Origin of the sequence: Treponema sp. OMZ 805, assembly GCF_050937395.1 — a bacterium.
GTDB lineage: Bacteria > Spirochaetota > Spirochaetia > Treponematales > Treponemataceae > Treponema.
In genome coordinates this window covers 1-57,671 of the sequence record NZ_JACCLP010000016.1, presented here as the reverse complement: position 1 = coordinate 57,671, position 57,671 = coordinate 1, and the positions used below count along the sequence as shown (strand labels likewise).

Sequence of the window (57,671 nt, the reverse complement as noted above, 5' to 3'; positions counted from 1 at the left end):
CCGCATCCTCTTTCCGTGCAAGCGCGGCGAGGAACTGCATATCGGTGAGGCGCAAGCCCAGCGTGGTTAAATCGGATTCGCTGAGCGCTTTCATTTCGTCCCGTGTAAAAATACGCTCGATCCTTCCGCCGCGCATATAGATAAAGCGGTCTGCTACATCCATCAGGTAATAGAGCCGATGCTCTGCAATAACGACAGTCTTTCCCGCTGCTTTGATTTTTACCAGCATCCGGTGCAGCCGCTGAATTGCCCGTTTATCCAAATTAGAGGACGGCTCATCCAGCACGAACACACGGGGATCGGCGGTATAGCAGGAGGCGCAGGCAATTTGCTGCTTTTCTCCTCCCGACAGTTCAAAAATATCCCTGTCCATCAAATTATCGAGCTGCAAGTCGCGTTTTGTTTTTTCGAGGCGCTGTTGAATCTGCTCCCTTGGGATGCCGAGATTTTCGCAGCCGAATACAAGCTCGCCGGTGGTGTCAAGGTTAAAGAATTGGCTCTTTGGATTTTGAAAAACGCTTCCGGTGAGCGCTGCAATATCGGATAAGTTTTCCGTGTTTACACACACATCGCCGATCATCACGGAACCGCTCATCTCGCCTTCATAAAAATGAGGAGCAAGCCCGTTTATCAGCCGTGTAACGGTAGTCTTGCCGCAGCCCGACTCGCCGCATAATACGACAAATTCGCCGTCTTTTATGGTAAGGTCTATTTCGGATACGCCGTCTCCGGTACCGTGTTCTCCGCTGTAGGAAAAAGAGACGTTTTTAAAATTGATCACACTATTACTCTCCGATAGTATTAGAGATTTTGTATACTATAACTATAATACGGATAGACAAAGATGTATATGTGTAATGAGGAAGATTTAATTTCAGTAAACATAGTCTTAATTGTAGGCGATCGACGGCAAACAAATATCTTTGCAGAACGGCTACGAGCGCACGAATCTGCGGGATTTTAAAGTCTATTTTTTTTTGAAAAAATATGATAAACTATTTGCAGTCTGAATAATGCAGGAGATAGGGAATGTCCGTTACAGCATCTAAACTTGCACAAATGATGAAAACACTCACAGAAGAAGATTATAGCGCCGTGATAAAATATGTTGAATTTCTTATCAGCTCTCGTAAACAAACTACAAAAGCGACTATTCAGCAAATACAGGAAATGTTTACTGATAATAAAGGATGGAATTCTGAAGAAGAAATGCTATCGGATATGGCGGCTTTCCGTCGTTCGCGGTTAGTATAAATGCGAATCTTTTTAGACACGAATGTCCTTATTTCCGCAGGTTAAGCGATGCTCTTTTTCATAATGCGGATATTATTCTAACCGGCGATAAGGATTTTCTTGAATCTGATGTAGAAAAACCTTTAATATTTTCTCCTACAATGCTATATGATTATTTAACAAATGAGGGATAATGACCACTTTACGGTCTCCAACTCAAATCTTTTTCATTTTATACTGCATCATCAGAGGCAGCGTTTTCCCTTCTCAACTGAATTCTCGGATTACCATACAGGGCAACCGCATTATAAATATTTTTAGTGGTTGCTTCCTTCTGTGCGAAATTTTATTCGTGCGTACGAGGGTTTAATACCCCGACGCTTGCGTCGTAACAAAGGGTATTAAAGCCGACTGCAACCACCTTATGAGAACATACAATGCGAAACATTGAGCATTGTACCCCGACGCTTGCGTCGGGGTTGTTGATTTAAAATTTCACACATTTTTCCGAGAAAAGGGTAAACGCATCAGGCAGAATAGAGAAAAATCGCAAAAAAATTGAGACTGTGAGACCATTTGAACCATCTTCAACTGTTGTACATCCGTGTACCTCTCAACCGATGTACGTCCATGTACATCGGTTGAGGACAAGTTTTGTTCCAAAACTTGTTTCTGACCTATCCCACGCCCATCCTTGGGCGCATTGAAGGCGAGTTTTGGCTCAATACCGCCATGGACGGCGGGCGGATAGATCAGAAACGACGTTTCACAAAAATTTTATTTTTGTGAAACTCGCAAGGTAATTTGCAACAGGGACGTTGCAAATTACCGTAACATCGCTGTACTGACAGGAAGTCAGTGGTTCCAAACAGTATCGAGTTTTTCATCAGAAAAACTCGAAGCTAAAAAATGTACAGGGATGTACATTTTTTAGCGATGCCATCCTTGGCAGTTCTGGTCGAATAGTCTCAATTTTTTTCGCGGGGATGTTAAAAAAATAGCCTGATGCGTTTACCCCGAATTACCCTATCGTTTTCCATTGACACATCCTCTTCTTTGTCATACAATGCTAACAAAGTTATCAAGAACAAGAAAGATGCTCTAAAAGCTTAAAGTTAGTTTTTGAGGGCGACTACTACGGATATGGCAAGCGGAACATACGAAGCAACCCACACAAGAATTTTAGAAAGCGGCAAAAAGATGTTTTTGCGGAATGGTTATGAACGTACAAACCTGCGGGATTTGTGTGGTGAGGCGGGCGTAACGACCGGTGCGTTTTACCGTCATTTTAAGGACAAAGAAGCGCTCTTTTCGGCTTTGGTGGAGCCTGCCGTCAAGAGTATTCACGATACATACGAGACCGCTGCGGATGAGTGCTTTCATTGCCTGAGTATGGGAAACACGGAAGACATTTGGGCAATTTCGGCAGAGACGATAGAAGCATTTGTCCGCATCATTTACTCGCATTTTGATGAGTTCAAACTCCTTTTGTGCTGCGCGGATGGCACACCGTATATCAATTTTACCGACCGGCTTGTCGAACGGGAACTACAAGACACACACCGTATGTACGAATTTTTGGATAAAAAGCATATCAAATACAACCGGATTGATGGAAAAAAGCTGCACATGCTGATCCATTCTTACTTTTCTTGTATTTTTGAAACGGTTTTGCATGATTACACGCAGGATGAAGCGCTTGAAGTTGTGCATACCCTTGCCGAATTTTTTTCGGCAGGCTGGCGGAAGGTTTTGCGAGTTTGAGCAGTGTACATGGATGTACACATCCAGAACGTCCATGGATGACATCGTTCAGAAATGTCCATCCGTGGACATTTCTGAACTTCGAGTTTGCCTAAGCAAACTCGATTCTGCTGGGAACCTCTGCCCTCCTTGGCAGAGTAGCGATGTGTACAGGTATGTATATTCAGAAGCGGCACGGATGCCGCTGGTTCCATGCAGTAGCGATGTTTCGGCAAGGCCGAAACTCGTCGTTGAAAAGCGTACACGGAGGTACGCTTTTCAACAGCGGAAGGGATTGGAGGGGCGCACAAAGCGCGTTCCGAAGTGAGCGGTGAGTGAACGGAGGAATGGAGCCGAGAGGCGGAACCCCGCAAAGCCCGGTTTTTGCGCTGTTTTAACGGCGCAAAAAGTCGCCCAAAAGAGAAAAAAGAATACAAAGATCGTCTTGAGCCGATTTATTTTTTTGAAGCGATAATAACAAAGTGTGCTATCAATGTTATCACAAGAGATGCTCTAAAAAATACAGATTTTAGAGGTTTCCAATATTTTAATGGAGGTTTGCGTATGCAAAGCAGCAAGTTGTCGGCGAAGGATCTGATAAATGTCGGAATCTATACGGCGATGTATCTGGTTATTTTTTTTGTTGTCGGGATGATAAATGCAATTCCGGTTCTGTATCCGTTTTTGTATGTGATTGTGTCGATTGCGACGGGGATCCCGTTTATGCTGTTTTTGACAAAGGCGGATAAGTTCGGGATGGTCTTTATTATGAGCGTTATTTTAGGGATATTTTGGTATCTGATGGGATACACGTATCTTCCTATTATAAGCTATTGCGTGATGGGGGTGATTGCCGACCTTGTGCTGAAAGCGGGCAAATACAAGAGTTTTAAGGCGAGTGTGCTTGGCTACTGGCTTTTCTCTTGCGCGATGATAAGCTGTCAGGCACCGATGTGGCTTTTTGCCGCAACGTATATGGAACAGGTGCGGCGCTCAATGGGTGATCAATACGTTGAGGGGCTGCAAAAGTTTATGCCGCCGTGGATGGGATTTGCGGCAATCGGTATTCTGTTTGTTTCTTCACTGCTCGGAGCGCTGCTTGGCAGACGGATGTTGAAAAAGCATTTTGAAAGAGCCGGTATTGTATAGGTGTGTAGCGACGCCGGTACTGCATGGTGTGAGATAAAGGTTCGCTGAGAATCATTGAGATAATGGCCATATACCGGATAAGGAACAGATATTAGATAAGGATTACATAATGGAAGATTTTGAGCCGTATAGACCGCCGCGGGTGAACAGGGTACACATCGATCCCCGCACCAAGGTACTGTTTATGTTTTTTCTTGCAACGCTGATATTCTTTGTGGAAGAGCAGAGTATGCTGAATATGGTGATTGTGCTTATTCCCATTAGCCTGCTTTTTCTGAACCGCCAATACCGGCCGGCGCTGATTTACGGTGGGCTTTTTGCCGTTGCAGCAGCGGTCAAGCTGTCGAACACGGCGGGGTCGCTTCCGTACCTTGCGGCGATGCTGTGGGGGCTTTTAAGCGAGCTGATTTTCCGGTTTTTTCCGGTGTTTATGTTCGGCTACTATATTATCGAATCGACAAAACCGAATGAGTTTATCGCAGCGATGAGCCGGTGGCATGTGCCTGATGCGCTGATCATTCCCATATCCGTTGTCTTCCGGTTTATCCCTACGTTGGGAGAAGAAAACCGTTCAATCAGCAGCGCGATGCGGATGCGGGAAATCGGGTTCGGTACGCCTCGGTTTTGGCGGAACCCTGCGATGATGTTGGAGTACCGGCTGATTCCGCTGATGATGTCGATTGCGAAAATCGGTGAGGAGTTATCGGCGGCGGCTTTGACGCGGGGCTTAGGGGGATTGAAAAAGCGGACATGCCTTGTTGAGCTGCACTTTGGCATATACGATGCGGGCATTGCCGTTATCGCGGCTGCGCTGCTTGTCTGTACGGTGTTACGCATTGGGGGATGATTGGGGAACACCATGGATTAGAGGATGATAAGATGATTGAGTTAAAAAATGTAACTTTTACCTATCATAACGCGGAGCGGAGCGCGGGAGTGTACGGCATCGACTTACAAGTCCCGGCGGGACAGGTGGTGTTATTGTGCGGACTGTCGGGCTGCGGTAAGACGACGATTACCCGCCTGATTAACGGGCTTGTTCCGGCGTATTATGCGGGGATGCTGGAAGGACAGGTGCTTATCGACGGGAAGGATTCGGCGTCCGTAACGCTGTATGAGCTTTCGCAAAAAGTCGGGTCGGTGTTTCAAAATCCGCGCTCTCAGTTTTTCAGTTTGGATTCCACGAGTGAAATCGCTTTCGGCTGCGAAAATACCGGCGTTCCGCGGGAAGAAATGTACCGCCGCATCGGACAGGTAAGCAGAGACCTTGATATGGCTGACCTTTTGGATAGAAACCTGTTTGCTCTTTCCGGCGGAGAAAAGCAAAAAATAGCGTGTGCTTCTGCGGCGGCGATGCAGCCTGCCATATTCGTCTTGGATGAGCCTTCTTCCAACCTTGATCTCCGCTCTATTGCCAATTTGAAGGCGGTAATACGGAAATGGAAGGAGCAGGGAAAGACGGTCGTTATTGCCGAGCACCGCCTGTACTATCTGATGGAGATAGCCGACCGCGTGATCTATATGGAAAACGGGCGGATTATCAAGGATTTTCCGATAGCGGAATTTCTGAAGGTAGATACGGCAGCGCTGCACCGGAAAGGTTTGCGTTCGCAAAAAGCGATGGAATACACTCCCGGATGTATCCGTGCATGTCAAACCGGAGGAATCCTTGAAGGAACCTTTGAATGTGCCCCCGCCGGAAAGTCTCCGGCATTTGACTGTGCCTCTGTCGAAAGCTCTCTGGCATCCGAATGTGCTTCCGCCGAAAAGCCGCCGGTATTTGAGCGGTATGTTACGTTTTCCGGTCTTGCGTTCTCCTATGGGAAAAAGCGCGTTCTCGATATACCGGAGCTGAAGGTTCCTTCCGGTGCGGTTACGGGTGTGCTTGGGTTTAACGGTGCAGGAAAATCGACCTTGGCGCGGGTTATCTGCGGGCTTGAAAAACGGGCGAAGGGGGTGTTGAACGATAACGGAAAATCCTACACGGCAAAGGCGCGGCTGAAAAAGTCCTATATGGTGATGCAGGATGTCAACCATCAACTTTTTACGGAAAGCGTTATCGAAGAAGTTTTGTTGAGTATGGATGTAAATAACGTAAGCGGCGAAGCGGCACGGCAAAAAGCGATGGGCATCTCTAAAAACTCGGTTAGATTTTTAGAGATGTCCGACGAGTTTTTCGATAAGTCTTTTAACTGTTATGACTTAGCGAAAAACATCGCAAATAAATCTAAGGAAAACCTCTTAAAAACTGAAGTTTTTAGAGGTTCCCCGATAGATATTTTGGAAGCGATGAATCTTTCGGAATTTAAGGAAGTGCATCCGATGGCGTTATCGGGCGGACAAAAGCAGCGTCTTGCCGTCGCAAGCGCGATTGCTGCCGATAAGGAGTTCCTTATTTTTGACGAGCCGACCAGCGGCCTTGACTACGCACACATGCGGGAAGTTGCGGGAAGCATCACACGCCTCGCCCGCGCAGGCAAAACCGTGTTCATCATCAGCCATGATCCTGAGTTAATTACTTCCTGTTGTAATTATCTCATTTTTATGGATGGCGGAAAGTTGGTGTGGAGCGGCGGCTGGTCGGAGACAATCACGGAAAAGGTGAAGGCGTTTTTTGAGGGGAGGTAGCGGGGAGAGTAAGCAGCAAGCTTAACTTAAAACGCTGCTCATTAAACGGTATTTGCTGTTTATAGCCTTTAAGTCGATTCCGGTACATTCTATCGAAAGCAGGAACACGGAAATCAACGTAATCATAAATCAGTACTTCTTCTTTTCCTGCAAAATTTCTGTGCAATCGGCCGCAGTATTGCGCAAGCGTCCCCTTCCAGCTGAACGGCATTGCAAGCATAAGCGTATCGAGCCGAGGATTGTCAATTGATCTTTTCCTGTGCGGTACTGTTCCGAGTAACAAGTACATGCGATGGATGATAGACATCTGCTGTTACCGATTCCGACATCGTCTGGGCCATTATTTGTAGGTTGTATTCAACCGCAGCAGCATCTTTATTTTTTGTGCTTTCTTCGGCGACTTTTTCTTCAAGGACAAGCCGAATATCTTCATGAGTCGTTGCAAAAGAATGTAGTAACTCTATAAGCTCATCATGAGAGAGGGTTTCTAAATATGACAAAACAGCGGATGATCTATCGGACATTAATAAATGCTCTATTAAAGCCGGTTGAGTTCCAATAATCGAAACCGGAAAATTTCATCTGAACAATTAAGGCGATCCAAACTCCATACGACAGTATAAAACGTGCGCTGTTCCACAAAGTCATACCACATTTTCCATCAGCTCCTCCCTCCTACAGCAGCATAGAACGCAATGCCTACAAACAGCAGTATAATGATGTAGTCCGGAAAACGCATCTTTACCGCTTCGTATGATGTCCGTTTCCGTTCCGCATCAAGACCGCGTGCAAGGGAAGCGGAGGCGAGCTCATCCATAACGGAGATACAGCTGAAAAGGAGCGGTATCAATATGTACTCGATTGTTTTAAAAGGCGCCCGTATCACCGCACCCGGTTCAAGGGATATGCCTCTAAATGCCATAGCCTTCCGCACGCCGTCCCATTCTTCCTGCACTGTCGGGATAAACCTGAGCATTACGGATAGGGGGATAATAACAAAGAGCGGAAGGTGCAGAGCCGACAATGCCGCGATGAGTTGACTGATGCGCGTTGTTTTAATTAAAAATGAAAGAGAGAGGAGCAAGGGAAAACCGTACCGGCACATCATAATAAGTGCGACAAGAATTCCGGTTAGCGCGGGAGCGCCTGTGCCGGAGGTGATGATGCGGTAGCGCAGATATTCCATACAGGCCATGAGAGCGCCGCATTTGAGTGCAAACCATTTTTCCCCGCACAAGGCTAATAGCGCGCACATCGCTGCGCAGTACATCCACAACGCACATTCATTATAGGAAAAGGTACTGACAGCGATACCTGCACAAAATAAAAGCAGCTTTGTCCGCGGGTCAAGCTTTAAAAGCCCGCTCCCGCTTCCATACAGCCCGAACGCCATTTATACGGCTCCGGCTTTTTCAAAATGCTTTTTAACCAAATTTTTTGCGATAAGTGCGCCGCCGATTCCCCCTACAATAGCACAGCCCAGTATGGCGAACCATATTTTTCCGTGAAATGCCATGTTTGCAAACGACTGTGCATAAGCGGCGCCGCTGTATTTTTCCGAAAGCATCATAAATTTATCGTAATCGGTGAGCAGCATTAGCGTCGGAGCCGCCATATTGAGGTTGAAAAAAACAAATGACAGCAGATACATCTTGCGGGATTGATACTTACCTAAGAACAGAATCAGCTCTGCGATAAGCGCCGCCGCCAGCGAAAAGATGACTGCATACAAACTTTGCGTACAAGCGATCAGCGTAAAAAATGCACCGAATATCAACGCAGCGCCGAACTTATGCACTTTAAGCACGCACAGCATATACACCGTACCGCAAATCAACCCAACCGTCAGCGGCGCCATAAAATACAGCACGGGAGAAATGGCGGAAGAACCCATGACGATAATCAGCATCAGTACAATGTAGAGTGCACCGAATGCCCCTGCATAAATAAAATCCTTTGTCCGCATCTTTTTATCGGATTGTGTCGTTGAATCCATCGTAGTTAAACTCCTTACGTTTGGAACTTAGACCTATTCTGAAACTTTCGTTTTCGAATAGGTCGACGAGTTCACGCATCGCGCAAATAGCACGATGCGAGAACATCACATTTCAAGGTAACCTGTTCAGAAAGGTGAGTTTCCGAACAGGTTTATTGATATGACGGTAATATATAACAGTGTTATGTGTCAATAAGCTGCATGTACACCGTCTATTGAAACATCTTTCTACTTTATGGCATACTAACCATGTGAAGGATGATACAACCATGCAGATAAGAAGCGATGAAATTACCATACCGCGGCAAAGTACCGTAAGGTTGTTGGCAGGCGTTTTGCAGCCGGAAAGAGAACCGTATCTCGTGTTTTCACCGGAGACAATGTCATTCCTTGCAGCGGTATCGGCTGAAATCGGCGCATCGGAACTGCATTCCATACCGGAGATTGCCGCATTCGGCTTCTGGTGCCGCAGGCCGCATCTTGAAGCCTTAGCCAAGCGCCATGCCTCACCATTTCCGCGTCTCGGCCGAGGCTTGGCGTTCCATATTGCGCCTTCAAATGTGCCGACGATGTTTGCCTATTCATATACAATCGGGCTGCTCGCAGGGAACGCAAATATCATTCGGCTGTCGGAGCGGGGCGGCGAGATCAGTATGATGCTCTGCGCCTGTATCGGCCGAGTGCTGGATCGCCCTGAGTTTGAAGCTATAAAACAGCGGACATCGTTTATCAGCTATGGTCGGGATGATACCGTAACGGCTGCGTATACGTCCGCGTGCGATGCGCGGATAGTATGGGGCGGGGACGAAACAATACGCCGCATACGTGCGCTTCCACTGCCGCCCCATGCGGTCGAACTGGTATTCCCCGATCGCTGGTCGTTTGCGCTGTTCAGTCAAGCCGCGTTTTCCCAAGCGGATGAAGAAACGCTTACTGTATGGGCGCACCGGTTTTACAACGATACCTATCTAATGGATCAAAATGCCTGTTCCGCCCCGCATCTTGTCGTGTGGGAAAACGACGGAGGAGACTCCGCAGTCCGTATTCGCTGGTGGGAAAAGGTTGCGGCGGAAGCTCAAGCAGCGTACCAATTCGGCGCCTATCAAGCGGCGCGGAAATACGAGCAGCTGTGCCTTTCCGCGATGACGCTACCGGAGAAAGTTTCCGTCAAACAGTATGCAGGTAACCTTTTATATGTCGCCAGTCTTACAACGCTGCCTGCCCAAGCAGCGGAGACGCTACGCGGAACATTCGGCTTTTTCTTTGAAACTGAAATCCGCAATAAAGAAGAATTGCTACCGCTGCTTTCGTTCAAGGTGCAGACGCTCTGCGCGGAAGGTTACCGGCGGGAAGAACTGGCGCAATTTTTTGCGCAGCGCCGCGCGGCAGGTATCGACCGAATCGTTGCGTTGGGGCAGGCGATGGAAATGGATACGATTTGGGACGGTAAAGATTTAATCGCGGAATTATCGCGGATCATCGTTTAAGCCGAAGCTTTCTTCTTTTACATCCTCTTGGAACATATCGACCATCGCGGTTAAGTATTCCTGTGCAAATACCATACTGCGCTCGTCGGCGAGTTCTTCGTTCGCGCTGCGCAGCTTTTGCAACAGGCTGAAAACGATATACGTCATCATTACCAATCCCGCCTTGGGATAGGCGTTAATATATTTTTTGAACTGACTGCGGGAAAGGATCAGCACGACGGTATCTTCGGCAGCGCTGACGGTAGCGGTGCTGAGTTCATCCTCCAATAGAGCTGATTCGCCGACCGAGGCATGATCTTTCAGTGTCGCGACATGCACCTCTTTGTTCCATTTTCCTTGTTTTACCACGTCAAGAGAACCGCTCATCAAGATATAAAAATTGGCATTTATCGTACCTTCGGCAATTAGCACCTCACCTTCGTCAAATGCGCAAAGCTGAGAAAACTGAGCAAGCGCCTCAAGTTCTTCTTCGGCAATGCAGGATAAAAAGGACACGGCCGATAATTCATTCCGCAACAGCGGCAGGGGAATTTCTACAATATTCATCTTCTCACTCCATAGGGTAATCGCATCAGACACTTTTGGGGATATCTCCGCATTAACACAGTATACGTGATCAACACAGTATACGTGCGCATATTAATAAAATCAAGATAAAAATAGATTTTTTAAATTAAAAGGTAAGTTGTAAATTAAAATACCCTGATACAATTGCTGTGATTGTCTCGGCAGGGAAAAACAACTATAATGCGTTTCTATTGTTGTGAATTATGTGTAAAGAAACTACCCGTGTTTATTTTGAAGATGATTATTGTGCGGTTGTGTATAAAGCAAGCGGCGAGAACTCCCAAACCTTTTTTACTCGGCTTTTTCCGCATAAACCGTTTATCGCTCCGGTCAACCGGCTTGATACCCCCGTATCAGGGCTTCTGCTGTTGGCCTTTTCCGCGCCGGTACAAACACTGTTTTCCCGCACTTTTGAAGCCGGTTCAGTGCAAAAAGAATATTGGGCAATATGCGAACGCTCTCCGGGACATTCTGCAGAAATATCGGAGCCTCAGCGGCTGGAGCATTGGCTCGGCTTTCATACCAAAACACAAAAAGCCTTTGTCGGTACAACTCCGACCGATACGGTCCCTTCCGATATGGAGCATACCGGTATGGCTTTTGCGGAGACGGATTCCACCGGTAGCGCAAAAGCTAAAAAGACCAAAAAGCCGGCGCTTAAAAAAGCCGTTTTATATTGGACTTTGTGCGGAAAAGGCGACCGGTACGACTTTATCCGTATCAGGCCGGAAACAGGACGCACGCACCAAATTAGGGTACAGATGGCGGCCGCCGGGCATCCCATCAAGGGAGATTTAAAATACGGAGCGCGGCGCAGTGAACCGCACAGCGGTATACGGCTGCACTCCTATAAGCTGTCGTTTATCCATCCGGTTACGCACCAAACCGTTACCGTTGAAGCGCCGCCTATGCAGCTCGACACCCTCTGGAAGGCTTGCCTAGCGGCCTGTATTACAGATACGGAGCGGCGCCCGTGAAGCGAGCAAAGAGGGTAACCAAGCAGGTAAGCGGGGCAGCCGGGTTTGAAGCGTACTATAGCGTTCTTTTCGGCGACCGTTGGCCGGCGCTTCGGGAAGCGCTCCTGCAAGAGACGCAGCCGGTTGCGTTTTCGGTGTGTGGCGGAAAGCCATACTACCTCGATCAGGCGAGCATCTATGCGGCACAAGCGCTTCCGCCGGTCGATGCGGGCTGCTATTTGGATATGTGCGCCGCTCCGGGCGGTAAAACGCTGGTGCTTGTCTCCGGTATGGGGCAGAAAGCTCAGTTGCAGGCAAACGAGCTTTCACGGGCGCGCCGAGCGCGGCTGCTCACCGTAGTTGACGAACACCTGCCGCCGGACATCCGCACCCGCGTCGAAGTTACCGGCTATGACGCCGCTACTCTCCCCCGCTACAGGCAAGCGTATTACGACCGCATTTTGCTGGATGCACCCTGTTCTTCGGAGCGCCATGTAATTACCGATGCGAAATACCTTGCCTGCTGGACACCTGCACGGATTAAAATGCTTGCGCAACGGCAATGGGCGCTCCTTTCGGCAGCCTTTCTTTTGCTGAAACCCGGCGGCTTTTTAGTGTACGCCACATGCGCGCTTGCCGATGCGGAAAACGACGCCGTTGTACAAAAGCTGCTAAAAAAATACGGAACCCAAGCCGCCGTCCATAGCGGCACCGCATCCGAATTGGCCATAGGCGATACCAAAGCTGCTGATGGAAGCGTGTCAGCTATTCATACCGTTACAGCGTCGTTAGAACCGGCGGCGGCTCATACCGAAACCGCCGGTAAAAACAGCGCCTCACCCATACGCAGCGAGAAAACGCTATTCGGCTGCCGGTTTTTACCCGACACCTGTGGAGGAGCAGGCCCCTTGTATTTTTCGCTTATCGAAAAAGTGAATCACGAGGAGCTTTAAAAACAGAAGCTTTAAAGCTCCTCGCACAGCAAAGAAGGATACCATGATAACAGAGCAAATAAACCACAATGATCAAACAGGTCATAATGAACAAACCGACGCAGCCGATACGCTGCTACAGGGACGCCCCATCAGAACCTTTGTGCTGCGGAAGGGACGCATTACCGAAGCTCAAAAAAAAGCATATACGGAATATGCACCGCGCTGGTGCATCCCCTACAAAGCGCAGCAGCTTTCTTTTACGGAACTGTTTGCGAATGAGCATCCTGTTATCATCGAAATAGGATTCGGCATGGGGGTTGCAACAGCTGAAATCGCAGCGCAGCATCCCGAAATGAACTATATCGGAATCGAGGTTTTTCAAGCAGGGGTCGGGAAGCTGCTAAACGAAATTGAGCAGCGCGGTCTTAAAAATATCCGCATTATCGAACATGATGCTATCGAAGTACTGGAAAATATGATTCCCGATGCCTCAATCGCAGGGTTCCATATCTTTTTTCCCGACCCGTGGCAAAAGAAAAAGCACCATAAGCGGCGGCTGCTTCATCGCCCCAGAACCGACTTGCTCGCTCGAAAACTGCAAGCAACCGGCTACCTCTATATGGTAACCGATTGGTACGACTATGCGGAGGATGCCTTTGCTGAGCTTTCGGCCACCGAAGGGATCCGCTCAAAATACGAAGGATTCGCCCCTCCGCAACCATGGCGCCCCAAAACCAAATTCGAGCAAAAAGGCCTCAATAAAGCGCACCCCATCACCGAGCTGATGTTCATCCGGCTCGCCTACAATCAACAACCCTGACGCAGAGCGTTCGTCAACACTATACATCCGTGTATAGTGTTGACTACAATGGTGTAGCTTTGCCACACCATTGCTACTGCGTGGAACCACCGCCATCCATGGCGGTAAGAAACGGCGGGTATTAAACCGCACGAATAACGCCCTTGCATGTTCCAATCGGACAAGTTATACTCGGTTATTGATGGCATCTCCGACAATTCGAAAACAAGTGACTATTCGCTTTTTGCATAGAACCGTACTTTTCCTCTTTACCGTTCTACTTGCCTTGTTTGCTTTGTTCATTTTAGGAAATATTCAAAACTTTTTGGATTCCAGTCAGATTATCATTCTGCAATTTCTTATCGCGGGCGGTATTTTACTATTCTTAGTTGCCGTTTTTGCTTTATTATTTGAAATCAACTACAGTATTTATTTACGGAAGCTCTACTACCCCGGACGTTGCATTATCAGCGGGATAGCCTGTATATTCGGACTGGCGATTGCAATTGCAGCTTCCGCTATCATTTTACTCTCTAACGGTCTTAATGAGGCATAAGGACATACAATGATTTTTGGGAAAAAACTATACGCGGGACGAGCTGCCGTGTGTACTCAAAATACGCAGGAGCAAATCAAAACTGCTGTCGTTACTGCATATACACGCTTTTTGGAAGTCAACGGATTGCGTGAAAAAGACATCGTTTCTCTCCAATTTTCGATTACATCCGATATAACTGCGGCAAATCCTGCAACTTTATTGCGCTCCGCCGGTTATGCTTCTGCGACTGTGCTTTTCTGCAGTACGGAACCGAATATCGACGGCAGTCCTCACGGTATCATCCGTTTTCTCTTTTATTACTATGGAAAAAAGAAAGCCGTACCGATCTATTTGGGCGGGGCGGAAAAACTCCGGCCGGATATGTTTAATCACACAGCGTAGCGGATATTTCTGAAAATTATCGTTTTTAGAGGTTCCAACTACTTTCTTTTAAGGACATTCCAGTTTTATGAGCATCAAGAAAAACAGTACATCGATATGGGTTGTGAGCCGTGAATATGCCGGATTTGCAGAAGCCGGAGGAGTAAAAAACGTTGTAAAATCATTGGCTGAAGCAGCTGCCGATTACGGTTTCGCGGTTACGGTATTTTTACCCCGTTATGGAAACAACATCGAAGCTTTCGACACCTGTACAGGAGAAGTGAACATCCGTGTCGGCGATACCCTGCATTCAGTGCAATATTTTGAACTTTTTAGGAAAAATATCCGTTTCATCTTTATCGACTCCGGTATTTTCACGGAAAAAAAAGATATTTATACCTACTGTGCCGAAGAACTCGATTATTTTCGGGAAAAACTGCACCGACCTGATCTTAAAAAAGGAGACGGTTACATAGACAGCCATGAAATGAATGTATTATTCCAAAAAGCAGTCTATTGTTACGGATTACGCAGCCATACCGCTCCGCAAATACTGCATTGCCACGATGCCCACACCGCTTTGCTACCTGCGTTTGTCTCTGCCCGCTGTATGGGTAGACGCCTGTTTCGGCATACCCGCACACTTATCACCATTCATAACGCAGGGGACGGCTACCGTCAAACCTTTTATTCGTTTGAATATGCGGCACATTTAACCGATCTCCCTCACAGAGTATTGGAATACGGCAGAGTCGATTATACCGTCGAACCGTTTCTTGTCGGTTCCGCCTTTGCCGATTTAACGACGGTTTCTCCGTGGTATGCAAAGCAGCTGATTTCACCTGAGCATTCTCCATATTCGTATCTTTTTTCAAAAAGCCTTGCCGAAAAGCATATTCACATTACCGGCATTACCAACGGAATCGATTTTGCAGCCTATAACCCTTGTGAACCGGAGCGTTCGGGGCTTCCCTTTGCATTCGACGTGCAAAAAGAGCAGTTTGAAGGAAAATATGCATGCCGTTCATTTTTACTGGATAAACTGCAGACGCAGACCTGTACAGCGCCGCTGTATAATGGCATACAGCAATACGGCAGCATGAGCACACAGGAACAGAACCGGACACTCTACATAATGTACCACGGCCGGTTAGTTCGGCAAAAAGGGGTAGATGTGTTACTCAAAGCAATTCCCCGCATACTGGAACACTCCCCTAACCTACGATTTATTGTGATGGGACAGGGAAACCCCGAGCTTGAAACCGAAGCAATGACCCTCGCTGCCGCGCTGCCCGGGAAATTCGTGTACTGCAAGGGATATAATCGAAAGGCGGCAAGGCTCATCACTGCAGCAGCGGACTTTATCGTCTTACCGAGCTTATTTGAACCATGCGGCTTGGAAGATCTTATCGCTCAAGTTTACGGTACTATCCCGATTGCGAACGCACAAGGAGGCTTGCAAAAAATCATAAACGGAAAAACAGGTTTTTTATACACACTTCCTGACGGCGAAGAACAAAACACCGAAATACATGTCGGCACATTGACGGAGACCGTGCTAAAGCAAACAGAATATTTTTTCGCAAGCAGCAAAGCAAAACTCACCGATATTCCGTATTTTAAAGATATTATTTTATACGCATACACAGCGCTTCACACGGAATTTTCATGGAAGTATATTTTTGACAAGCAATACCTAAAACTCTATTTTCCGCACAAATAATTTTTTTCTTTGTTATTCGTAAGGAGCGGTGCGGCATGGTGATTGAAAGTATCCCATTTTATGCCGATATACAAAGAGAGAACCAATAACAAGGAAAAAAATGAACAAAAAGATTATTATCGATTTTTTAGACGAGCATTGGAATGACTTTGCCTCTTTGTTATCCGAAGCAGCAGATACGGCAGCCGGTCGCACACTTATGGAGCAATTTCCCAATGACCTCTGCGAATTTGCGAGTTTGCTTTCAAAAATAATGACTGGACAACAAATGCGGACAGTTGATAAACAAAAAGGGCTTTTAGAAAAAGCACGGCAATTCCGAAAAAATGCTTCCCTCAATGATGGCAAAAAACAAGCTTCAATTATCGTTAAAAACGGTCTTTTTACGGTACGCCCTCAACAATACAACGAAGCATTAAATAGCTCCTTTAAAACACTGGTCGATTCGGTTCTCTAGCACAAAACGGCAATTTATGGATAATAAAAGAAGATGTTCCAAAAGTTGATTACTTTCAGGACATCCCCACACAATCTAATGGATAATAGGAAATATGGAAGACAAAAATACTGAATCGGGACTTAAAAAGACAACTGTAGATATTCCAACTAAACGGCGGTTCGGCGATAGAAAAGAAGGGAGACGTATCCGCTCGATAGACCCTATGACGGTAGTGGCGCCCTTTATTATGCCGTCAAGAATAGGAGCGCAAAATTTATTCCAAGACAGCATTAATGTAGCGGCAATCGAGCATTTCGTACATAAAAAGAGAGCGGAAGGCCTTGCCGGTTTCGGTATCATGCATGTAGTAATCGCAGCATATATACGAACAATATCTCAGCGTCCGGGAATTAATCGTTTTTTGAGCGGTTTACGGCTGTATGCCCGCCATAATATAGAAGTTGTTATGGCTATCAAAAAAGAGATGTCGATAGAAGCCGAAGAAACAATGATGAAGTTTTTCTTTGACCGAAGCGCAACCGTTACCGATGTATATAACGAGATGACGCATAAAATAGACGAATATCGAAATAAACATAAAGAAAAAGAGAGCGCCTTTGATAAAGTTGCGCGGAAACTTGGATTTATGCCGAGTTTTCAATTACGAGCTGCAATCGCATTTCTGAACTGGCTCGACTTTCATAATTTATTACCCGAAAGACTAAGGCTCCTTAGCCCTTTTCACTGTTCCGTTGTCTTTTCTTCGATGGGATCGTTAGGTATCCGTCCTATATTTCATCATTTGTACAATTTCGGCAATGCCCCTGTATTTATCACTTTTAGTGCAATGCGAAGATCACAAAAAAGCGAACGGGACGGCACCGTTACCAATATACGGAATCTCGATCTCACCGTTACGACTGACGAGCGCATCTGCGACGGATTTTACTATGCATCTGCTTTCCACGAATTACATAAATATTTAGAGGATCCTGAATTGCTCGAACAACCACCCGAAAAAATTATCTACGATATCGATTGATAGGTTCATTGTTCCAAAATATTGCACGGAAACAGCTTGACACGTATCAAAAAATCGGATATAAATTATTCATTATTTTTGCCGTTGTAGCTCAGTCGGTAGAGCAAAGGACTGAAAATCCTTGTGTCGACAGTTCGATTCTGTCCGACGGCATTATTCAATCTTTTCGCTGTTTTTAACTTTCTTTCAACACATTCTTGTCATTGATTCTATATTTTATAGCTGCTTTTACTATTGATTTTGTATTCTATCCTTTAATAAACCTGTTCGGAAACTCACCTTTCTGAACAGGTTACCTTGAAATGCGATGCGTGAAATCGTCGACCTATTCGAAAACGAAAGTTTCAGAATAGGTCTAATATAAATGATACAGATGTCATAATGAATATCTTCCTCAAAAATTTAAAAAATCGTGAGAGTTTGAGTATTTTTAAGTAGTGTATATAGTGTATATATAGAAAAAACAAGAAATGAAAACCGGCGAAACCTCAGCTACCTATTCGCCTCTAACTATTTTAAAATAAAATGGGGAGACAAGGATTCGAACCTTGGAAGGCGGAGCCAACAGATTTACAGTCTGCCCCCTTTGACCGCTCGGGAATCTCCCCATATCGATGAGCCAACTTAGGGATTCGAACCCTAGACCCCGAGATTACAAATCACGTGCTCTGGCCAGCTGAGCTAAGTTGGCATAAATATGAGATGTATCATATCGGTTTCTTTATAGTCTGTCAAGTATAAAAAACTTCTAAAAACTCCAGTTTTTAGAGATCCTCTGCGCATTTACACCAGCAAAACAAAAAGAGCGTGGAAATGCAGCAAAAGGTGCTTACTTTTTCGCCATTTCCACGCTCCAACCACAATCAACATACCTCGACGCAGAGCATCGGGGTATTAAACCTTCCGCACGAATCAACTTGAGGATAATCCTCTTTACCCCCTTACAGTTTGTGCATTTTCTTAGGCTGCGTCATATTCTCCGGTTTTAGAATTTCGTCAAGCGCTTCCTTCGATAATAGGCCGCGCTCCAACACAAGGTCGTAGACGCTACGGTTGTCTTTGAGGGCGGTTTTGGCAATATCGCTTGAAGTTTCATAGCCGAGTACGGGATTAAGCGCTGTTACCAACCCGATGCTCCGGTAGGTCAGTTCCTTACACCGCTCCACATTCGCTTCGATGCCGTCGATACAGCGCTGCCGAAGCGTGGACATACCGTTGTTTAAAATCGAAATCGATTCCAAGATACTGTAAATAATAACCGGTTCAAAGACGTTCAGCTCCAACTGCCCCGCTTCGGCGGCCATCATCACCGTCGTATCGTTTCCGATAACACGGAAGCATACCTGATTCATTACTTCGGGGATAACGGGATTGACTTTGCCCGGCATAATCGATGAACCCGGCTGCATTGCCGGAAGATGTATTTCATTTAAACCGGCACGCGGACCCGATCCGAGCAGTCGCAGGTCGTTGCATATCTTTGAAATTTTTACCGCAAGGCGTTTTAGTTGCCCCGAATAGGAAACAAAACAGGTGGTATCATTCGTTGCGGCAATCAAATTCTTCGCTTTCGTAACAGGGTAGCCCGAAATTTCTGCCAGCCGTTTTGTTACCAAATCCGCATAAGCAGGGTCGCTGTTGATACCGGTTCCGATAGCGGTTGCCCCCATATTGATTTCGAGTAAGCCGGAAACAGCCTGCCGGATATGGGACACTTCCTCCTCCAAACTCGCTGCGTAAGACTCAAATTCCTGACCGAGTGTCATCGGTACCGCATCCTGCAGCTGCGTTCGCCCCATTTTGATATGCCCGCCGAATTCTTTTCCTTTTTTACGGAAAGAAGCAACCAAGTTTTCAAGCTCGGTAATCAGTCCTTCCGTATGTAAACAGATACCGAGTTTTGCTGCCGTCGGATATGCGTCGTTGGTAGACTGTGCAAGGTTGATGTGATTGTTCGGATGGCAGAATTGGTATTCGCCTTTTTTATGTCCCAGCAGCTCAAGTGCGCGGTTTGCAATCACCTCATTTGCATTCATATTGGTAGACGTTCCCGCTCCGCCTTGAATCATATCCGCAGGGAATTGCTCATGCAGTTTACCGGCGATGATTTCTTTACAGGCAGCGATAATCGCTTCCGCCGTCGGTTTTTCCAGCAAACCTAATTCATAGTTCGCCTGTGCCGCTGCCTGCTTAACCATCGCAAGGGCTTTTATAAACCCCGGATAGGCGGAAAGATGCACGCCGGTAATATTGAAGTTTTCCATACAACGGAGCGTTTGTACACCGTAATACGCCTCATCGGGAACATCCCGATACCCTAAAAGATCATGTTCTTGCCGCATTGTTTCCTCCTAATCTTTTTGGCAGTTGAATTTTCTGTAATATTTCTTATTTCCGATGCAGCTCGTGGAGTGAATCGAAAGGATAGACCCCGCTTACGGTTGTCTCAATTCGATTATCGGCGGATGATCCGAATATAACCGGCGCTTCCGGCTGCATAAACTCGGAGATAACCTGCCGACACGCACCGCACGGCCCAACCGGATAGTCTGCATCGGGGGTCGCAATTGCAATAGCAGTAAAGTTTTTTTTGCCCATTGCAACCGCGCTAAAAAGAGCAGTGCGTTCGGCGCAGTTGGTCAATCCGTAAGAACGGTTTTCAACATTCACGCCGGTAACGACACTCCCGTCATCAAGCAGTAATGCAGCGCCTACTCTAAAATGAGAATAAGGAGCATACGCATTTTTCGCTGCCTCCATAGCTTGTTCAAAGAGATGATCATACTTACTTGAATTTTTCATATTACTATTATACCATACAATCATGAAAATTGCAGCATTCGATAATCGTTTTGTTATTTTTCCTATTCTTTTTTTATTCATATATATTTTTGCAGCAGCAGTTCCTCTCGGATCCGATATCTATTTGAAACCCGTATGGGCGCGCACCATCACACCGGATAGCGCTCAGGCGGAATTGGAAGGAATCGGTAACGAAGCCGAAAATACAATTCCACAGGCGGCAGCAGAACAATTCGCCGGCAAAGCACCAAAAGTATTTTTGACGGAAAGCAGGTTCGGTTATTTTACCGCCGACAGTGAATTACTCCGCTCATCTCCCGTAACCCAACGTATTTCGGCTTCTTCTACGGCTTGGACTGAATACGGGAGCGATGCTGCAAAAACACCGATTTATCGCCCCGACGGCTCGCTGATAACCGTCATCGAAGAGCCGGGATTTGTATACATCGACGAAAACCGTTTTTACCTGTTTGAGCCGGGTGGAAGCGCCGTTAAACAATATGACACCGATGGGAAACCGCGCTGGCGTTATCTGCACACCGCACCGATTACGGCCTTTCATAGCACAAAAGGCGGAACTATCATCGGATTCTCTGACGGAAAACTCGTTGCTCTTGATTCCGCAGGTAATGTACTGGCAGACTTTTATCCGGGAGGCAGTGATTATCAGGTTATACTGGGAGCGGCAATCTCCGCCGACGGGAAGCTCGCCGCCTGCGTGTGCGGAATTGACTGCCAACGAGCCTTGCTGATACGGATAGACGGTAATAAATATAAAATCATACATCACCGAAAATTGGAAGGAAATCTCCGCAGGCAGGTCTTTGTGGATTTCGATATAAAAGGCAAGAACGCCGTGTTTGAGTGTGCCGAGGGTATCGGCTTTATCGACTGCGATCGGTTAATATCGGGCATTATGCCTCAGCGGGGAACGGTCGTTTCCAGCGGGCAAACTCCGTATAAGAATATGATGGCGATTATCAGCAGACAGGAACAACGCTCGACATTATCATTTATCGAAGCTCCTTTTTATGTCGTTGGGCATACTACCTTTCCCTCAAAAAATACGTTCCTTGTACAAGAGCGGGAAACAATATTCCTTGCCACCGACACCAAATTAGCACGTATCGATATAAAATAAAGTGAAAAATAGGATACTGATATGAAACGATTTTTCTTTTGCATCTTAGCGGCAACGATGTTTTTTGCAGAATTATCCGCATTGGAATGGCCTGCCGACACACAAAATTTCGTACGGCTTTTCGGACAACGCATCGGTGAAAATACTTTTGAACAAGGTTTGACCTTTGAAGATGCAACGACGGTACGCGCTGCCGATGACGGCATCCTTTTGATTACGCTGGATAAAAAATACGGAGCCGGCGCTTTTCCTTCTACGCTTGGGAATGCATTGGTATTTTTACACGATGACGGACTCCAAACGGTTTATGGAAACATGGACGACACCACGGTGTTCCGAAATAGAATAACCACAGAATCTGCTGCGGTTATCGGAAAGACAGGGAACAGCGGATGGGGAAATCCTAACGAGCTTATCTTTCAAGTCAGCGATAATCAAAAAAAAGTATATATCAATCCGTTGTTACTGCTTCCGTCAGTCAACGATAAAATAGCGCCGCAGATACAAGATATCATTTTGATAAATGAGCAAAACACCGCGTTTCAAGTAAGCGGGCAAAAAAATGTGCGACAGGGCAGCTATGAATTATATGCGGATATCTCCGACACGGTTACACAGGGCGGACATAGCTTGAGTCCTTTCCGTATTACGATTTTTGTAAACGGAACAAATATTCGAACCATTCCCTTTGAAACCATTACACAAAAAGACGGTGAATCGTATCTGGGTAATACCGCCTTTACCGATACGCTGCTGTACCGGCGGAACAATGAGCTCTATTTGGGTAAGATTATCTTAAGCCGCGGAAAATCCGATATATTAATTACAGCCCGGGATATTACCGGCAATGAAAAATCGGAACAGTTTACCATCCAAGTAGACTAGCGGATCAGGGAAAACGCATCAGATTGTTGTTTTAACGGCTCCGCAAAATAATGGAGACCGTCAAGCAGAGTTTCGCCGCTTTGCGGCTCAAATACTTGCCCTGTCTCCATTATTCTGCGGCATCGGATATATCCGTCTGATGCGTTTGCGTTTTCCTTGGAAAAGCTGTGCGAAATTTTAGGCAAAATTTCGCACAGTTTATTTTAGAATAAGGACAATCTCATCAGACACTATAGATAAGAATCGCAGAAGAATGGAGGTTGGATGACCATTTGAACCGCGAAGAGGTTCAACTCTGGGCAGACAGCCTCCATTCTTCTGCGGGAATATTCTCGCAACTGTCTGATGAGATTGTCCTAATGGAGGAACGATGAAAAAATACGAGCTGATACAGGCGCTGATTGAGGCGGGAGCGGTTGCCGTTATTCGGGCGGAGCATAAGGCACAGGGGCTTAAAATTGTGGAGGCAGTGCGTGCCGGAGGAATTACGGCAATCGAAATTACGATGACCGTACCGCATGCCGACGAAATTATCCGCGAGTTAAGCGGAGCATTCGGTGCGGATGTATTGCTGGGAGCCGGTACGGTGCTCGATGCGGAAACGGCGCGTGCCTGCATCCTTGTCGGCGCCCAATACATTGTCGGGCCGTCTTTTAACGAAGACTGCGCCCGCCTCTGCAACCGGTATGCGGTGCCGTATATTCCCGGCGTGATGACGCCGCAGGAAGCGGTGCGGGCGCTTGAGTTCGGAGCCGATATCCTCAAGCTGTTTCCGGCAGAGCTTTTCGGACCGAAAATCATCAGCGCCTTTAAAGGACCGCTTCCGCAGGGAATATATATGCCGACCGGCGGCATTACTGCCGAAAACGCAGCCGAGTGGATTAAGGCAGGAGCCGCGGTACTCGGTATCGGAGGAGCGTTGACGAAGGGCGCCAAAACCGGAGATTTTGAATCGGTTACCCGCACCGCCCGCCAATTAAAGGAAGCAATCGCCGCTGCGCGCGGTAAATAAGTATTATTTGTTATGGATACCAATTCGGAAACAGGAACATTGCTGAAAAGAAGGCAAGAAAATAAATGGCTTTTAGTGTTTGAAAGTCTCGTAACCGGCTTGTTGACGGGGCTGGTTATTACGGGTTTTCGGCTTTCGATCTCTTATCTTAAAAATATCCGTATTGCATTATACGATGTTATACGAGAGACAGGCACAGTCAGTGTTATTCTCGCGCTGGCAGGTTTAGCGCTGATAGGATTATTTATCGGTTTTATTATTACGAAATGGCCGATGATTAAAGGCGGCGGCGTTGCACAGATCGAAGGCGTTTTTATGAAAAAATTGCAGTTTTCCCCGCTTTCGGAACTTCCGCTTAAATTTATCGGCGGCGTTCTCGGAATCGGACTGGGACTTTCGATGGGGCGGGAAGGACCTTCCGTGCAGCTTGGCGCGTATGTCGGAGATGCCGTTGAGCGGCTGGGAAAACGATCGTTTACCGAACGGATATGCCTTATTACTGCAGGAGCCGCCGCAGGTCTTTCGGCAACCTTTAATGCCCCTTTTGCTGCGATTGTTTTTGCACTCGAAGATATCCATCATCATTTAACCCCTCTACTTTTAGCCTGCGTCATGGCAGGATCTTTTGCCGGCGATTTTGCCGGAAGTTTCTTTTTGGGTTCCGGCCCGATTTTTCGATTTTTTACACCTGTAGAATTTCCGCTTTCCCACTTCGCATGGCTGATAGGACTCGGAATGTTTGTAACACTTGTCGGACACGGCTTTAAACAATCGATCTATTTTTTTCAACGATGCTATAAAACACTGCATATTCCGCCGGTTCTGCGGCCGGTTATTCCGTTCCTGTTGTCGCTGCCGGTCGGCTTATGTCTAAGTTATTCTTCCGGCGGTGGAGAGGGGCTGATAAAGGCATTGACCGAACAGTCGTTCCCGCTTATGACATTGCTGATGTTCTTAACCGTTAAACTGCTTTTTACCGGTATTTCCGCAGGATCAGGGGCTATCGGTGGTATTTTCGTGCCGCTCCTTGCCTGCGGCGCAGCTGGCGGAGCATTATATGCGACGGCGCTTGTGCACCTCGGCTTATTGGCACAGGAGTACGTGAATGCCATGATTCTCTTTGGGATGGCTGCCTGTTTTACCACTGTTATTAAAGCGCCGCTTACTGCCTGCGTTATCGTGTTTGAAACGAGCGGGGCGCTCCATCAGCTGAGCGGTTTAGTGCTTACTTGTTTTAGCGCCTATCTGACGGCAAATCTTATCGGTTCGCAGGCGCATGACCATATTCTGTTGACACAAATCCTCGAATCGGAATATCAGTCTCCGGATCAAAAAACAAGCGCGGGCGTCGGTGTACCTCAACTGTATGAACTGCCAATCGGGTTACACTCAGTTACTGCATTAAAGAAAGTTCGTGAAATAGATTGGCCTCAAAAATGCCGTATTGTCGGCGTTATACACGGCGAGCACGAGATTATCCCCGATGGAACTACCATATTATATCCCGGGGATAAACTGATTGTCCTTGCAGAAGACAATACCGGTATCCTTTTAAAACAGCTTACCGATTTAACCAATGAACAAGCTAAATAATTTTTAGGTAATCTTACAAATTTTTCTTGCTATTTATCGTATTCGCAGCTATACTGATAAAGTGAGTAATCAACAACTCCGACGCAAAGCGTCGGGGTACAGTGCTCTCATACCGTATGAATCATTCGCATCTCTATCAGTATATATTTTTTATAGAGCAAAATTGCGCGGATGATATGTATTTATAAGAAGGAGGAGATTATGAGTATTTCAAAAGAGAATATTTATAAGCTCGAAGGTCGTGTTCCGTTAAAGAACGCGATTCCGTTGGGTATGCAGCATGTTTTGGCTATGTATGCCGGAAACCTTGCACCGATTCTCGTTATATCGGGCGTACTTAATATCCCAGCGGATATTAAAGTTTCTCTGCTGCAAAGCGCTATGTTTGTTGCCGGCGCCGTTACGTTTGTACAGTTGCGGCCTATCTGGAAAATCGGTTCGGGACTTCCCACTGTTATGGGAACCAGTTCCGGCTTTATCCCCGTTGCTATCGGCGTAGGACTGCAATATGCCGCAATGGGAGACTGGTCGAACGGATATGCCGCCATTCTCGGCGCGTCCCTCATCGGCGGTTTAATGGAGTTTATGCTTGGGTTCATCGTTAAACCGATCCGTAAGTTCTTGCCGCACGTTGTTACCGGAACCGTTGTTACCACCTTGGGAATTTCGCTGATTCCCGTCGGTATTAAATTTGTCGGCGGAGGCGTCGGTCTTGAAAAAACTCCCGGTTTCGGCTCGATAAAAAATCTGCTCATCGCACTGTTTGTCTTTTTAATGATTATCTTTATCCGTCAAACATTTACCGGTTTTTTAAGCATCTCTTCTATCCTGATTGGGCTTATTGCAGGCTATATTGTGGCTATCTTTGTCGGTATGGTTGATTTTACGCCGGTAAGAAATGCGGCGTGGATTTCCGCTCCGCTCCCGTTCTTTGCCGTCGGACACCTGAACCTCGCCTTCCATTGGGATGCGATTGTTCCGTTCATGCTTGTCTACCTTGCGACAACCGTAGAAACAATCGGGGATAACACCGGTATTGCAGTCGGCGGTCTCGGACGCGATATAACCGACAAAGAATTACAGGGAGCTGTTCATGCGGACGGTTTCGGCAGTATGTTTGCGGCAATCTTCGGTGTTATGCCGAACACCTCGTTCAGCCAGAACGTCGGGCTTATCGGTATGACAAAAGTTGTCAACCGCTTTACAATCGGAATCGGTGCAGGCTTCTTGGTATTGTGCGGATTCTTTCCCAAACTCGGAGCAATCGTTTCGACTATCCCGAACCCGGTATTGGGCGGCGGCGTATTGCTGATGTTCAGTATGATCACGATGAGCGGTTTAAACCTGATTTATCAAAGCGGGAAAATTGCAGAACGCGATGTAGTCATTATCGCGGCATCGCTCGGCGTCGCGTTCGGTTTAAGCAATGTACCGGAAGTTATGCAACATCTACCGGTATGGTTCCAGAATATCTTTAAGCAGGCAATTGTCGGCGCCTTTGTTACTGCGCTTATTCTGAATCTTCTGTTGCCGAAGTCAAAAGAGGATTAACCGATTTGAGCATATCGCCGCACAAAAGTAATGCTTTCAATACTCCTAACGGCACCGGCGCTGAGCAGTCGGCTGTTTCAGAATGCGGAAAGCGGATATTCTTTGTTACCGGCGAACAGGGCTGCGGAAAGTCTACGTTTCTTGCAGCCCTTATACAAAAATTTAATTTACAGCCGTCAGGCTTTATTACAAAAAAAGAAACGTCTCCATCGGAAGTTGCAGTATATATGCATCCGGTCATCGGCGGTACTGCCATATATCGATACACAACCGGCAACCGTGTCGGGATATGCAGCCCGCCGAAGCCTGTCGGTTTCGCGCCGGTATTTGATGCGTGCGGAGTGATGCACTTACAGCAAGCGGAAGCGACGGTACGCGCTTCGCTTGACTGCGGTCATTCCAGCGCCGATTCTTCCGGCTGCACCGAAACAGTTTCGCAGCCGCATTTGCCGGTCATCTTAATGGATGAACTCGGCGTTATGGAAGCGGATGCGGAGATTTTTTTCCGCACCGTATGTGCGTTGTTTTCCAATCCCCGGGATTATATCATCGGCGCTGTAAAGCCGCGCGGAACACGCTTTTTACCGATCTTGGAACAAATGCCGGAAGCAGCGGTGTTTCACCTAACGCCGCAAAACAGACCTGTGTTATACGCTCAGCTTGAACAAGCTGGAAGCTTTGCCGCGTTTTTACATACTATCGGCAGCGGATTTCCAAACGGTAAAAAATGATGCCGAGGAATATGTATACTCTCTCGACGGCTCCCGCAAAAAAACATACCGGCAGCGCCGCCGAACTCCCCACTGCAATCATCCTTGCAAGCGGACTTTCTACGCGAATGGGCTGCTGCAAACAACTGCGCCTGCTTTGCGGGAAGCCGTTAATCCAATACACTGTTGAAACATTACTGAAAGCCGGTATTATGCATTTGGTGATTACGGTTAATGCCGAAACACGGCAGCCGATAACGGAAATGATGGAAGCGATAACAGAAAAACAAACGCAAAAACATCCCATGCAGAACGCTGCCCTACAGGAAGCCGCCGTCGAAGAGAACCTGTCTTATCCATTCCACTGTGATATTGTTTTTAATCTTGAACCGGAGCGGGGACAGGGACATTCGGCGGCTCTGGCAGTACAAGCCGCTTGTGCCCGTTATATGGAAGCGCTTGCAGTACAGACCGCTTGCCGCGACTATGCGGAAGGTTCTGCCTCAACTACCGTCCATTCCTATAGTCCGAGCGGCCTTTTATTCTGCACTGCCGACCAACCTTTTTTACAAGCCGACAGTATCCGTAACCTCTGCACCGTATTTCAGAACCATCCCGACCATATCGTTTCCGCAGCCTTTAACGGCAAGCACTGTTCTCCGGTTATATTTCCGGCAGCATTAGCCGGTGAGCTTAGCCGCTTGGACGGAAGAATCGGCGGCAGAACCGTGATGAACGCTCACCCTGACCTGATTCTGTACTCCCCGCTCCGCTCCGAGATGGAAGCCTTCGACATCGATACGCCTGAAAACTTTAAACAGGCAGAGAAATATCTGCAGCAACCAAATGCAGAGCAACCGCACCTGAAATAGCAGGTATGACTTCGGCGTTTTTTATCGTCCGAGCCGGAACATAAGGGTTTTACCGCGAATCATAACCAGTGAAATTTTTTCCATGCCGGTAACGCTTTCTGCTGTCGAGTAGACAATATTTTCCATATCTTCAACTCTGCCAAAATATTGTACCGCATATTTTGTTTGGGCGGCGGATTGATGCACTACCCGTATTGCTTCAACTTTGCGCTGTAATTCATTTCGGAAGTTACTCATCAATTTGCTGTCTGGGGTGTTGTTAATGGTAATCTCATACCGGATACCTTGCGCATAGTCCCGCACCAATGCTTTTTTTGCTTGATCGACGGCAACGCTCATTGCCTTAAACACCGTTGATTTTATCGCATTCTGCGCTGCCGCTTCGGTACTACCGCGATCGAACGTCTTGGGACTGCTATAAGGCACAGCGCCGAGTAATTCTCCCGTAGACGGATTGTACATTTTCAAGTTGACTTCCGCTTGACCGTAGTAACCACCTGTTTCCCGACCACCCTGCACGAAACCGTCAACTTCAATATAAACATCCGCACCGAGTTTTTGTGCAATCCACTGCACAACCGACAGATCTGCTGTTTCCGGTTCTTGGGCAAACAGCGAGGAGCTGTCTGATTTCAACGCTTCTACTGCGGCATAATCGACTGCACGATATCCGTTGTCGAGTAGGTATTTATTCGCCATATTGACAGCGGATTTTGAAAATGTATTCCCGTCTTTTGCCTTTTGATTCGGCACGACCATATACAGCATGCTATCGACATACTGTGTGATAAATCCGACATTGTTCCCCTGCAATTCGCTCTTTGTTTTTGCATCACGTACCTCGGAACTCGATAGAATATTGCCGCCCTTTGCAGAATAGGTACCGATCATATCAAGAGTCTTGCGTATCGCATCTATTTTTACGGGTACAGTGATTTCACAATAGTATCCGCGGTATGTTTCGCCGCGCCGCAAAATACGCATATAGTCGGTTTCAAGGTAAGCATTCGGCTTTGCATCAGTGTAAAAAACCGAATAGAGCTTACTACGGTTTTGCATTTCTTCCGTCTCTCCGATAAGGTCGATGACGGCGAGCCGCAATACATTTGCTTTTGCCTGATTAAGCGCCTCCAAAAATGAATATCCCTCGCCGGATCCGGCATAGTAAGGATTGATTCCCGTGTACTGCGGCATAACCGGTACAACAACACATGATGTCAAAAGCGCTAACAGTAGAGCATATAATACAGTATTTTTTTTCATACGCTTCTCCCTTTTTTTATGAGCAATATCGTGGGCTGTCAAAAACTTCAGTTTTGGACAGTTTATTTAGATTTAGCTGCGTGTCTAGAACCTGCCCGTTATTCCTATAAAAGCATGAAAGTTAATATGCGAAGATAAAATATCCCACTCATAATCATTGACCTTATTGAGTCCCTGACTGGGAGATAGGCTTGCGTTCTTCAATTTTTCAGCTGCTTGTACAGGGCTCAATAAATTGTGCATATAACCGAATCCGACACTGCCGCCTATCGTCCAATTCCGCGAAATAAAGTAATCTGCCGATACCAGAACCCGCCCGCCGAGCTGCGTTGCCATAACAGCAAAAGCGCCTGGTTTTGATGAGCCGGTTTGCACAGCAACGGAGGAGCTTGAAAAACAGAACTGTACTTCCGGCGTAATCTTAAATCGGGATACATAGGCATTATAGACCCCAATACCGAAATATCCCATTCCGAAAGGTATAAGCCGCATTGGTTTTGCACTAAGCGCAGCGGATCCTCCAACCGGCTGCTGTATGGCATATTCATATCCGATTGATATACTGAGATGAAAATTTGCCTTGTATGCGGCCCGTATGCCGAAGGTAGGCTGAACACGCAGATATTCCTTTAAGTCTCTTGTCTTTACCCCGGTAATAGGAACGGTTATACCCGCATACCCTTGCAGCAGAACACCGGATTTTAAAAGCTCTTTAACACCATCCCCTTCGACAATCGGCTGGTCCGCATAAATCACTTTTGCAATCGAAAAAGTATCGTGTACTTCCGAAATAATTACCAGACCGGTTTCTCTTACCGCCTGCTTTCCGGCAACTGAGATGGATTTTTGAAGAGTGTATTCATCTCCTGCATTTATACCGATGTCCTTTCCCAGCTCGATCGTAACGGTATTGTGTTCACGATTAACGGCAAGTATTCCGCTTGTCAATGCAAATTCCGGTTCAAATTTGATAGCTGTATATACCGAACTGAGTAAAGAAGAAATTGCATCGTCAACGGCATTGGAACGCCGTTTTGCGATTTTTCTGACATACAGCGGTATAACCCGCTCCCCTACTGAACCGGAAACGTCAAGGATTGATATTGCTCCTTCTATTCTAACCATCCAGTATTTTTTTATAACTTTTTTGCCCTCAACCTCGGTTTCTTCAAAGATAAGTCTTTCATCATAGTCGGTAATTCGGGGCGCAAAGACCAAAAATGCACCGGTAAGCCGTTCCCAATCGGCACGGGTAAAGGCCTCTTCTCCTGATAGCACAGTTTCGGAAATTTCCGACTGCTGTTCTTTCGTCCTTTTAATTTGATCGATAAAGGACGCAATAGTGTTTGAGTTGAGTCGGTACTCCATACCGATTACGTTAAATCGTTTAAAAGAAGTAACAATGCCGATAATTCGTTGATCTATCCTTGCGGCAACTTCGGAAGGGACATATCCTGAATGAGAAAGCCTAAAAACGGCGATATCTTTTTTACTGCTCACCGTTTGAGCGGAAAGCAACGTTACTAAGAGTAGATATACTAGAGCGAATACGTATCTTTTAAGATATTTAAACATAGCTATATACTAGCATAACCGATAATTTCGACGCAAGAGGATGGCAGGGTAACCGCATAAAATACTTCTTTAGCAGTCTCCCGCAAAAAATTGAGACTTTCCTAATTCCTAATAAAGAAGATATTTTTTACGTATGTCGTTGAATCGTTTTCCCTCTTTTTCCATGCGGGAAAAATAATCCTGTGCGGTTTGCGAAGGATCGGTGAGCTGTGTACAACCTGTTAATAAATGTAAGCCGCAGTATTTTTTACCCGCATTGTTTATCGTAAACTCGTCAGGATAGAGGCGCTTAAGCTCGTAAAACATGGCGATAGCCGTTTTAACGGGAGCGAAACTGCGGCGGTCGGTAACGGCAATCTGTACCCCTCCGCACAGCTTTCCCGTATAGAGTGAAAGCGACGGGGTAAAGAATGCGGACAAAAAGCGCACCCCTTCCAAGCCCAGCCGGTTCAGTCGAGTGGCTAGCCGATATGCATCGATATAAGGAGCCCCTAGGTACTGAAACGGCATCGTTGTTCCTCTCCCTACCGAAAGGTTTGTTCCTTCGAATAAACAGACACCCGCATATACGAGCGCGGTGAGGGGCGACGGAATATTGGGAGACGGCGGCACCCATATCAAAGGCAGCTCGTCAAAGTAAGTTTCTCTGTTCCAGCCTTCCATCGGGATCACCGTTAAATCACAGTGAATGCCGTATTCGGTGTTGAAGAGCAGGGCAAGCTCCCCGACCGTCATACCGTGCCGCTGTACAATGGGAAAATATCCCGTAAAGGAACGGTAGGCAAGCTCCAGCATATTCCCCTCGACGGCGCCGCCGATCGGGTTCGGACGGTCGAACACGACAAATGGTTTTTTGTGCCGCGCACATTCTTCCATCGCATACGCCATGGTGGAAATATAGGTATAGAACCGAGCGCCGACATCTTGAATATCAAAGCAGAGGATATCGATATCTTTCAGCATCTCCGGCGTCGGCCTCTTGGTGTTTCCGTAAAGGCTGTATACCGGAAGTCCCGTCCGCGGGTCGGCGCTATGTCCGATAGACGCACCTTCCCGTTCGTTGCCCTGCATGCCATGTTCGGGCGAAAAAAGCGCCGTAAGCTGCACCGACCGGCTTAACAGCACGGCAGAGGGAGTCCCTTCGGAATCGATACCGGTTTGGTTGGTAATTAGCCCTACCCGCTTCCCTGCGAAAACAGCACGGTACTGCGGCAATCGCTCAATTCCCAATTTCAGCCGATTCTCTGCCGTAGCTTCTTGGCATACAATACAAAATAAAAAGAAGAATACCGCCGCCGTTTTCACTTGGCGTAAATGGCATACATACGTTTTCATAAGGGGATGCAACCCAAATATATTTCTCATTAAGTGTATTATAGAGTACCTGCAAGCTTTGTTAAACCGGTATGGAAATTTTCAATGAGATGCAGTATATTTAGCAACAAAACACCCCAATACGGGAGAAACATATATCAGGAGAAAAAGATGAATACTGATACCATAAGAATGCGAAAGTTCTTTAACCGGATTACGGTAGCGGTGTTGGCCGTTATTGTATCGTTACTATGTACTGCGTGTCCTCAAAATGGGGGGGCTCCCGGCAACAACACGGGAAGCTACACACAGGTACCCTTTGCACAGTTAGACGACTATCTTAAAACAAAAGCCTCTGCCAGCACAGTAAACTACATCGAAGTAACAGGGCTTAAAAAAGAAGACTTAGGAGGACTTATGGAAGCAAGTCCTCTCGGCAAAACTCTTAAAGCGTCACCTTCTAAAAAAGTTGCGCTTAAATTCGGTGACAAAATAGAAGGACTTACAGATATGTTTTCTTGTTTTGACGGATGCAAAACTCTTATACAAGTTTTCGGAATACCCGGTAGCGTTACTGACATGAGTTTCTGCTTTAATGACTGTACAAACCTCACACAGACACCGATAATTCCCGCAAGCGTTACTGACATGAGCTACTGCTTTAGTGACTGTACAAACCTCTCCCAAACACCGGTCATTCCCGCCAATGTTACTGACATGAGATCTTGCTTTAATGACTGTACAAAGCTCACTCAAGCGCCAGTCATTCCTGTAAATGTTACGGATATGCAGAATTGCTTTTCCGGCTGCACAAATCTTAAAACTATTATACTGAAGTGTAATTATAATCCCGAAAAAGATAAGGACAATGATCCGTATTTCGAAGATGCCTTTGCTGGCTGTACGGCTTTAACGGCAGGCGGTATTAAGGTTCCTGCAGGACAGCTGGCAACGTACCAAGCTAATGCAGCTGTTATGGGCGTTACAGCGGATAAGTTTGCTGCCGAATAAGGTAAAACTTTTCGATATTTAAGAAAAATTATTTTTACGCGGGTAAAACTATAAGCTTCTCTCAACACTGCAGGCTTTAAACAGGGCAACCGCACCAGAAATATTTTAAACGGTTGCCTTCCGTCTGTGCGAAATTTTATCCAAAATTTCGCACATTTTTCCTAGCAGACGGGTGAACACATCAGGCTGAGTATATAAAATCGCAGAATTATTGAGGTTGTGAGACCATTTGAATCGCGAAGAGGTTCAACTCTGGTTGAACAGCCTCAATAATTCTGCGGGGGTCGTAAAAAAGGCCCAATATGTTTACCCTGATTCTGTGAGCCCTATAGCAGAAACCATCCGTTTTAAGTATACTAGCACCTAATTATGGAAGATAAAACGCAGGAAATGGAGCGGATTCAAGAACTGCTCGACAATAGGCACTACGTGGCTTTAATTGCAGAACTCGCCGAGATGAATGCGGTCGATGTAGCGGAAATATTGGATAAAGAAAATGCGGCAAATGCGGTGTTTCTTTTCAGAATGCTTCCGAAAGACCTTGCTGCCGAAGTATTCGCGCTCCTTTCGAGCGAGCAGCAAAGCGCATTTATTTCATCGATTACAGATAAAGAACTCGGTCCTATTCTGGACGAACTTGCGTTTGACGATGTCGTAGACCTTGTAGAAGAGATGCCTGCGAATGCCGTCAGAAAGATTTTAGCGAACTCCGGCGAAGAAGAGCGTAAGCTCATCAATCAATTCCTCAAATATCCTCCCGATTCAGCAGGAAGCCTGATGACGATTGAATACGTCAGCCTTAAAAAGACGATGACGGTAAAACAGGCGTTGGACTACATCAGAGAGACGGGGCTTAAAAAAGAAACGATTTATACCTGTTATGTAACTGATGCGAACAGGGTGCTTGAGGGCATCGTTTCATTAAAAGAGTTGGTGCTGGCGCCTGAGCAGGAACTGATTGAAAATATTTTTGAAAGCGAATGTATCTATGTGAACACTCACGATGACCAAGAAAGTGTTATCGCAGTTTTTAAGAAATACGCTTTCCTCGCATTGCCTGTTGTCGATGCGGAAAAACGACTGATCGGTATTATCACAGTTGACGACGTGATGGATGTTATGGAGCAAGAGGCTACCGAAGACTTCCAGATTATGGCCGCTATGCAGCCGTCCGAAGATGCGTACCTAAACACCGGCGTTTTTAAACTTGCCAAGCACCGTATCGGCTGGCTGATGCTTTTGATGGTTTCGGAAACCTTTACCGGTAAGATTATCGAACACTACACCGAACTGTTGGCAACGCTTACCATACTCACTTCTTTTATTCCTATGCTGATGGATACCGGCGGAAATTCGGGAAGTCAGTCATCAACGTTGATTATCCGCGGTCTTGCTACCGGCGAAATTCAGCTGCGAGACTGGGCAAAAGTATTATGGAAAGAACTTCGTATCGCAATTCTTGTAGGCTCGCTGCTCGGGTTCACTATTTTTGTAAAATCTTTTTTCTTGGACGGTAAACCGGTTCTTGTTTCTGCCAGTGTCGGCTTAACGCTTGTTGTAACCGTTACCATTGCAAAACTTACCGGCGGTCTTTTACCGATTCTTGCAAAAAAACTCCGGATGGATCCGGCAATTATGGCAGGCCCGCTCATCACCACGATTGTAGATGCGGTCAGCCTTATCGTCTATTTTAGAATTGCAAAGTTCTTATTGTTTTAAAGACTAATAGTATATTGGGATTATATGAAATGGTTTGAACGCTTCCGATACCGTACATTCTCTCAAACCGCCTCCGTAGAGGAACTGTTGGTTGAAGTGTTTAGGAAAACCATTCATCTGTCTTCTGCTTTAACCGTTGTATTTGCCGAACATTGGTATACGCCTACGATTGTCGCTATTGTTGCTATCACGCTGCTCTACTGTATCTCAGAATTTTTTCGTATGCGCGGCTATGAGCTCGGTATCATTGCGCATATTACTCGTTACGCATCACGGGCACGCGATAAAGGGCGGTTCGTATTGGGACCGCTAACACTTGCCACCGGAGTGCTTGCCGCACTTTTGTTTTTCCCCATGCATACGGCAAAAATTGCAATATTTGCACTTGCTTTCGGGGACGGTCTTGCGAGCCTTATCGGGAAGCGTTTCGGCAAAATTCATTTAGCTTTTTTTAAAGATAAAACCGTTGCGGGGAGTTTAACCTGTTTTGCTGCTGTATTCCTTTCGTCCTTAGCCGTCAGCGGGAATTTTGGGAAAAGCCTTGTCCTCGGTATTGTAGGGGCATGTATCGAAATGCTCCCGCTTAAAGATTACGACAATCTTTTAATACCGGTAGCTATCGGTTTTCTTGCCTTGCTTATCCGTGCATAAGTTCTTTTCGGCTATTTCATTGCTCCGCGTTCGTTCGAAAGTAACAGAGAATTGCCTAAGTAAAAAGAACTTTCTCCAGCGTCAGTAATGCTCTTTTTTTATCAAGGCCGCCTGCATAGCCGGTTAAGTTACCGTTCGCTCCGATAACACGATGACAGGGTACGATAATGGAAATGCCATTATGACCGACTGCACCGCCGACCGCATGTGCAGACATACGGGATAGACCTCGTTGACGGGCAATTTGCTTGGCTATTTCACCGTAGGTAGTTGTATGCCCGTACGGAATAGTACAGAGGATATTCCACACTGCATTTTGGAAATCCGTTCCGTTAAAATGGAGCGGCACGGTAAAATCAGGTTCTTTTCCGGAAAAATAGACATCAAGCCATCGCTTTGTTTGCTGTAAAAACGGGGTTTCTTTTTCTTCATGCTGTTCTTCAAGATACTGAGCAAAAAACTTTTCGCCGTTGAACCACACGCCGGTCAAACCTGCGCTGTCTGCTGCCAGCAAAATGTTCCCCAGCGGAGAATCATACCATTGGGTATATGTCATACGTATCCTCGGTTATCACATTTCAAGGCAACCTGTTTTAAAACTCATACGCGAGAGTGAGTCTGATAAAGCTATTGCGGGAAAATTGTCCGAAGTTTCCGGTCTTTTTACCGCCGAAGATACCGACATTACAGTCGATAAGCAAGGTTGCGAGCTGCCAATGGATACCGGGCATAATGCAAAAGTCTGCGTCCTCAAGCCCGACAATGGCGCCGAGTTTCCATTCCAAGGAATTACGCAAGAGGGTTTGCGATACGGAAAATGCGAGCTTAGTATCCGTTGCTTTTTTGCCGTATTCCACATCGCTGATTTGAGCAGCACTTCTGCTATGATGAAGCCGAATGTTTTCCGTTGCCGTTAAGCTGAGTTGAAAGCCGAGGGGTGCGGAATAGACCGCACCGATATTCCACGCAAGCGACGGGTTATATATGGAAGGATTATTGCCCGATAAATCCGAGGTGATATTTGCGGCGAATTCCGCACTGAGCGATACGGGGCCGAGTCCGACACCGTAGTCGATACCGATGTGGTGATAGGGATTATAGAGACCGGTAAAGGTTGTAGGGGAAAGGGTTTCAAATGCAAGCTCCGGCAGCCGACCGTAAAAATACTGAATACCGAAGTCGTGCTTGCCTCCTACGGCAGCCGTAAGCCGCCCGCCGCCCTGCGAATATACGAGGGTATTCGTTTTAACTGTGTCAACCGCACGGGTAAAAAACGATGGGTCGGTTTGCACAATCCGGTTAAATTGCTGCGAATACCAGCGGTCGGTTTTTCCGGTAACGATGCGGTTCCCTTCAAATACCGGCAAATATACGCCTTCCAGTTTGAGATCATACGGAAGGTACACGACTGCGGATATGAGCGGGCGGGCAATTTTCATCTCCTGCGGGGCATACATCAGCGTAAGGTCGGTTTTGTCGCGAGGATTGACGATATCAAGCACGCTCAAATCTTCCGCCCGCCCCCAGTTCATCTTTTGGATGCCGCCGGTAATAACTACCGAACCAAAGAGCATTTTGAGATATGCTTCGTCAATCCACGGAGCAATCTGGGGGCTTTTGGGAAAAACGTCCTGCTCTTTGCCGAGCAAGGGAGCGAGGGTTTTACCGTTAAGCTTAACGCCGAAATAGGCTTCCGTCATCGGCGCGGTTGCGTGAACGTGCAGCTTTCCCTCAACCAGCGAACCGGGCTGCACATCCTTAAAAGTCTTAAAATCGTTAAAATAAAACGAGCCGCCGAGGGAAAGCTTTCCGCCGATATCAATCGAAAAAGCACTGCCCGATTCCACCTCGCTGTCAAAGCCGAAGTCATCGGCCGCCTCTTCCGCATTCAACGCTGCCGCACAAACCAGACAAAACAGAATACCCGCCAGTATTGAAATTTTTTTCATTTAAGTCGCTCCAGTGATTACAACTTAGACAGCGGCACCATCTCCGGCGCCGTATTTTCACCTTCCATTGCAGAAAATTCGCTGAGCAGTTTCTTACCGCCGGAAGATATCCTCGTCGGTATTTTTATGATGACCTTGAGGTAGAGGTCGCCGGTTCTGCCGCTTGCAGCGGGGACACCTTCTCCGCGCACCTTGAGCGCATCGCCGTGCTGCGTACCGGCGGGAATTTTTACCGTCAGGCGCTTATCGTTCAGCGATTTTACCGTTATTTCTCCTCCGAGCGCGGCTTGCGTCATCGAGATGGGAATTACACAGTACAGGTCGTTCCCATGCCGTTCGAATAAGTGATGCGGCTTAATAAAGATGAATACGTAGAGGTCGCCGTAATCGCCGCCGCCTGAACCTGCATTTCCCTGTTTGGGAATGGTAATGCGCTTGCCTTCTTCAACACCGGCGGGGATGGTGATGATAATTTTTTGCTTTTTCCGCTCTAAGCCGGAACCGCCGCATTTTTTGCACGGGTTTTCAATAATAGTTCCCGAGCCGCCGCATCGCCGGCAGGTACTCGCGATGGAGAAAAAGCCGGTGTTCTGCCGTACCTGTCCGGTACCCTTACAGTCGGGGCACATCTTTCTGCCGCCCCCGCCGGCGCTTCCCGAGCCCTTGCATTCCGTACAGTGCTCGTCGCGTGAATACTGTATTTCAATCTTCTTGCCGTATACGGCGTCGGTAAAGTCGATTTGCAAGTCATACCGGAGGTTTGCACCCCGTGCGGGGCCGCTGCTCCGTGAAGAACCGCGGCTCGATGAACCGAACCCGCCGAATCCTCCGAACCCGCCTCCGCCGAATAAGCTTTCGAACAAGTCGGAAAGCCCGCCTCCGCCGCCGAAGATGTCTTCAAAACCTTGGAATGCGGACGGATCAAAACCGCCGCCCATATTTTTAACACCGTCAAAACCGTATTGGTCATAGACGCTGCGTTTTTTGTCGTCAATAAGCACTTCGTAGGCTTCAGTCGCCTCTTTAAATTTTTCTTCCGCTTCTTTATTTCCGGGGTTTTTATCGGGGTGATATTGAATTGCCAATTTACGGTAGGCTTTTTTTATTTCATCGGCGGTAGCGGTCTTTGCTACGCCCAATACCTCATAATAATCTCGTTGTGCCAAAATAAGCTCCTAGGGTAAACGCAGCAAACGATTTTTTAGTATATCCCGCAGAATCCTGTAGGCTGTTCAACCTCTCCTTTTAAAAATATGTGGGCATCTACTTCGTTATTTCACAAAAATTAGTCCTCGACGTGCAGAAGCACGACTGCGGGTAATTTTTGTTCATGCCTCGTATCTGCCTCGCCTATTTCTAAAAGGCTAACGGAGAGACTATTTTTAGCCTCTCCGTCTGCGATTTGTTTTTATCCGTTTGCTGTGCTTACCCTTATTCTAAAAAAAATATGCGAAATTTTCAAGAAAAATTCAAGAAAATTTCGCATAGAAGAAAAACCGTGGGGTTATTTATCTTCGTCTTTTACGACTTCGTAGTCAACGTCATCGGCGGTTCCTTTGGTGGGTCCGCTGTCGTCAGCGCCACCTGTTGCACCGGATCCGGCAGATCCCGCCGCCCCGGCCCCGGCACCCTGCTGCTTATACATTTCTTCTGCAATCTTGTACGCAGCCTGCTGGAGCGCTTCGGTCTTGGACTTGATGTCGGCAGTATCTCCGCCTTCTACAGCCTTCTTTAAGGTTGCAACAGCATCTTCAATACGCTGCTTGTCGGCGGCGTTCACCTTATCACCCATTTCCTTTAAGGTCTTTTCGGTTTGATAGATCATCGAGTCTGCTTCGTTGCGAACCTCAACTCTTTCGCGCTCTTTCTTATCGTTTTCGGCGTTGGCTTCCGCTTCCTTCACCATGCGGTCGATTTCGCTTTCGCTCAAGCCGCTGGAACTTTCGATGCGGATGTGCTGTTCTTTACCGGTTCCAAGGTCTTTTGCGGAAACATGCACGATACCGTTCGCGTCGATGTCGAAGGTAACTTCAATCTGCGGAACGCCGCGGGGAGCCGGAGGAATACCGACCAAGTCGAAGTTGCCGAGCGTCCGGTTCTGGCTTGCCATACCGCGCTCACCCTGCAAGACATGGATGGAAACCGCCGTCTGTCCGTCAGCCGCAGTAGAGAATACCTGACTCTTGCGGGTAGGAATGGTAGTGTTACGATTGATCAACGGAGTGAACACGCCGCCCATCGTTTCGATACCGAGCGAAAGCGGGGTAACATCGAGCAACAGTACGTCTTTGACATCGCCGCCCAAAATACCGCCCTGAATAGCAGCGCCGACCGCAACCGCTTCGTCGGGGTTTACACCCTTTGAACCTTCTTTACCGAAAATTTCTTTGATAATCTGCGCAACCTTCGGCATACGGGTAGAACCGCCGACCAGCAGGATTTCATCGATCTGATTCGGTTCAAGCCCTGCATCCTTTAGAGCTTTGCGGCACGGTTCTTTCGTGCGTTCAAAAAGGTCATCGGTCATCTGCTCAAACTTTGCACGGGTCAGCGTTTTCTGCAAGTGCTTGGGACCGTTTGCGTCGGCGGTGATGAACGGAAGGTTGATTTCCGTTTCTGCACGGCTGGAAAGCTCGATCTTTGCTTTTTCTGCCGCTTCGCGGAGACGCTGTAACGCCATACGATCCTGTGAAAGGTCGATACCCTGATCTGCCTTAAACTCTTTTTCGAGCCACTCAACAATGCGGTTATCAAAGTCATCGCCACCCAAGTGGGTATCGCCGTTGGTTGATTTAACCTCGAATACGCCGTCGCCCAATTCCAAAATCGAAATATCGAAGGTACCGCCGCCAAGGTCGTAGACCGCGATAACTTTCTCTTTCTTTGAATCCTTGTTAAAGCCGAATGCAAGCGAAGCCGCCGTCGGTTCGTTGATAATCCGCTTTACATCCAATCCTGCGATTTTACCGGCATCCTTTGTTGCTTGGCGCTGTGCGTCGTTAAAGTATGCAGGAACGGTGATAACCGCTTCGGTTACCGGTTCGCCTAAATAGTCTTCTGCGGTTTTCTTCATTTTCTGCAGAATAAACGCTGAAATTTCCTGCGTCGAATATTTTTTGCCATCCACTTCGATACGGACATCATCACCCTGCGGTACGATTTTATACGGAACACGTTTTAATTCGTCGGTTAATTCGCTGTACCGATGACCGATAAAGCGTTTTACCGAATAAATGGTACCTTCGGGATTGGTAATCATCTGGTTTTTAGCAGGCTGACCGACAATCCGTTCATCTTTTTTGAATGCGACGATAGAGGGTGTGGTACGTCCTCCTTCGGCATTTGGGATAACGACAGGCTCGCCACCTTCCATAATTGCAACACAAGAGTTGGTTGTTCCTAAGTCAATTCCGATAATCTTTCCCATAATAAAAACTCCTTCTTATGTACCCCAATATGGGTACTATCTTATAGTCTTATTGACGGCTCCGAAAAGCGCAAAGAGCGTGATCGAGAGCCTCTTATTTCTTCTCGGCCGGTGTAGGCATCAATACCATGACCTTTGCCGGACGGAGAATCCGTTCCTTCAATTTATACCCTTTTTGCAGTTCCGCTCCGACAGTCGGTTCCGTAACCTCCGCCGAGGGATTTGTTGCAACGGCTTCGTGAATGTCGGGGTTAAATACCTTTCCCTGTACTTCGTAATACTGCAATCCGTACTTTGACTCAAGTAGCGAAGATAAGCCGTTCCGGATCATTACAACACCCTGCATAAAGGCAGCAGCGCTCTCTTCTCCGGCCTTTTTACCCGCTTCGATTGCACGGTCAAAGTCATCCAATATCTGCAAGAGGTCGGAAATCAAATTCGTGTTTGCGTAATCGATTGCCTCCTGTTTCTCTTTTATCATGCGCTTGCGGTAGTTATCGAAATCCGCCGCTTTGCGCAGATATTGATCCTGCAATTCCTTGCATTTTGCTTCCAAAGATGCGAGCTTTTCGGCATCGGACAGTTCCGGTTTAGCTTCCTTTGATGCTTCCGTGTCCGAAGCAGTTTGTCCAGAAGCCGTGTTGCCATGCTCTTGATTGCCGGTCTGCTGCTCAGACGCTACATTACGCCCGGTATTTTCCGTACCGCTACCGTGCGTATCCGCTGCCGCAGCTTTTTTACCGGCTTCGGAGTCCGTGTTCATACCGTTCTGCTCTGCCGGCTGCGCTTCGCACTCCTGCTCATGCTTTTTTCCGTGTTTTTTTGTCATTCCCTTCCTCAAAATATCCGACGCTTTATCTGCCTATTAGCTGAACCGCCGTCTGTGTTTCTCATTTGACAAATAGAAAATACTAACGGAATTACAAATGGTCAAGAAAAAATAAACTAAAGTGTTATCCATGTATCTGCAAAAAACTCGGTTAGCTTTTAGAGATACCACGGATATTTGACAGAGACGCGGGTTTCAAACTATACTGTCACGTATGACAATAGCCGGACGTAATAGAATCTTAATTTTCAGTATCTGTATTGCTGCGCTCATGGTAGTTGGAAGTATAAGTTGCTGTATTGCTATTGTTACACACAATTTGCTCGCAGAACTGCCGACAGCGCCTGAAAGTACCTTTCGGTTATTAAGTTTTCCATTTTTTGCCTATAATAATTATGCAGTCTTGGCCGGCATTACCGCGCTCCCTCTGATAGCGTTGGTACTGCTTATTTGCATTTTTTTCCTTTTTGAAAAAACCCATGCACTGGAAATTTCGTTTTTTAGTTTGTTTATTTTTGCACTGTCTTTTGAAGCATTACAACTGCTTTTTCCGTTGCAAGTGCAATATCCGTTATTGGTTGTTTTTATGGCTCCCGTTGCACGGATTATTTTCTTTTTCCGGTTCGGAGCCTGTTTAGCGCTTTTAACATCAAGCCTCTTTGCCCATAAAACTTTTACGCGAGAAACGGGGTCCATTATTTTCTTGTTGTGTTTTACTGCCTTCGCATTGTCTCATGTTATCCCAATCGATACCATTCATACGGTTTCGTTCTTCTCGTTTTCCCGCTCTTATCGCTATCTCCTTTATTCCTTTAACGGGATTGTTTGCGGATTGGCTGTAGCATCGTTTTTAATGGTCGGCATCTACCGCAGTATTACCGAGTATCGGAAGGCCGCGATTTGGCTGTTAGTAATGTTAATCGCATATACGCTCTTGTTGTATACCGGCTCATGGTTTTTCACCCTATTGGGTATCGGAGCGCTGTTAACAGCGGGGCTATTCTTTCTCAAAGCTATTCACCAATTTTATCTGTGGCAATAGGGAACCTCTAAAAAACTCGGTTAGGTTTTTAGAGACTCCCATATAAAAAATAAAAGATTGACAATGTAAAAAATCACCCTTATAATCCTACCTATTATGAATATAAATATAACGGATGTCTTTGATTCCTTTTGCATGCTTAACGCGGCATCCGCCTTTATTATAGCGGTAGCTTCATTAAAAAAAAGCAACTGGAATCCTGTTTTTAAGTCCATCGCTTACTTAGCCGCTATGATCGGTTTTTGGAATTTAATACGCTTTTTTTTGATACAAACGCACGAGCTTCAGTTAAGTTTTATTATGACTCGTTCCATCTATACGTGTATCGCATTTTCAGCGTTGTTTTTATTTTACTATGCCCAATCTTACTGTATACCGAATTTTCCGCTTTTATATCGTAGATTAATCGCGGTTATTCCCTGTATAACCTGTATATTAAGCATTACGGCAAATCGGCACTCCTTTTTTATTAGTATAAATCCGGAAGCAGAAATATTCGATATTGGTATTCAGCCGTTTATTTACGGCCACTGGTTCTACATACATGTTTTGTACAGCTATGCGTTAATCACCCTGTCGTGTATGTTATTTTTTATCAGACTGTTTTCGCCTCAAGTAAAAAACCGCAAGGAAGTTATCGCTATAACGGTTACAGTCTGTATTTTTACCGTAATAAATATCATCGGTACGTTTATTGGTCAAACGAAACCGATAATGCTTCTTTCGCTATTCGCTCATTTGTTCAGTATTAATGTTTTGTATTTCTTAACCTCTCGGGATATGGATCAAAAAGGACTCTATCTTGGCAGAAAGGACTTCTTTCAAGGTTTTAGTCAACCGGTGCTCATCTTTAATACAAAAAACGAATTACTTAAAGCAAATACCGCTGCTATGCAATTTTTTACTAAAGCAAACATCCCCATTCAACGGTATTCGCTGTATGACGATATGTTTTGCAGCCGTTTTTTTGTACCTATTCAGTCTCGAGAGCAAACCGAGTATGCTCTGTACATACAGCACAGGGCAACGGGAAAAGTGTTCCTTTGTCATAAAAAGATAGTTGTAAACCCTCAAAACGATAAAAGTGTCGGAACAACCATTATTATGTATGATGCCGGTATGTTAGGTGAACTTATACAAAAAATTGAACAAAATGCATTTACCGATGCACTTTGTGGATGTTTAAACCGAAGCTGCTTTGAGTTGCGGAAAGAAACAATCGTACAAAATTCTGTAAAGCCTTGTCTTTTGCTTGTCGCCGATATAGACGACCTTAAAAAGGTCAACGACACATTCGGACACAACGCTGGCGACGATTATATTCAAACATGCGCTGCAATACTCAAACAAGCGATAAATACGCCGAATACGCTGTTTCGCATAGGCGGGGACGAATTTGTTGCCTTTATACCGCATTGTACCGGAACTGATGCGACAACCATCATAAAAAAAATAGAAACATTATGCACAAAGCAAAAAAAATCTTGGGCGGTTTCCATTTCAGTGGGTTCTTCGATGATAAAAAACAATCATACTGACTTAATGCAGCACTTTACACAAGCGGATAGCGCTATGTATGCGCATAAGCAAAAACGCAAACAACAGCTTGCAGAGATTCAGCAGGCGATGTCTTCTTAGCTTATGGCATCGTTGGCCGGTACCGATCCTAAGGCATACCCTAAAATTAAATAAGAACACCTAAAAAAAAGTAAGGAAACAAAAAAATTTTCTTGCGGAAACAAACATTTCGTGCTACACTGATAATAACGCTGATTGGTACTCATTTATTCTAAAAGGAGGCTACTTTATGGAAAAACTCTTTCAGCTTCAAGCGCACAAAACGAATGTGCGTACCGAAATCATTGCAGGCTTGACCACATTCCTTGCAATGGCGTATATCCTTGCCGTTAACCCGCTCATTTTAAGTGACGCAGGCTTAAATGCCGGCAGTGTGTTTACGGCTACCGCATTATCTGCGGCAATTGCAACTTTGATGATGGCATTTCTTGCCAATCTCCCTGTTGCGCTTGCGCCCGGTATGGGGTTAAATGCTTTCTTCACGTATACCGTCGTTATCGGAATGAAGTATTCGCCCGCTACGGCATTAACGGCAGTATTCTTCGAAGGCTTGCTGTTTATTCTGCTGTCTTTTTTCAATGTACGGGAAGCGATTGTCGAATCAATCCCCTTCAATCTGAAAAAAGCGGTCGCAGCAGGTATCGGTCTTTTCATCACCTTAATCGGTATGAAAAATGCGGAAATTATCGTTGATAACCCTGCGACATTAGTCGGTCTCGGCAACGTTACTTCGGGGCCCGCCCTATTAGGAATTATCGGCTTGGTTATTACCGCAGTTTTGTATGTTTTGCGTGTTCCGGGTTCAATTCTTCTTGGAATTTTGATTACGACCGTAATCGGCATTCCGATAGGTGTTACCGTACCGTTTGGCGGCTGGGAAAATTGGTCAATCGTAAGCTTACCGGCAGCTCCGATTTTCTGGAATTTTGACTTTAGCAATATATTCAGCTTCCAGTTCTTTACAGTATTTTTCTCCTTCCTTTTTGTTGATATTTTTGATACGGTCGGTACCTTAGTCGGTGTTACCAACAGCGCAGGGCTTGTCGACAAAAACGGGAACATCCCGCGAGTAAAGCAAGCGTTATTATCCGATGCTATCGGTACGGTTTTCGGTGCCATGCTGGGAACCTCTACGGTTACCAGCTTTGTTGAAAGCACTTCGGGCGTAGCAGCCGGCGGACGAACCGGTTTAACAGCGTTGACAACCGGTGTGTTCTTCTTAATTGCTTTGATTTTCTCACCGCTTTTCTTATTAATCCCGTCAGCAGCTACCGCACCGGCGCTCATCATCGTCGGCTTCTTGATGCTAAGTGCCGCAGCCGAAATCGATTTCAAAGATCCTACGGAAGGTATTCCTGCATTCTTAACAATCGTTATGATGCCGTTTGCCTACAGCGTTGCCGAAGGTATCGTTTACGGTATCATGTCATACGTTATTTTGAAGGCAGCAACCGGTAAATTTAAGCAAATCCCGATTATTACATGGGTTTTGTTCATTATCTTCCTCTTGAGGATTATTTTCAATTAAATTATTTCTTAGCTAAAAGAATTTCGGGCATTTATACAAGGTATGAATGCCCTTTTTTATGCCTTTTTCCTGCTTGCAAAAGATATAAATAAGGATACAATAGTCGCCATGGATAGAAAATATGTATTACTGATCGACGGTGATAATATCCCGCCGAGTTTTTTGGAAGCTATCATTACCGAAGTTTCTAAAGAAGGTGAATTACTGATAAAGCGTTTATACGGCGACTGGACAACGCCGAATATGAACGGGTGGAAAAATTGGCTGGAGAAGATACCCATTCGCCCCGTACAGCAGTTCCGCAACGGTCCGAATGCAACCGATAATACCATTATTATGGATGCTATCGAGTTGGCTAATACCAATAAGAGCATTAACGCTGTTTGCATCGTTTCGACGGATTCGGATTACTACAGTCTTGCCCTTAAATTGCGAGAATACGGACTTTATGTACTTGGTATCGGAAAACAAAATGCTAAGGCTCTTTGGGTAAATGCCTGCAATGAATTTAAATATCTGGAAAATCTCGATAGCGCTGCAACCCCTGAAGAGGAAAGTCAAGACTCCCCCTTCGATTCTCTGGAGAAATTGCTGAACCATGCCTATAAAAACTCACGAATGACGGAAGACGGATGGGTTAGCCTTTCCGACTTGGGGAAATCCATCAGGCGGAGTATGCCGGAATTTGATCCCCGATCGTATAACCATAATACCTTACGCGAAATTCTTGAAGCCTTTCCCGATCAATATGAAATGACAACCGATAAACTGGTTCCGCCCAACCATTGGATTAAAGCAACGGAACGGCAAAAAAGCGATACGCTGAGCGGTACCATTAAGCGCTTTAAGGGAAACTGGGGAATCATCGAAACTACCGACCGCGGCGATTTCTACTTCGGTCTTACGAACCTTACGAAATCTTCTCGACGTAAGAAAATTATGGAAGGAATGCAGGTGCGGTTCAAGGTGTTTAAGGAACCGAATGCAGCCGGAGAAAATTTTGCCGAAAGAAACGGCAAAGCAACGGATGTGGAGCTCCGATAGACGTGTTTAATTAACATTCAATGGAAGGATAAGGGGACGTCATCACCTATTGGAACCGTTGTATCCGCTCATAAAGCGCAGAGGCAATAAGTAAGAGCGTCTCTTTGGTATTTTGTGCAGGGTCGTCTAGCACGGTTTCTAAAAGGTCATGCAACACAAGACCGAGGTATTTCCCCGCAGGAATACCGATTGCCATTAAATCTTTTCCGTTAACCGCTAAATCTTTCAGGCTGTAAGCTCCGTCCTCTTTGAGGATAGCATCAATGCGTGCCGTAAATTCTGCAAGAAAGTGCGGCTCAGCATACGTGCCGGTGAGTCCGAAAACATCCGCTTTCCTTAGCGCAAATAAATCGTCGATATTTTCTTTCCCAACGCGGACGATAAAACGGCGGACGGCGGCATCAGTCCATGAAGAATCATAATGAAACATGTGTTCCGCAACTAAATGAGCGGTTTTTTCTATTTCTGCATTGGAGTATTTTAGCCGCCGCATAATACTGCGAGTCATTTTTTCGGAAATAGCTTCGTGGCGGTAAAAGGTGCAGCTGCCGTCCGCCGCTTCCTTGCGGGCAGCGGGCTTCCCGATATCGTGGAAAAGCCCCGCGAGCCGAATATGGATGTGTTCCATTCCTGCTGGGCAGGCATTGCACACCAGAAAGCTATGGTCGAGTACATCAAAGTGATGATAGCTTCCCTGCCCGATGCCGCGGCATTCCATCAGTTCCGGAATAAAGAGATTCAGCAGCCCTGTGCTTTCCATTAGCCGCAAGCCGGTAAGCGGGGTTTGACAGCTGAGCATTTTTGTAAATTCTTCGCGGAATCGTTCAATCGAAATCTTTTGGGTGATATGCAGCGCCTGCGGGATTGCCTGTAGTGTTCCCGTATCAATGGTAAAGCCGAGCTGCGCTGCAAACCGGACGGCGCGGACGGGGCGCAATCCATCCTCCAAAAATCGGTCGAGCGGATTCCCGACTGTTCGGATTCGTCCTGTATGGATATCGGCTCTGCCGTTAAAGGGATCAACGATTTCTCCGTCAGGAAGAGAAACCGCAATGGCATTCATCGTAAAGTCGCGGCGCGCAAGGTCGGCTTCTATAGTCGCAGTATATGAAACGGCAGCGGGGTGCCGCCCGTCGGTGTAATCCGCTTCGGTACGGAAGGTTGTACATTCGATATGCTTGTTTTTATAGATGATGGTAACGGTACCGTGTTCTATGCCGGTGGGAATAGTTCGCCGAAATAAACGCGTTACTTCTTGCGGCGGCGCATCGGTTGCAATATCCCAATCGCTTGCCCTTTTCTTTAAGAAAAAATCGCGGACAGCTCCGCCGACGAGATATGCGGAAAAACCCGCTTCATGGAAATATCCGCTTATTTCTTTAAGTAGAGGCGGAACGGGAAATTTTTGCTCCATAATTTTACACTTTAATATCAGCTTCAGTTAAATAAAGAATCGTAAATCTTTTCTGCCGGTCATGTTGAATCGGTACGCTGTGATATAGGTTCCCGTTATCGCGGTTAATGCATTAATTGCTGCCGCAACGGAGCTGATAAAAAAGGCTGCCGGACGCAGAATCAGATACCCCGACTCAAAGCCGCGTCCATAAAACATGCACAATGAGGTAAGCGCAATATACGTTCCTCCGATGGGGAACCGTCCAAGCAAGCACGAGAAGAGAGAGGCATATCCCACCAGCCAAAATATATCGCTAAAAGCTATCCTAAATACATTAATCGAATAAGATTTTAAAATCACAACAAAACTGACGGTAATGACTAAAGCCGAACCCGCTCTTCCGAAAATAGAGAAAACAGGAAGGGCAACGGAGGAAATACGTCGACGCACGCCGAGACTTTCGTTGGAGTGACGCAGCAATACGCTGAGCGCAACATGGGTATCCTGTGAAAAAAAGGCTGCCATCATGGGGGCGAGGCTGGCATAGAGAACCCGATACGGATTTATATCACGGCAAAAAATCTTTAATAATGCGGGATAAATAATGAGGGCGATGATCAACAGATCGACAATAAGCAGAATTGCAAAATCGGCAAAAACCGCAGTCAACAGCATTTCGTGAAATTTAATCACCCAATAAGAGGAAACAGCCACCATACCGAATACCAGCATATCTACAAAAAAGACCAGTACCGCATAAGATATCCGCGCCAAAGAATCAATGAGCGTTATGGTTGGCTTCGCAATATTTCTGTCAACTGCACAACCGGCTCCGGCAAATCCGCCGAAAATACAAAGCGGTAGAATATAGGTTCCGTTTACCAGCGCTTCGAACGAGCTGGAAGGAAGTAATTGTAAAAGCGATTCTTTAACGCCGAGAACTTGTACATCGGATATGCCTTCTACAAAAATAGGTATACGAGCCGGTGTATGAATAAGTACGGATATTAATCCGATGCAAGACAATAATAATGCGGCGCCGCAGATAATGAGAATTGTAACAATCGCAACTTTAAGCAAACTTCTATTTTCGCGTAATTCAAAGATACTGAGTGTAAATCCGAAAAATACTGCCGGATAGAGAGCGTACCTTCCGAACTGTATTGCCGCATTTGATAAAAATTCTACAGCTTGTACAAACAGCGTATTTTCAGCACCGGCAACAAGAGCAAAGATTATCCCCAGCACAATGCCGATAAAATATTTCAACCAAATTTTCATAGCGATTGAGTGTAACCCAAAGATTGTACTGCGTCAACTCAGAGTCGAAGTTATAATCCTTACCGGTAAGTATGTACCACACGATTGCACAGATTCATGAGTACAAAGGGCAGCAAACGTTCTATAACGAAGAAGAAATAGCGGGCACTGACGCTCCTTTTATTGTATAAGCATGAATATTTTGTCGGCAGGTATACCAGTATCGAAATGCTAATAGAAATATGCTCAGCATTTTATTAAAGGCGTATATCCAATGCGATGAACGGTTCCGCAAAGCGTTTACTGCAGCTGCGCCTCTATCGTACCAACCGTACACAGCAGCTCAAGGAGCGGAATACGGAGCAAAGCGCGGGATGTCTTTTCAGTCTTTTTCTGTACGGTAACCGTCCCGACGGGACTGATATGCGCCGTCTGTACCTTATACGGCACATCGACGGTTAGCACAAATTCGGAGCTGCGGAGTTCGGCTGCAATCTTTTTTCCGTAAGCGGCGCCGATCAGCTCTTCGTATTCCGCAGGCGGTATTGCATCGCCGGTAAAGAGCGGCGCCATCAGCATATCAATAAAATCACGGCTTTCCTGCGGCAGTATCGCCAAAAACGATGCGATATTTTCGGGAGAAATACGCAATACCGTTTTTCGCTCTTTTGTATCGTAGCTGATAACATCCTTGAGCAGTTCATGATTATACGGCACAGTGCATGCAAGGCGTAATCCCATGGTTCCTTGCAGTGTAATATCTTGAACGCTAATTCCTTCTTTTGTAAACGCTTCTTTCAACTCTTGAACATTAAATACGGATTGCCCGTCAGTCTGCTCAGCCTTTTGTTTTAGTAAACGTGTGATATTTTTTTCCAACAAATCGCTCGGTATAAATTCTGCGGTAAGGCCGTAATCCGTATTATCCCGTATAACGATATGGGCAGAAGAAGAACAAGAAACCGTAATGCAAACGGTTGCGAAACAGCATACTAATATGCGATATACTATTTTCATGATAACAACTCCTCTTGTGTTTAGGGTAACCGCGCTAGAAATATTTTAAGCGGTTGCTTTCTTACTGTGCGAAATTTTATCTAAAATTTCGCACGGATATCGGGATGTATTTGGCAATTCTCAGGTGTTCTCGAAAAAAACGGAACAGTTGATTCGGCAAGAAAAATCTCTTCCGGCTTCATAATACTGCCTGCAAAGCGATACGTTTTTTTCCAGTACGGCTCTTGGATAGTCGAAATAATAACCCCTGTACGCGGCCCGTCCGATGCCGAATGAATAAATTTTCCCGCGCCGATATAAATACCGACATGGGAAATACCGCCTGCAGTGTTAAAGAAAAGCAAATCACCCGGCTGAATTTCTTCATCCGTTATCCTTTTTGCATATTCGGCAATCGCATCCGAGCGCCGCGGCATCTGCAACTTTAAAACATCAGCCCCATTGCGAAAAACAAAACCGGAACAGTCCATCCCCTTAGGAGAATGACCTGCGTAACGGTAGGGCGTACCGAGATAGTTCAACGCATTATTGACAAATGCGATCCGTTGAGAATCTTTTGGAGAAGGCGCCCCAAAAAGGAATTGCCCCGTCGCCAATATGATAAATAAATAGAAAAAAAAGGCTCGTATATCTTTCAAAATCATGTAAAATAGTTATACTAAAAATAAGAGAAAATTGCAATTTTGAAAGTAAATCAAAAAATTGTATTTATAAAGGAGTGTATTGATATGCATGAAATGGTAAAACGACCATGGGACTTTCTTGATGCATGGCGTGGGAAAAAATTTACCGGAGAATGGCCGACATTACCGGAGATGTTTGAAATTACTGTAGAACGTTTTCCGAATAGAAACTGTTTAACAGTCTTTGAGCCGGATAGAATTACGCTTACCTATCGTGAAACACTTGCGGCAATTAAGAAGTTAGCAGGTTGGCTTGTCGCTCATGGCGTAAAAAGGGGAACTCATATTGCCGTTTCGGGTAAAAATTCTTCCGAGTGGGCAATTGTCTATTTGGCGGCGCTGTATGCCGGTGGCATTATTATCCCCATCGACTACGGCCTACACAATTATGAGATCGAATCGCTTTTAAAAACAGCAAAGCCGCTCTTTTTCTTTGTTGATGAAGAAAAATATGATTATTTTATTGAAGCATCAAAATCGCAATCTTTTATCGGCGAAGTCTATTCTTTAAACAGTAAACACAGCGACCGCTATGTATATAATTTGGAAGCGGAACCGCTTGCTACCTATTATCCCTTGCAGGAAAACGACACAGCAGCTATCCTATTCACCTCGGGTACGATGGGTACTCCTAAAGGTGTTATGCTGTCCCACCGGAATATCGTCTCCGACTGTTACATCGCTCAATCGAACTTAACCATATTTGAAACCGATATTTTCTATGCACTGCTGCCGATTCATCACTCCTATACTATGGTCGCCGTTTTTATTGAAGCAATTTCCGTCGGTGCAGAAATCGTATTTGGAAAATCCTTAGTGGTATCTCGTATGCTGCGCGAGTTAAAAGAAGGAAAAATCACGATGCTTCTCGGTGTACCGCTCCTCTTTAACAAGCTGCTTGCCGGTATTATGAAAGGAGTGCGCAGCAAAGGCGTTGTGGTATATGGTATCATCAGATTTCTCATGGGGATTTCGTATATCGTGAAAAAGACAACAGGAAAAAATATCGGAAAAAAACTTTTTAAGAGCGTATTGGAAAAGGCGAATCTCACGACGCTCCGTATTGCAATTTCGGGCGGCGGACCGCTTTCAAAAGAAGTTTTTAGAGCATACAATGAATTCGGTATCGATTTTGTCCAAGGATACGGTTTGACCGAAACATCTCCTATTATTGCGTTAAACCCGAAAGATCACTTTAAGATTGAAAGCGTCGGACGTTACTTCCATCCCTATATGGAAATGAAAATTCTTGACCCTGATGAAAACGGTCGTGGAGAAATCTGCGTGAAAGGACCGATGATTATGCAGGGTTATTACAATATGCCGGAAGAAACTGCAGAGGTATTATCGGAAGACGGATGGTTCCGTACCGGTGATATCGGATGGATTGACGATGAAAAATATCTGTATCTCTGCGGACGCGCAAAGAATCTTATCGTTACCTCCGGCGGTAAAAACGTATACCCTGAAGAAATAGAAAATGCTTTCCAGATGTATTACAACGATATCGAACAGATAACTGTAAAAGGCTACCATCCTGCACACGATTTAACCAGTGAAGAAATTGAAGTATTGGTATACCCCACTGATGAGCTTTATAAAATGCTCAACCTTAACCGCGGCACTCCTGCCGGAGACAGCGCCGTTTATAAAAGAATAGAAACGATTGTCGAAATCGTGAACAAAGAACTACTGCCCTATCAGCGGATAACAAAAACCACACTTTTGGACAAACCGCTCGAAATGACCACAACCAAGAAAGTTAAACGGTACAATAAAGCTGAATAATGATCTGAGGTTGGAAAAAATACGGCATCCATTCTTACCGAACGGGTGCCGTACTCTAGAACTTCGATATATCGATAAGGTTTAGTTTACTTTAAATTTTCCAACTTCCATAACCAGCGCCTTAATGCTCTGTGTATTCTTTTGCGTAATCGCGTTGACTTCCTGTACGGCATTGTTAATCTGTGTTGCGCCTGAAGCCATTTCGTTCATACCATTGGTTATAATGCGCGTTAGATTATCCAATGTGCGCATTTCCGCTGCGACACCTTCCCCGCCTTTCAACATCTCTTCCGAACCGGACTGAACTTCCGTTGTTACCATATTGATGTTTTTAATAGCGGTTAATACTTCGTTGCTGCCGTTTGCCTGTTCGCGCATTGCTTCCGTAAGCCGGTCGCTCATTTCTTTTACTTGGGCTGCAAGGGTAAAAATAGTGTTAAACTTTCCTTCTACGGTTTTAGAAGATGACGAAAGCGTTTCTATTTCACTGCTGAGTATTTTAAGCGTTGTCGTAATGTTTTTTCCCTGCACGGCGGAATCCTCTGCCAACTTACGGATTTCGTCGGCGACAACGGCAAAGCCTTTGCCTGCCTCTCCTGCATGAGCAGCTTCAATGGCAGCATTCATTGCAAGTAAGTTCGTTTGCGATGCGATATGCTGAATAACGCTCGACGCTTCCATAAGTGAGCCGGATTCTTCCGCTATTTTCTGCGTTACCGTATTGGACGTAACCAGCGTTGCTTTTCCGTCTCCTGTCGCAGACACAAGGTCTTTCACGATTGTATCAGTCTTATTGAGCGTCTGACTGATAGAGGTAATATTTGCAACCATTTGCTCGACTGATGACGAAGACTGTGCAACACTTGCAGACTGCGTTTCGATACTGCTACTCAACTGCTTAATAGTGCGGATAATTTCCTCTACTGTCGCGGAAGTTTCGGTAACGCTCGCAGCTTGGGTCAAAACTTGTTGCTGAATACCGTCTATGTTTGCACTGATCTCGTTGATTGAGCTTGCCGTTTCGGACATATTCGAAGCAAGCTCACCACCTATCTCTTCCATAATATCGCTATTGACGCCGATAGATTTTATTGTAATACTAATTTTTTCTATTGTTTCGTTAAAATACTCCGATAAATCCGTTACCTCATCATTACCGCTTACAACCATACGAACCGTTAAATCACCTTCTCCTTGCGCAATATCCTTAAGCGCTGCAACAAGTTTTTGGATCGGTTTTACGATACTACGTGCAACAAAGTAGACGATAACCAATGCTGAAACAAAAATAACTACCAAGATAATGTCTATAGCAAGACTCATCTCATTCACTGATCCCATAAGCTCGCTATATGGAGCGGTCATAATAACCGTCCATCCTGATAGCTTGCTCTTAGCATAAGAAGATATTACGGAGGTGCCATCGCTGTCATAATACCCGATACCCGGTTCTTGCGCTTGTAACGCTTGTTGTTCAAACGATGCAAGCGGCACCATACTCGGATCACTTTGTGCATCTTCATAAGAATTGTATTGATCTTCGACAAAACCTATATCTTTATCCGCTATCGTATTTCCCGTTAAACCGAGTATATAGCAATAACCGCTCTGTCCCAAAACAATATCTTGAATTACTTCGGATAAAAGGTTGGCTCCGACAGTTACGCTCAATACGCCGACAATCTCTTTGTTATCGCCAATAATGGGAACGGCATAGACAATCTGCATTGCATTTGAGACACGAGATATAAGGGGTTCCGATACAAAACTTTTTCCCGATGAAGCAGCTTGGAACCAATCCCTGTCGCCGACATAAATAGGTTTCTCGTCATTTGCTCCATAACGGTTTCCCTGTAAATCAGTCACGCCGAAATAATCGACCCTTGCATTATGCTCCGCTTCATGCGCGAGACTCTGTGCTTTTTGATAGTATGAAAGGGAAGTATCACGCAGCGAAGGCATACGGGCAACCCCTTCAACAAATTGAAGAGTCGCTTGTATTCTTCCATCGATAATCTCTGCGACATCAGCAGCTTTATCTATTAAATGAGCTTCAATTTTTTCCGTTACAGCTTTGCGCGCAATCATAATTGCAAGCACCCCCTCGATGACAGATGCCCCCAGAATCAATAGCCCAAAAACCAACATCAATTTGTTTCTTAACGAAAAACGCTTTTTCTTTAGTTTACTTCCCATCTATTCGTCTCCTAATCGTTTTGATACCGACTACTCAATTAAGCGATAATTATAACAGTTGCCATATAGAACAGCATTGCCGACCTTTTACTGTTTTAAACGGTATAAACCTCACAGCATAATTCGACAATTTTAAAATTGCAAAACAGGAATATTATTTTCCTGAGCAAAGAGACCTATTTCTATGACTAATATTATAGAGAATATTATGAATTATATTTGTTTAAGTTCAGTTAGTCTATCCCTCCATAGGCTGAGTTTGAGAAACCGCCATACAGCACAGTACAATGCGATTACTGAAAAGAGTTCCTAGAGTTGTTCACCGGCGCGTAGTTTTACCCGCATTGCTTGGATTTTTGCATCCATCGCTTCAAGCTCATGTAACAGTTCTTTCTCGTGATTGGAAGTTTCGATAACCGCATAGATACCGCCGTTCTTAATGACGATACGTTTATCGGCATAGAGCGCAAGCGCCGGATCATGCGTAGCCATCAGCACGATTTTATCGTTCGATACCAAAAGCTGCAAAGCCTTTTTCCGGTCGATTCCGGCATTTTCAATCTCGTCTATCAGAACGATCGGAGATGAGCTTAAAATGGCGGTATCGGCAATCATTAACGCCCGGGACTGCCCGCCGCTTAGCACGGTAATCGGTGTGTCCAGCCGGAATTGTTCGCCTGCCAGTTTATTTGCCGCCTCGATAATACCGCTGACAGCTGCTTCTTTGTCTTTGACCATCCGGCTTTCCGCATGCAGCTCGATAAACTCCCGCACGGAAAGATCCATCACAAAGTTCATATTCTGCGAAAGCTGCGCAACCAGTTTATTGTTAATCGAAAACCGGAGCGCTTTATCGGGCGCCTCGCCGTTAATCAGTATTGCCCGACCGGTCGGCGTGTCTTTTTGTGCCGTCCATTCGATGTCGGCAAGCAGCCGCGACTTACCGGAACCGGTCGGTCCAACAATCGAAATAATCTGAGACGGATATAATACAAGGTCTTCAAAGTTTTCAGGCTCACCTGATTTATTCGTACCGGGCAGTATCGTAAGGCTCTGCACGCCTTGAACATCATCCCCATTTAAAAACCGCTGCATTTGAATGATGTATTCAAAAAATGAGTATGATAACGTTTCTCTATCGAGCGCATAATCTTCACACTGTTCTTCGGAAAGACTTTTCAGAAAAGAGTCAAAAGTACGATGTGTATTATCCAGAATGTGCAGCTCGGTCAATCTGTTTTCTGCAAAAAAATCTTCAATAAACGGATACTCTGCGAGGAGCGTTTCTATCGTTTTTTTTGAAAGTTCTCTTTTCTTTTCGGCGGCGCCGTGCGTTTCAAAACCGGTATCTGCAGCCATATTGTCCCCCATAAAATTTTTGCACGATGTTTTGGACATCTCTAAAAACTCGGTTAGCCTTTTAGAGGTTCCCTTTAACTATTTGTTTGCGATTCGGCAATCTTCATCTTGCGGATGTTGCCCATCTGGAAATTTTCGCCGACCCGCGTTTCGCCCAAGCAGTAAGAACACAGCGCCGCGGGCATCGGGAATCGGAGTTCCATTCCCTGCACCGTCGAAATATCTTTATCGGGACTGAACAGCAGCGTGCTGAGTTCAAAAGCGCCTTGCCCCGTCAGTCCGTTCACCTGCATAATAACCGCCCGCGGATTAACGGTATTGACACGGGCGCAAAACACTTCGCGTTCGGCTTGCGACACAATATCGCCTTTTGTGATGACAACAATATCCGCCGCTTTTAAAAGCGGGCCGATTTTTTTCGGCGTATTGATGCCGGAAAGATTATCGATAACGCAGATCCCGAGAATATTCTTAATATACGGAGAACAGCGGTTGCACAAACCTGCGGATTCCGTTATCAGAAGGTCAAATTTCTCTTTTACACCCCATTGTACTACCTCTTCGATATTGGAAACAAAGAAGTGATCGGGGCAGAGTGAGCCGGAAATACCTTTTTGGACAGGGATACCGGCCTTTTCGTATAGCACATCGTCATCGGTGTAAAGGCAGTCAAATTTCACCACTCCGGCGCGGAGTCCTTGCGTGCGCAGCGCCTCGATTGTCTTTAGAATAACGCTTGTTTTGCCCGAAGACGGTGGGCCGGAAACGATCAAAAGATTCATAGTGTTGCGATTATATCATATACAATGAGGGTGTTCCGTAACATACGTTACAGAACACCCTTTTAAAAATATTCAAGC

At 46.0% G+C, this 57,671-nt stretch carries 52 protein-coding genes and 3 tRNA genes (1 of these 55 running past the window's edge); 30 read left to right on the top strand and 25 right to left on the bottom strand.

Features of this window, described 5'->3' with window-relative positions; translation table 11 throughout:
* Nucleotides 1–781 carry the start of an energy-coupling factor transporter ATPase gene (locus tag HGH47_RS11230; RefSeq protein ID WP_432912408.1) on the bottom strand. Its footprint begins 2,498 nt before the window's first position, so the window shows 781 of its 3,279 coding nt (coding positions 1–781); the start codon lies at nucleotides 779–781; the stop codon falls past the left edge of the window.
* Between the two features lie 248 nt (nucleotides 782–1,029).
* On the opposite strand from HGH47_RS11230, the gene HGH47_RS11225 reads away from it, so the two are divergent.
* The 5 genes from HGH47_RS11225 to HGH47_RS11205 all read left to right on the top strand — a co-directional run bounded on the left by HGH47_RS11225 (nucleotide 1,030) and on the right by HGH47_RS11205 (nucleotide 6,753).
* A complete protein-coding gene (locus tag HGH47_RS11225) occupies nucleotides 1,030–1,254 on the top strand; it encodes a hypothetical protein (protein ID WP_212566377.1) in 225 nt (74 codons plus the stop codon).
* 1,122 nt (nucleotides 1,255–2,376) lie between these two features.
* Nucleotides 2,377–2,997 (top strand): TetR/AcrR family transcriptional regulator, encoded by a 621-nt coding sequence (locus HGH47_RS11220; RefSeq protein WP_432912405.1) that lies wholly within the window; start codon nucleotides 2,377–2,379, stop codon nucleotides 2,995–2,997.
* A gap of 543 nt (nucleotides 2,998–3,540) precedes the next feature.
* Nucleotides 3,541–4,125 (top strand): MptD family putative ECF transporter S component, encoded by a 585-nt coding sequence (locus tag HGH47_RS11215; protein WP_432912402.1) that lies wholly within the window; start codon nucleotides 3,541–3,543, stop codon nucleotides 4,123–4,125.
* A gap of 109 nt (nucleotides 4,126–4,234) precedes the next feature.
* On the top strand, nucleotides 4,235–4,972 hold the full coding sequence (locus HGH47_RS11210) for an energy-coupling factor transporter transmembrane component T (protein ID WP_432912399.1): 738 nt from the start codon (nucleotides 4,235–4,237) through the stop codon (nucleotides 4,970–4,972).
* A gap of 32 nt (nucleotides 4,973–5,004) precedes the next feature.
* Nucleotides 5,005–6,753 carry an ABC transporter ATP-binding protein gene (locus HGH47_RS11205; RefSeq protein WP_212566373.1) on the top strand — a complete coding sequence of 583 codons (1,749 nt, stop codon included), beginning with the start codon at nucleotides 5,005–5,007 and terminating at the stop codon, nucleotides 6,751–6,753.
* Here HGH47_RS11205 and HGH47_RS11200 read toward each other — a convergent pair.
* The 4 genes from HGH47_RS11200 to HGH47_RS11185 all read right to left on the bottom strand — a co-directional run bounded on the left by HGH47_RS11200 (nucleotide 6,716) and on the right by HGH47_RS11185 (nucleotide 8,749).
* Entirely contained in the window at nucleotides 6,716–6,973 is a 258-nt protein-coding gene (locus HGH47_RS11200) for a hypothetical protein (protein ID WP_230974628.1), read from the bottom strand. The genes HGH47_RS11205 and HGH47_RS11200 overlap by 38 nt on opposite strands.
* Nucleotides 6,974–6,995: 22 nt before the next feature.
* On the bottom strand, nucleotides 6,996–7,277 hold the full coding sequence (locus tag HGH47_RS11195) for a hypothetical protein (protein ID WP_212566372.1): 282 nt from the start codon (nucleotides 7,275–7,277) through the stop codon (nucleotides 6,996–6,998).
* A gap of 137 nt (nucleotides 7,278–7,414) precedes the next feature.
* Nucleotides 7,415–8,146 (bottom strand): energy-coupling factor transporter transmembrane component T, encoded by a 732-nt coding sequence (locus tag HGH47_RS11190; protein WP_212566371.1) that lies wholly within the window; start codon nucleotides 8,144–8,146, stop codon nucleotides 7,415–7,417.
* On the bottom strand, nucleotides 8,147–8,749 hold the full coding sequence (locus HGH47_RS11185; protein WP_212566370.1) for an MptD family putative ECF transporter S component: 603 nt from the start codon (nucleotides 8,747–8,749) through the stop codon (nucleotides 8,147–8,149).
* 269 nt (nucleotides 8,750–9,018) lie between these two features.
* Between HGH47_RS11185 and HGH47_RS11180 the strand changes: the two genes are divergently transcribed.
* A complete protein-coding gene (locus tag HGH47_RS11180; RefSeq protein WP_212566369.1) occupies nucleotides 9,019–10,236 on the top strand; it encodes an acyl-CoA reductase in 1,218 nt (405 codons plus the stop codon).
* Here HGH47_RS11180 and HGH47_RS11175 read toward each other — a convergent pair.
* On the bottom strand, nucleotides 10,216–10,782 hold the full coding sequence (locus tag HGH47_RS11175; RefSeq protein ID WP_212566368.1) for a cyclic nucleotide-binding domain-containing protein: 567 nt from the start codon (nucleotides 10,780–10,782) through the stop codon (nucleotides 10,216–10,218). The genes HGH47_RS11180 and HGH47_RS11175 overlap by 21 nt on opposite strands.
* A gap of 224 nt (nucleotides 10,783–11,006) precedes the next feature.
* On the opposite strand from HGH47_RS11175, the gene HGH47_RS11170 reads away from it, so the two are divergent.
* The 9 genes from HGH47_RS11170 to HGH47_RS11130 all read left to right on the top strand — a co-directional run bounded on the left by HGH47_RS11170 (nucleotide 11,007) and on the right by HGH47_RS11130 (nucleotide 17,769).
* Entirely contained in the window at nucleotides 11,007–11,780 is a 774-nt protein-coding gene (locus HGH47_RS11170; RefSeq protein WP_212566367.1) for an RluA family pseudouridine synthase, read from the top strand.
* The gene (locus HGH47_RS11165) at nucleotides 11,777–12,712 is read left to right on the top strand and encodes an SAM-dependent methyltransferase (RefSeq protein ID WP_212566366.1); all 936 of its coding nucleotides are present in this window, start codon (nucleotides 11,777–11,779) and stop codon (nucleotides 12,710–12,712) included. The genes HGH47_RS11170 and HGH47_RS11165 overlap by 4 nt, the downstream gene beginning before the upstream one ends.
* Before the next feature lie 160 nt (nucleotides 12,713–12,872).
* A complete protein-coding gene (trmB, locus tag HGH47_RS11160) occupies nucleotides 12,873–13,514 on the top strand; it encodes a tRNA (guanosine(46)-N7)-methyltransferase TrmB (RefSeq protein ID WP_432912422.1) in 642 nt (213 codons plus the stop codon).
* Nucleotides 13,515–13,695: 181 nt separating this feature from the next.
* Nucleotides 13,696–14,049 (top strand): hypothetical protein, encoded by a 354-nt coding sequence (locus HGH47_RS11155; RefSeq protein WP_212566365.1) that lies wholly within the window; start codon nucleotides 13,696–13,698, stop codon nucleotides 14,047–14,049.
* 9 nt (nucleotides 14,050–14,058) lie between these two features.
* Nucleotides 14,059–14,433 carry a chorismate mutase gene (locus HGH47_RS11150; RefSeq protein WP_432912390.1) on the top strand — a complete coding sequence of 125 codons (375 nt, stop codon included), beginning with the start codon at nucleotides 14,059–14,061 and terminating at the stop codon, nucleotides 14,431–14,433.
* A gap of 67 nt (nucleotides 14,434–14,500) precedes the next feature.
* Entirely contained in the window at nucleotides 14,501–16,135 is a 1,635-nt protein-coding gene (locus tag HGH47_RS11145) for a glycogen/starch synthase (RefSeq protein ID WP_432912387.1), read from the top strand.
* Between the two features lie 100 nt (nucleotides 16,136–16,235).
* On the top strand, nucleotides 16,236–16,592 hold the full coding sequence (locus HGH47_RS11140; protein WP_212566363.1) for a hypothetical protein: 357 nt from the start codon (nucleotides 16,236–16,238) through the stop codon (nucleotides 16,590–16,592).
* Nucleotides 16,593–16,686: 94 nt separating this feature from the next.
* The gene (locus HGH47_RS11135; RefSeq protein WP_212566362.1) at nucleotides 16,687–17,616 is read left to right on the top strand and encodes a hypothetical protein; all 930 of its coding nucleotides are present in this window, start codon (nucleotides 16,687–16,689) and stop codon (nucleotides 17,614–17,616) included.
* Between the two features lie 80 nt (nucleotides 17,617–17,696).
* Nucleotides 17,697–17,769, top strand: a tRNA-Phe gene (locus HGH47_RS11130).
* A gap of 373 nt (nucleotides 17,770–18,142) precedes the next feature.
* Here the strand turns inward: HGH47_RS11130 and HGH47_RS11125 are convergent.
* The 4 genes from HGH47_RS11125 to HGH47_RS11110 form a co-directional block, all read right to left on the bottom strand.
* Nucleotides 18,143–18,224 (bottom strand) — tRNA-Tyr (locus tag HGH47_RS11125).
* Nucleotides 18,225–18,233: 9 nt separating this feature from the next.
* Nucleotides 18,234–18,307, bottom strand: a tRNA-Thr gene (locus HGH47_RS11120).
* 250 nt (nucleotides 18,308–18,557) lie between these two features.
* Complete coding sequence (gene aspA / locus HGH47_RS11115) at nucleotides 18,558–19,958, bottom strand: aspartate ammonia-lyase (RefSeq protein ID WP_212566361.1); 1,401 nt, start codon at nucleotides 19,956–19,958, stop codon at nucleotides 18,558–18,560.
* Between the two features lie 46 nt (nucleotides 19,959–20,004).
* The gene (locus tag HGH47_RS11110; RefSeq protein ID WP_212566360.1) at nucleotides 20,005–20,418 is read right to left on the bottom strand and encodes a cytidine deaminase; all 414 of its coding nucleotides are present in this window, start codon (nucleotides 20,416–20,418) and stop codon (nucleotides 20,005–20,007) included.
* A gap of 124 nt (nucleotides 20,419–20,542) precedes the next feature.
* Here HGH47_RS11110 and HGH47_RS11105 point away from each other — a divergent pair, with 124 nt between their 5' ends.
* The 7 genes from HGH47_RS11105 to HGH47_RS11075 all read left to right on the top strand — a co-directional run bounded on the left by HGH47_RS11105 (nucleotide 20,543) and on the right by HGH47_RS11075 (nucleotide 28,182).
* A complete protein-coding gene (locus tag HGH47_RS11105; RefSeq protein WP_432912382.1) occupies nucleotides 20,543–21,559 on the top strand; it encodes a hypothetical protein in 1,017 nt (338 codons plus the stop codon).
* A gap of 21 nt (nucleotides 21,560–21,580) precedes the next feature.
* Nucleotides 21,581–22,444 (top strand): peptidoglycan DD-metalloendopeptidase family protein, encoded by an 864-nt coding sequence (locus HGH47_RS11100; protein WP_432912379.1) that lies wholly within the window; start codon nucleotides 21,581–21,583, stop codon nucleotides 22,442–22,444.
* A 370-nt stretch (nucleotides 22,445–22,814) separates the two neighbouring features.
* Nucleotides 22,815–23,456, top strand: a complete 642-nt coding sequence (locus HGH47_RS11095; RefSeq protein ID WP_212566357.1) for a bifunctional 2-keto-4-hydroxyglutarate aldolase/2-keto-3-deoxy-6-phosphogluconate aldolase — start codon at nucleotides 22,815–22,817, stop codon at nucleotides 23,454–23,456.
* A 12-nt stretch (nucleotides 23,457–23,468) separates the two neighbouring features.
* Entirely contained in the window at nucleotides 23,469–25,049 is a 1,581-nt protein-coding gene (locus tag HGH47_RS11090; RefSeq protein WP_212566356.1) for a ClC family H(+)/Cl(-) exchange transporter, read from the top strand.
* A 201-nt stretch (nucleotides 25,050–25,250) separates the two neighbouring features.
* The gene (locus HGH47_RS11085; RefSeq protein WP_212566355.1) at nucleotides 25,251–26,600 is read left to right on the top strand and encodes a uracil-xanthine permease family protein; all 1,350 of its coding nucleotides are present in this window, start codon (nucleotides 25,251–25,253) and stop codon (nucleotides 26,598–26,600) included.
* A 5-nt stretch (nucleotides 26,601–26,605) separates the two neighbouring features.
* Nucleotides 26,606–27,331: a nucleoside-triphosphatase gene (locus HGH47_RS11080; RefSeq protein ID WP_212566354.1), complete on the top strand. Its 726-nt coding sequence runs from the start codon at nucleotides 26,606–26,608 to the stop codon at nucleotides 27,329–27,331.
* A gap of 11 nt (nucleotides 27,332–27,342) precedes the next feature.
* Nucleotides 27,343–28,182 carry a nucleotidyltransferase family protein gene (locus tag HGH47_RS11075; protein WP_212566353.1) on the top strand — a complete coding sequence of 280 codons (840 nt, stop codon included), beginning with the start codon at nucleotides 27,343–27,345 and terminating at the stop codon, nucleotides 28,180–28,182.
* A gap of 21 nt (nucleotides 28,183–28,203) precedes the next feature.
* On the opposite strand, the gene HGH47_RS11070 is transcribed toward HGH47_RS11075, so the two are convergent.
* From HGH47_RS11070 to HGH47_RS11060, 3 genes are all read right to left on the bottom strand, one after another.
* Nucleotides 28,204–29,445 (bottom strand): hypothetical protein, encoded by a 1,242-nt coding sequence (locus HGH47_RS11070; protein WP_212566352.1) that lies wholly within the window; start codon nucleotides 29,443–29,445, stop codon nucleotides 28,204–28,206.
* A gap of 84 nt (nucleotides 29,446–29,529) precedes the next feature.
* Nucleotides 29,530–31,020, bottom strand: a complete 1,491-nt coding sequence (locus HGH47_RS11065; RefSeq protein ID WP_212566351.1) for a hypothetical protein — start codon at nucleotides 31,018–31,020, stop codon at nucleotides 29,530–29,532.
* Nucleotides 31,021–31,128: 108 nt separating this feature from the next.
* On the bottom strand, nucleotides 31,129–32,355 hold the full coding sequence (locus tag HGH47_RS11060) for an exo-beta-N-acetylmuramidase NamZ family protein (protein ID WP_230974625.1): 1,227 nt from the start codon (nucleotides 32,353–32,355) through the stop codon (nucleotides 31,129–31,131).
* A gap of 150 nt (nucleotides 32,356–32,505) precedes the next feature.
* Between HGH47_RS11060 and HGH47_RS11055 the strand changes: the two genes are divergently transcribed.
* The 3 genes from HGH47_RS11055 to HGH47_RS11045 all read left to right on the top strand — a co-directional run bounded on the left by HGH47_RS11055 (nucleotide 32,506) and on the right by HGH47_RS11045 (nucleotide 35,715).
* Complete coding sequence (locus tag HGH47_RS11055) at nucleotides 32,506–33,345, top strand: leucine-rich repeat protein (protein ID WP_212566349.1); 840 nt, start codon at nucleotides 32,506–32,508, stop codon at nucleotides 33,343–33,345.
* 369 nt (nucleotides 33,346–33,714) lie between these two features.
* Nucleotides 33,715–35,064 (top strand): magnesium transporter, encoded by a 1,350-nt coding sequence (gene mgtE, locus HGH47_RS11050; RefSeq protein WP_212566348.1) that lies wholly within the window; start codon nucleotides 33,715–33,717, stop codon nucleotides 35,062–35,064.
* Nucleotides 35,065–35,088: 24 nt separating this feature from the next.
* On the top strand, nucleotides 35,089–35,715 hold the full coding sequence (locus HGH47_RS11045; protein ID WP_212566347.1) for a diacylglycerol/polyprenol kinase family protein: 627 nt from the start codon (nucleotides 35,089–35,091) through the stop codon (nucleotides 35,713–35,715).
* A 55-nt stretch (nucleotides 35,716–35,770) separates the two neighbouring features.
* Here HGH47_RS11045 and HGH47_RS11040 read toward each other — a convergent pair whose 3' ends face one another.
* The 5 genes from HGH47_RS11040 to grpE form a co-directional block, all read right to left on the bottom strand.
* Nucleotides 35,771–36,271 (bottom strand): methylated-DNA--[protein]-cysteine S-methyltransferase, encoded by a 501-nt coding sequence (locus HGH47_RS11040; protein ID WP_212566346.1) that lies wholly within the window; start codon nucleotides 36,269–36,271, stop codon nucleotides 35,771–35,773.
* A gap of 37 nt (nucleotides 36,272–36,308) precedes the next feature.
* On the bottom strand, nucleotides 36,309–37,664 hold the full coding sequence (locus tag HGH47_RS11035; RefSeq protein WP_212566345.1) for a hypothetical protein: 1,356 nt from the start codon (nucleotides 37,662–37,664) through the stop codon (nucleotides 36,309–36,311).
* Between the two features lie 17 nt (nucleotides 37,665–37,681).
* Nucleotides 37,682–38,830, bottom strand: a complete 1,149-nt coding sequence (dnaJ, locus tag HGH47_RS11030) for a molecular chaperone DnaJ (protein ID WP_212566344.1) — start codon at nucleotides 38,828–38,830, stop codon at nucleotides 37,682–37,684.
* Between the two features lie 338 nt (nucleotides 38,831–39,168).
* On the bottom strand, nucleotides 39,169–41,091 hold the full coding sequence (gene dnaK / locus HGH47_RS11025; protein WP_212566343.1) for a molecular chaperone DnaK: 1,923 nt from the start codon (nucleotides 41,089–41,091) through the stop codon (nucleotides 39,169–39,171).
* Between the two features lie 94 nt (nucleotides 41,092–41,185).
* Entirely contained in the window at nucleotides 41,186–41,920 is a 735-nt protein-coding gene (gene grpE, locus HGH47_RS11020; protein WP_212566342.1) for a nucleotide exchange factor GrpE, read from the bottom strand.
* 214 nt (nucleotides 41,921–42,134) lie between these two features.
* On the opposite strand from grpE, the gene HGH47_RS11015 reads away from it, so the two are divergent.
* From HGH47_RS11015 to HGH47_RS11000, 4 genes are all read left to right on the top strand, one after another.
* A complete protein-coding gene (locus HGH47_RS11015; RefSeq protein WP_212566341.1) occupies nucleotides 42,135–42,962 on the top strand; it encodes a hypothetical protein in 828 nt (275 codons plus the stop codon).
* 135 nt (nucleotides 42,963–43,097) lie between these two features.
* Complete coding sequence (locus HGH47_RS11010) at nucleotides 43,098–44,600, top strand: histidine kinase N-terminal 7TM domain-containing diguanylate cyclase (RefSeq protein WP_230974623.1); 1,503 nt, start codon at nucleotides 43,098–43,100, stop codon at nucleotides 44,598–44,600.
* A 169-nt stretch (nucleotides 44,601–44,769) separates the two neighbouring features.
* On the top strand, nucleotides 44,770–46,068 hold the full coding sequence (locus tag HGH47_RS11005) for an NCS2 family permease (RefSeq protein ID WP_212566339.1): 1,299 nt from the start codon (nucleotides 44,770–44,772) through the stop codon (nucleotides 46,066–46,068).
* A gap of 108 nt (nucleotides 46,069–46,176) precedes the next feature.
* Nucleotides 46,177–47,112 carry an NYN domain-containing protein gene (locus HGH47_RS11000; RefSeq protein WP_212566338.1) on the top strand — a complete coding sequence of 312 codons (936 nt, stop codon included), beginning with the start codon at nucleotides 46,177–46,179 and terminating at the stop codon, nucleotides 47,110–47,112.
* A gap of 46 nt (nucleotides 47,113–47,158) precedes the next feature.
* Here HGH47_RS11000 and HGH47_RS10995 read toward each other — a convergent pair whose 3' ends face one another.
* The 4 genes from HGH47_RS10995 to HGH47_RS10980 all read right to left on the bottom strand — a co-directional run bounded on the left by HGH47_RS10995 (nucleotide 47,159) and on the right by HGH47_RS10980 (nucleotide 51,429).
* Nucleotides 47,159–48,526, bottom strand: coding sequence for a CCA tRNA nucleotidyltransferase (locus HGH47_RS10995; protein ID WP_212566337.1), 1,368 nt, complete (start codon nucleotides 48,524–48,526; stop codon nucleotides 47,159–47,161).
* Nucleotides 48,527–48,553: 27 nt separating this feature from the next.
* Nucleotides 48,554–49,789, bottom strand: a complete 1,236-nt coding sequence (locus HGH47_RS10990; RefSeq protein WP_212566336.1) for a dicarboxylate/amino acid:cation symporter — start codon at nucleotides 49,787–49,789, stop codon at nucleotides 48,554–48,556.
* A gap of 279 nt (nucleotides 49,790–50,068) precedes the next feature.
* Nucleotides 50,069–50,785, bottom strand: a complete 717-nt coding sequence (locus tag HGH47_RS10985; protein ID WP_230974622.1) for a hypothetical protein — start codon at nucleotides 50,783–50,785, stop codon at nucleotides 50,069–50,071.
* Between the two features lie 80 nt (nucleotides 50,786–50,865).
* Nucleotides 50,866–51,429 carry a C40 family peptidase gene (locus HGH47_RS10980; RefSeq protein ID WP_212566335.1) on the bottom strand — a complete coding sequence of 188 codons (564 nt, stop codon included), beginning with the start codon at nucleotides 51,427–51,429 and terminating at the stop codon, nucleotides 50,866–50,868.
* 84 nt (nucleotides 51,430–51,513) lie between these two features.
* Between HGH47_RS10980 and HGH47_RS10975 the strand changes: the two genes are divergently transcribed.
* Nucleotides 51,514–53,256, top strand: coding sequence for an AMP-dependent synthetase/ligase (locus HGH47_RS10975; protein ID WP_212566334.1), 1,743 nt, complete (start codon nucleotides 51,514–51,516; stop codon nucleotides 53,254–53,256).
* Between the two features lie 81 nt (nucleotides 53,257–53,337).
* Here the strand turns inward: HGH47_RS10975 and HGH47_RS10970 are convergent, their stop codons facing one another.
* The 3 genes from HGH47_RS10970 to HGH47_RS10960 all read right to left on the bottom strand — a co-directional run bounded on the left by HGH47_RS10970 (nucleotide 53,338) and on the right by HGH47_RS10960 (nucleotide 57,593).
* On the bottom strand, nucleotides 53,338–55,452 hold the full coding sequence (locus tag HGH47_RS10970) for a methyl-accepting chemotaxis protein (protein ID WP_212566333.1): 2,115 nt from the start codon (nucleotides 55,450–55,452) through the stop codon (nucleotides 53,338–53,340).
* Nucleotides 55,453–55,761: 309 nt separating this feature from the next.
* Nucleotides 55,762–56,811, bottom strand: a complete 1,050-nt coding sequence (locus tag HGH47_RS10965) for an ATP-binding cassette domain-containing protein (RefSeq protein ID WP_432912359.1) — start codon at nucleotides 56,809–56,811, stop codon at nucleotides 55,762–55,764.
* 74 nt (nucleotides 56,812–56,885) lie between these two features.
* Nucleotides 56,886–57,593 (bottom strand): GTP-binding protein, encoded by a 708-nt coding sequence (locus tag HGH47_RS10960; protein WP_212566332.1) that lies wholly within the window; start codon nucleotides 57,591–57,593, stop codon nucleotides 56,886–56,888.
* Nucleotides 57,594–57,671 lie beyond the last annotated feature (78 nt).

Coding starts and splice junctions, on each gene's coding strand:
- HGH47_RS11225 (WP_212566377.1), top strand. CDS start 1,030: ATGTCCGTTACAGCATCTAAACTTGCACAAATGATGAAAACACTCACA.
- HGH47_RS11220 (WP_432912405.1), top strand. CDS start 2,377: ATGGCAAGCGGAACATACGAAGCAACCCACACAAGAATTTTAGAAAGC.
- HGH47_RS11215 (WP_432912402.1), top strand. CDS start 3,541: ATGCAAAGCAGCAAGTTGTCGGCGAAGGATCTGATAAATGTCGGAATC.
- HGH47_RS11210 (WP_432912399.1), top strand. CDS start 4,235: ATGGAAGATTTTGAGCCGTATAGACCGCCGCGGGTGAACAGGGTACAC.
- HGH47_RS11205 (WP_212566373.1), top strand. CDS start 5,005: ATGATTGAGTTAAAAAATGTAACTTTTACCTATCATAACGCGGAGCGG.
- HGH47_RS11200 (WP_230974628.1), bottom strand. CDS start 6,973: ATGCTTGCAATGCCGTTCAGCTGGAAGGGGACGCTTGCGCAATACTGC.
- HGH47_RS11195 (WP_212566372.1), bottom strand. CDS start 7,277: ATGTCCGATAGATCATCCGCTGTTTTGTCATATTTAGAAACCCTCTCT.
- HGH47_RS11190 (WP_212566371.1), bottom strand. CDS start 8,146: ATGGCGTTCGGGCTGTATGGAAGCGGGAGCGGGCTTTTAAAGCTTGAC.
- HGH47_RS11185 (WP_212566370.1), bottom strand. CDS start 8,749: ATGGATTCAACGACACAATCCGATAAAAAGATGCGGACAAAGGATTTT.
- HGH47_RS11180 (WP_212566369.1), top strand. CDS start 9,019: ATGCAGATAAGAAGCGATGAAATTACCATACCGCGGCAAAGTACCGTA.
- HGH47_RS11175 (WP_212566368.1), bottom strand. CDS start 10,782: ATGAATATTGTAGAAATTCCCCTGCCGCTGTTGCGGAATGAATTATCG.
- HGH47_RS11170 (WP_212566367.1), top strand. CDS start 11,007: ATGTGTAAAGAAACTACCCGTGTTTATTTTGAAGATGATTATTGTGCG.
- HGH47_RS11155 (WP_212566365.1), top strand. CDS start 13,696: ATGGCATCTCCGACAATTCGAAAACAAGTGACTATTCGCTTTTTGCAT.
- HGH47_RS11150 (WP_432912390.1), top strand. CDS start 14,059: ATGATTTTTGGGAAAAAACTATACGCGGGACGAGCTGCCGTGTGTACT.
- HGH47_RS11145 (WP_432912387.1), top strand. CDS start 14,501: ATGAGCATCAAGAAAAACAGTACATCGATATGGGTTGTGAGCCGTGAA.
- HGH47_RS11140 (WP_212566363.1), top strand. CDS start 16,236: ATGAACAAAAAGATTATTATCGATTTTTTAGACGAGCATTGGAATGAC.
- HGH47_RS11135 (WP_212566362.1), top strand. CDS start 16,687: ATGGAAGACAAAAATACTGAATCGGGACTTAAAAAGACAACTGTAGAT.
- aspA (WP_212566361.1), bottom strand. CDS start 19,958: ATGCGGCAAGAACATGATCTTTTAGGGTATCGGGATGTTCCCGATGAG.
- HGH47_RS11110 (WP_212566360.1), bottom strand. CDS start 20,418: ATGAAAAATTCAAGTAAGTATGATCATCTCTTTGAACAAGCTATGGAG.
- HGH47_RS11100 (WP_432912379.1), top strand. CDS start 21,581: ATGAAACGATTTTTCTTTTGCATCTTAGCGGCAACGATGTTTTTTGCA.
- HGH47_RS11095 (WP_212566357.1), top strand. CDS start 22,815: ATGAAAAAATACGAGCTGATACAGGCGCTGATTGAGGCGGGAGCGGTT.
- HGH47_RS11090 (WP_212566356.1), top strand. CDS start 23,469: ATGGATACCAATTCGGAAACAGGAACATTGCTGAAAAGAAGGCAAGAA.
- HGH47_RS11085 (WP_212566355.1), top strand. CDS start 25,251: ATGAGTATTTCAAAAGAGAATATTTATAAGCTCGAAGGTCGTGTTCCG.
- HGH47_RS11075 (WP_212566353.1), top strand. CDS start 27,343: ATGTATACTCTCTCGACGGCTCCCGCAAAAAAACATACCGGCAGCGCC.
- HGH47_RS11070 (WP_212566352.1), bottom strand. CDS start 29,445: ATGAAAAAAAATACTGTATTATATGCTCTACTGTTAGCGCTTTTGACA.
- HGH47_RS11065 (WP_212566351.1), bottom strand. CDS start 31,020: ATGTTTAAATATCTTAAAAGATACGTATTCGCTCTAGTATATCTACTC.
- HGH47_RS11060 (WP_230974625.1), bottom strand. CDS start 32,355: ATGAAAACGTATGTATGCCATTTACGCCAAGTGAAAACGGCGGCGGTA.
- HGH47_RS11055 (WP_212566349.1), top strand. CDS start 32,506: ATGAATACTGATACCATAAGAATGCGAAAGTTCTTTAACCGGATTACG.
- mgtE (WP_212566348.1), top strand. CDS start 33,715: ATGGAAGATAAAACGCAGGAAATGGAGCGGATTCAAGAACTGCTCGAC.
- HGH47_RS11045 (WP_212566347.1), top strand. CDS start 35,089: ATGAAATGGTTTGAACGCTTCCGATACCGTACATTCTCTCAAACCGCC.
- HGH47_RS11040 (WP_212566346.1), bottom strand. CDS start 36,271: ATGACATATACCCAATGGTATGATTCTCCGCTGGGGAACATTTTGCTG.
- HGH47_RS11035 (WP_212566345.1), bottom strand. CDS start 37,664: ATGAAAAAAATTTCAATACTGGCGGGTATTCTGTTTTGTCTGGTTTGT.
- dnaK (WP_212566343.1), bottom strand. CDS start 41,091: ATGGGAAAGATTATCGGAATTGACTTAGGAACAACCAACTCTTGTGTT.
- grpE (WP_212566342.1), bottom strand. CDS start 41,920: ATGACAAAAAAACACGGAAAAAAGCATGAGCAGGAGTGCGAAGCGCAG.
- HGH47_RS11015 (WP_212566341.1), top strand. CDS start 42,135: ATGACAATAGCCGGACGTAATAGAATCTTAATTTTCAGTATCTGTATT.
- HGH47_RS11010 (WP_230974623.1), top strand. CDS start 43,098: ATGCTTAACGCGGCATCCGCCTTTATTATAGCGGTAGCTTCATTAAAA.
- HGH47_RS11005 (WP_212566339.1), top strand. CDS start 44,770: ATGGAAAAACTCTTTCAGCTTCAAGCGCACAAAACGAATGTGCGTACC.
- HGH47_RS11000 (WP_212566338.1), top strand. CDS start 46,177: ATGGATAGAAAATATGTATTACTGATCGACGGTGATAATATCCCGCCG.
- HGH47_RS10995 (WP_212566337.1), bottom strand. CDS start 48,526: ATGGAGCAAAAATTTCCCGTTCCGCCTCTACTTAAAGAAATAAGCGGA.
- HGH47_RS10990 (WP_212566336.1), bottom strand. CDS start 49,789: ATGAAAATTTGGTTGAAATATTTTATCGGCATTGTGCTGGGGATAATC.
- HGH47_RS10985 (WP_230974622.1), bottom strand. CDS start 50,785: ATGAAAATAGTATATCGCATATTAGTATGCTGTTTCGCAACCGTTTGC.
- HGH47_RS10980 (WP_212566335.1), bottom strand. CDS start 51,429: ATGATTTTGAAAGATATACGAGCCTTTTTTTTCTATTTATTTATCATA.
- HGH47_RS10975 (WP_212566334.1), top strand. CDS start 51,514: ATGCATGAAATGGTAAAACGACCATGGGACTTTCTTGATGCATGGCGT.
- HGH47_RS10970 (WP_212566333.1), bottom strand. CDS start 55,452: ATGGGAAGTAAACTAAAGAAAAAGCGTTTTTCGTTAAGAAACAAATTG.
- HGH47_RS10965 (WP_432912359.1), bottom strand. CDS start 56,811: ATGGCTGCAGATACCGGTTTTGAAACGCACGGCGCCGCCGAAAAGAAA.
- HGH47_RS10960 (WP_212566332.1), bottom strand. CDS start 57,593: ATGAATCTTTTGATCGTTTCCGGCCCACCGTCTTCGGGCAAAACAAGC.